Raw genomic sequence first — 54775 nt, forward strand, 5'->3', positions numbered from 1 at the left:
CGCAAGACCCTTCGCCGAGCCACCGGGCATCTGGAAAAGCTCGGGCTGATCCAACGGACGCAAGGCGTTGGAACCATCGTGACCGAGGAGGCCCGTGTCGACGAGATGAGCGCCCGTCGCTCGCTCCAGGTCGAACGCGCCTCGACCCGCCGCACGCCGGAAACCCGGCTCCTCTGTCAGCAGCGGGTGAGCGTGGACGTCGAGCTGTCGCGCCGCACCGGCTTCCACGTCGGCACCGAGCTCCTCCACCTGCGGCGGTTGCGGCTCGTCGATGGCAAGCCTCAGGCGATTCTCGAAAACCTCGTTCCGACCCGGCTCGTGCCGGAGTTCGGTGAGCGGGAGCTCAACGGGGGCTTTCTGGAGCTGCTGCGGCGGCAGGGGATCAGGAGCGAGCTGATCCGCCGGGACGTCGATGCGATGATGCCGAGCGCCGATCAGGCCGCGGCCCTCGGGATCGACGTCGCGACGCCCTTCCTCTGCGAACGGATCTCGAACCTCGATGCAGAGGGCGAGATATTCAACCTCAGCACGAATTACCTGCATCCGGTGAACTGCCGGATGACAACACTGGCGCACCCGGAGCGTGACGTGGCGCCCGCCCAGCCGCGCAGCACGGAGGTCACACGCGGCCCGGTGCCTGGGGAATAGCTGCCCAATCGAGCCATCTCGCGCCGCAAATCGGCGACCTTCGATCACGGGATCGCAGTCTGGCGATTGTCCGCGCCGGCCGGGCCGGGCAGGATGGCGGGGTCATGACCCTGCGCTTCACCCTGCGGCAGCTCGAATACTTCGTCGCCGTCGGACAGGCCGGCAGTATCGCCGCGGCGTCGGAGGCGGTGAACGTCTCGCCGCCGTCGATCTCGGCGGCGATCTCCCAGCTCGAACGTGAGTTCGGGATCCAGCTCTTCATCCGCCAGCACGCGCAGGGGCTGTCGCTCACCCCCGGCGGACGCCGGTTCTTTGCCGAGGCAAAGCTGGTGCTCGAAGCCGCCGACGGCCTGCACGACCTCGCCGCGGACATCGCCCACGCCCCGCGCGGCCCGATCGGCATCGGCTGCTTCGCGACGCTGGCGCCGCTCATCATCGCGGGCCTGCGCCGCAGCTTCGAGGCGGCATTTCCCGAGGCCGCCGTCACCCAGGCCGAAGGCGATCAGGAGCGGCTTTTCGGGATGCTCCGCCGGGCCGAGATCGACGTCGCCCTGACCTATGACCTCGAAATCCCGCAGGACGTCCGCTTCCTGCCACTCGTCAGCGTCGCGCCCCATGTCCTGCTCGCCACCGGGCACCCGCTCGCCAACCTTCCCGAGGTGGAGCTTGATCGGCTGACCGACGAACCCATGGTCCTGCTCGACCTGCCGCTCAGCCGCGAATACTTCCTGTCGCTCTTTGCGGCGGCGGGCCTGCGGCCACGCATAACCGAGCGGACGCGCGACATGGCGGTGGTGCGGAGCCTCGTCGCCCATGGCTATGGCTACGCGCTCGCGAACGTCCACGCCGGGAACGAGCGGGCGCTCGACGGCACGCCACTCGTGCGGGTGCCGCTGGCCGGCGCCCACCGCGTGATGGCGATGGGAACAGCGACGATGCGCGGCGAGCACAAGACCCGTCTCGTCGCGGCCTTCGAGACGCATTGCCGCGAACGGCTGCCGGCGATGGAGTGGGGCTAGGCAGTCCTACGGGTGCAGGATCGCGAGAAACGCCTCGCCGAAGCGTTCGGCCTTCTGCGGCCCCATGCCGGCGATGCGCTCGAGCTCGGCCAGCGTGCGCGGCCGCTGCTCGGCGATCCTTGCCAGCGTCGACGTGGCGCAGTTCAGCGGCTTCTCCAGCCCGCCCGCTCCCCGGGCCAGCGCCACCTGTGCCTCGTGCAACCGGTCGATGAGGACACCTTCGCCCCGGCCTGCCGCCCGAAGCCGCGCGGGATGCGGCTGGGGCGCGACCTCTCCGGTCAGGACGGCAAGGAAATCCGAGCCGAAGCGTTCGAGCTTCACCGCGCCAACGCCGGTGATCCCGGCCATCTCGTCGAGGCTGCCCGGCCGGCGGGTCGCCATCTCGATGAGCGTGCGGTCCGGAAAGATGACATAGGCCGGCACGCCCTGATCGTCGGCGAGCGCCCGGCGCCGCGCCTTCAGCGCCGCGAGCATCCCCTCGTCCTCCTCGGAGACCAGCGCGGCGGGCTCGGAGCGGGCGGCCTTCGCCGCGCGGGCGATGCTGTCGGCGCGAAGCTCGAGGCTCGCCTCGCCCCTCAGGACCGGCCGCGCCGCCTCGGTGAGACGCAGGGCACCGTGTCGTTCGGGATCGGGCCGCACCAGATCGAGGCCCATGAGCTGCCGGAAGATCGCCTGCCACTCCGACTTCGAGCGGTCGCGGCCAACACCGAAGGTCGGCAGGCGATCATGGCCGCGCAGCTTGACCTTGTCCGTCGCCTCGCCGCGCAGGATGTCGACGAGGTGCCCGACCCCGAAGCTCTCGCCGGTGCGCAGGATCGCCGAAAACGCCTTCCGCGCGGCTTCGGTACCGTCGAAGAGCTTCGGCGGCTGGCGGCAGAGGTCGCAGTTGTTGCAGGGCGGCTCATAGCTCTCGCCGAAATAGGCGAGCAGAGTCTTGCGCCGGCAGCGATGCGCCTCGGCGAGTCCGAGAAGCGCGTTCAGCCGTGCGTGATCGGCCTGCTTGCGCTCCATGGGCGCGGCGCTCTCGTCGATCTGCGTCCGGCGCAGGCGAATGTCGTCCGGGCCATAGAGCGTGAGCGTGTCGGCGGGCGCTCCGTCGCGCCCTGCCCGGCCGATCTCCTGATAGTAGCTTTCGATCGACTTCGGCAGATCGGCGTGGGCGACGTAGCGGATATCGGGTTTGTCGACGCCCATGCCGAAGGCAATGGTGGCGCAGACCACGAGCCCGTCCTCACGCTGAAACCGCGTCTCCGCGTGGCGACGCGAGTCCGGGTCAAGCCCGGCGTGGTAGGCGAGCGCGGTGTGGCCCGCCTGCCCGAGGGCGGTCGCAAGGGTCTCGGTCCGGGCACGGCTCGCGCAGTAGACGATGCCGGATTGACCCCGGCGGGCGTCGGCAAAGGCGAGGATCTGGCGGCGCGGCTCGTCCTTCGGCGCGAAGCCCAGCGTCAGGTTCGGGCGATCGAAGCCGCGCAGGAAGCTCGCCGGTGCCTGATCGTCGAACAGCCGCCGGACGATCTCGGCCCGGGTTTCCTCGTCGGCGGTGGCGGTCAGCGCCACGGTCTGGATACCGCCAAGCGCCCGGCGCAGCTCCCCGATGCGCAGGTAGTCCGGGCGGAAATCGTGGCCCCACTGACTGACGCAATGCGCCTCGTCGACCGCAAGCAGGGCGGGGCGGATCCGGCGGAGAAGCTGGGCCGTCGCCCCGGCGGCGAGGCGCTCGGGCGCCATGTAGAGCAGTTTGAGCCGACCGTCATCGAGGGCAGCGAAGGTCTCCTCGGTCTCCTCGGGCGTCGACTGCGAGGTCAGCGCCCCGGCGGCGACACCCGCGGCACGAAGCGCGCGGACCTGATCGCGCATGAGGGCGATGAGCGGCGAGACGACGAGGGTGACGCCAGCACGGGTCAGCGCCGGCAACTGGTAGCAGAGCGACTTGCCGCCGCCGGTCGGCATGATGGCAAGCACGTTGCGCCCGGCCTCGACCGCGGTGACGATCTCCTCCTGGCCGGGGCGAAAGTCGGGAAAGCCGAAGACGGAGCCGAGCAGGCGGCGGGCCTCGGTCATGGGCCGGTCAACTTGTAGAGGAAGATCATGGTATCCCCATACTGGCGCCGGTCGCGAAGGGTCAAGCCGGGCGGCGGCGGCGGCATGGCACCTTCCTCCCAGACAATCGTCGCGCCCGGCGCAATCCATCCGCCCGCGAGGGCCGCGTCGATCGCCTGCTCCCCAAGACCGCGACCGTAAGGCGGATCGAGAAAGACGAGGCTCGCAGGCTCGCCGGGGTTCGCCCCGAGCCGTGTGGCATCGCGCGGCAGGACACGGGCCAGGTCGCCGGCCCGCAGGCGCGCGAGGTTCGCCTCCAACAGCTTCAGCGCCGGCCGTCCCTGCTCGACGAACACCGCGAAGGCCGCGCCCCGCGACAGCGCCTCGAGCCCGAGCGCGCCAGTCCCGGCGAAGAGATCGAGCACGCGGGCGCCTTCAAGAGGCGCATGGTCCCCGTGGGCGAGCAGGTTGAACAGGCTCTCGCGCACCCGGTCGGACGTGGGGCGGAGGCGGGCCGCCTCGTCGCCGGCGCCGACCGGGGCAAGCGCGGTGCCGCGCCAGCGGCCGGAGATGATGCGCATCGGGTGCTCCTTGTCCGATCGCCTGTAGCGTCAGGCCGGAGGCCGCGCAATCGACGGTCTGCTCGCCATCGAGAAGAACGCGTGATAGCCTTTGGGGAAGACGCGGAACCCGGCGGGCTGCAGCGTGCAGGACGTGTTCGTACAAATTGCCGCCTATCGCGACCCGCAAGTCTGGCCGACGATTGCGAGCCTCTTCGAGACTGCGCGCCATCCGGAGCGGCTTCGGGTGCGAGTGTGTTGGCAGCGAGCGCCAGATGATCCGCCGCCAGGGCTCGATCCACGTTGGAGCGTGGAAATCGACGAGGTGCCGCACACGCTCAGCGACGGTGCCAACTGGGCGAGGCGACGTGTGCAGCGTCAGTGGGCGGGAGAGCGATACTCCCTGATCATCGACTCGCACTTGCGTTTCGCGCTCGACTGGGACTGCAAGCTCGCGGCCATGCTGGAGGGCTGCCGGTCCAGGGGCTCGGAGAGGCCATTGATCACCGGTTATCCGCCCGACTTCGATCCTGCCACGTATCCGAGAGGCAGATCGTGGCGGCCGCTCAAGATCTATCGGGAAGGCTACATTGCCGGCATGCTCCTGCACTTCGCAGGACATGAGATCGCCCTGCCATCCTGGCTCGGCGCGCCGGTGCCGGCGGAGTTTCTCGCGCTGGGACTGCTGTTCAGCGACGGGCGGTTCAACATCGAGGTGCCGCTCGACCCTGCGATCTACTTCTTCGGGGACGAGATCACGACGGGCGTGCGGGCCTGGTGCCGCGGCTACGACTTCTTTCACCCGCATCGGGTTGTCGCCTGGCACGTCTACGCCCGCAAGACCAGACGATGCCACTGGGAGGACCACGCCGACTGGAGCGAGCGGGATCGTCGCTCTCTCGCGCAGACGCGACGCGTTCTGACAGGAGCGGGAAGCGCGGGATGCGAGACTGGCCGGAAGCGGTCACTCCAGTCCTACGAGCGACGGATCGGCGTTCCGCTCGTTCTTCCGGGTGAGCACGCATGAATGGACCCGTTGAGGTCATCGACGAGTTTCTGAGCAGTGACGAGTGCGCCCGCCTCGCGGCCGCTGCCCCGGCGAACTGCTGGCGGCCAAGCCTCTCGGGTCTGCCGGATGCGCGAAGCGTCCTCTCGGCACGCGGAGGTCGGCACAGCGACTCGGTCGGAGAGGGAGACCTCGATGCGGCAGGGCAGGAACTGCTGCCGGCCATCGAGGCGCGGTTGGCGGACCGGTGCCACGCACTGGTGGACCGCTTCGAGCCATGGCAAATGAGCCGGTACCGCCGAGGCGACTTCTTCGACTACCATCTCGACTGCGGTGCCTTCGGGACACATGCGAGCGGAGAGCGCGAGCGAACCTTCCTTCTTGTCGTGCAGGCTCCCGCCCGTGGTGGAGCCACGCATTTCCGAGCGCTCGGGGTCAGCGTCCGGCCGATCGCCGGAAGGCTGATCGCGTGGCGCAATTTTCTGCCGTCGGGGCGGTGCAATCATGGTATGATCCACTCGGGTCGACCAGTCTGGCAGGGACAGAAGATCATCCTGACCACCTGGCAACACGAGCGCCCCTTTCCGAGGGGTGCAAGCGGAAGGGGCTCGGAGCATGAAGCATCCCAATGATGGCATCGTCCGTGAGATCGTCGAGCGGTACGGCGACACGCTCGATCTGCGCTCGAGTCCGTACCTGATTGTCGAGATCATCCAGCAGTACGGGCCTCAGATCGCTGGAAATCCCGCGGCCGATTGCCTGCCCCCGGGAGGGCCGCCGCCACGCGGAGGACTCGATCCTGACGATTTGATGCGCGACCTGCGTGCCGCGTTGGCAGAAGTCGAGCGATTGGCCACGGGGCTGCATCAGTCGCTGCCACGTTCGGCACCCTAGGTTCCGCAGCCAGCAGCATTTCTCCTGGTTGGCATCCGCGATCCCGGCTCTGCCGGTGGTCGCGGCTGGGGTGGGGCCGTGTCGCTCAGCGGCGGCTGCGCCGCAAATCACCTGAGCAGGCTAGCAGGCTCTTCGCGGAGCGCGACATCGGGCGGCCAGCCGCTCCACCGCCGGCCTGCACCGATCCTCCACGGCGCGGACGTCTGCAATGCCCGGGAGCATTGCTTTCCCGTTTGGCTTTCCCGGGCAGGTTGGCCCGTCTATATGTCCCCCGACACGTCCGGCAACCGGGAAAGGGACCGTGATGACGATTGCGATGGGTGAGAAGCTGCCCGAGGCGACGCTGCTCGAGATGACCGACGCAGGACTTGCGCCAGTCAGCGTGAGCGAGCTCACCAGCGGGCGGAACGTGGTGATCTTCGGTTTGCCCGGCGCCTACACCGGAACCTGCTCGACGAAGCATCTGCCGAGTTTCATGCGCGTCGCCGACCAGCTTCGGGCGAAGGGCGTCGACGACATCGTCTGCGTCTCGGTGAATGACCCGTTCGTCATGAAGGCGTGGGGCGAGGGCGCGGGGGCCGACAAGGCCGGGATCCGGATGCTGGCCGACGCTGCCTCGGAACTGACCGGCGCGCTCGGCCTCCGCTTCAGCCGCGCGGAAGCGGGCTTCTACGACCGTTCCAAGCGCTACGCGATGTACGTGGTCGACGGCGAGGTGAAGGTGCTGAACCTCGAGGCCAACCCCGGCGAGTGCGACATCTCCGGTGGCGAGACCATGCTGGCGGCGATCTGACCGGGGTGGCGGCGCTCGCGATCTACGCGGCCGCCGCGCTCGCGGAAATCGCCGGGTGCTTCGCGGTCTGGATGTGGCTCCGGCAGGGGCACTCCGCGCTCTGGCTTGTCCCCGGCGTCGTTTCCCTCGTCGCGTTCGCGGCGCTGCTCGCGGCGAGTCCGGCCGATCACGCCGGGCGCGCCTACGCCGCCTATGGCGGCGTCTACGTCGCGGCCTCGCTCCTCTGGCTCTGGGCGGTAGAGGGAGCGCGGCCGGACCGCTGGGACCTGACCGGCGGTCTCATCTGCCTCGCCGGCGCCGCCGTGGTCCTTTGGGGACCCAGAGCATGAAATAGTGCGCTCTTTTCGCGTCTGACCCTTGCGTGAATCGGACTTCATGGCTTGAAGGAGGATGGGGACGGATGCCGCGTGGCACGCCGCGCGAGGTGCAATCCGTCCCGTCTGTGAAACGATTCAACAGACGCGACGCCCACAGCCAGACATGCAGAGGGCCAGACGCGCAGAGGGACTGGGAATGACCGCAGCGGTACAACCGATGTCGGGTCACGCGAAGGCAGTGACGCTCGGGATCGCCCTGATGGCCGGCGGCTATTTCGTCTTCGCCCTCAATGACGCGCTCGGCAAGTACCTGGTCGCGACCTTCGGCGTGGCGCAGCTCGTGGCGATTCGCTCCGTTGGCAGCTTCCTCATCCTCGGGCCGATGCTCTGGCGCGCGGGCGTGAACCCGTTCCGCAACGTCGATCGGCCGGCACTGCAAATCGCGCGCGTGGTGTTCGCCACGCTCGACACCGGGCTCTTCTACGCCGCCTGCGTCTGGATGCCGCTTGCCGACGTGATGACGTTCTACATGGCCGGACCGATCTATACGCTGCTCGCCGCGCGACTGCTCCTTGGCGAACAGATCGGCTGGCGGCGATGGAGCGCCATTGCGGTCGGCTTCGTCGGCGTCCTGATCGCTCTCAAGCCCTCGACGGCCACCCTGACGGGTCCGGCGCTGATCGCGCTTATCGGCAGCGTCTGCTATTCGCTGGCGCTCGTCCTCAACCGGATGCTGGCCGGAACCAGTGGCACGGCCCTGGGGACGTTCCAGACCATCGGCGCGCTGGTGGCCGCCGGTGCGCTCGCGGTCTTCGACTGGCGGCCGCTCACCGGATCGGGCGTGTTCTGGATGATGTTCCTCGGGGTGGTGGCGATCACCGCGCACCTGATGATCATCCGGGCCATGAAGCTCGCGCCGGTCGCGGTTCTGGCGCCGTTCCAGTACACGCTGCTGCTCTGGGGCATCGTCATGGGCTGGGCGATCTTCGGCGACGTTCCGGGCTGGAACGTGCTCGCCGGCGCCGCGGTGATCGTCGCGGCGGGCCTCTTCATCTTCTACCGGGAGCAGACCCTGAAGCCCGAGGTGACGGCGGCAGAGCTGACGGCGAACTCGCCCTGAGCCCCCCGCCCGGAGCTCAGTCCGCCTTGCGATCCCACGTCGGGTGGAAACGGTCCGTCGGCGAGAGCGTGAAGATCTCGCAGCCGGTCTCGGTGACACCCACTGCGTGCTCGAACTGCGCCGAGAGCGAGCGGTCCCTGGTCACGGCAGTCCAGTCGTCGTCGAGGATCTTCGTCTCCGGCCGGCCGAGGTTGATCATCGGCTCGATGGTGAAGAACATCCCCGGCTCCAGCACCGGCCCGGACCCCCAGCGGCCATAGTGCAGCACGTTCGGCGTGGCGTGGAACACCCGGCCGATGCCGTGACCGCAGAAGTCACGGACCACCGAGCAGCGATGGCCCTCGGCAAAGCGCTGGATCGCGGCACCGATGTCACCGAAGGTATTGCCGGGCACGACCTGGGCGATCCCCTCCATCAAGGCGTCGTGGGTGATGTCGATCAGCCGCTCGGACTTGCGGGCCGGCTTGCCCGCCACATACATCCGACTCGAGTCGCCGAACCAGCCGTCGACGATGACCGTGACGTCGATGTTCAGGATGTCACCGTCCTTCAGGAACGGCGAAGGGGCGCCCTGCGTGCGCACGTTTGACGGGATCCCGTGGCAGACCACGTGGTTGATCGAGATGCAGCTGGCGTGCTGATAGCCCTTGTAGCCGACGGTGGCCGAGGTGGCGCCCGCGGCGCGGATCATCTCGTGGATCTGCGAGTCGAGCTCGCCCGTGCTCACCCCCGGCATGACGGCCGGGGCAATCCTGTCGAGGATGTCCGCCACCAGACGCCCGGCAACACGCATCCCGGCAAAATCTTCGGGATTGTGCAAGCGAATGCCGTCCTTGTTCAGGCGGCCAGTCAACATCTGATCCAAAGCGGACACTCCGAGCATGATCCACTGATGTAGATCTCCGCTCGTAGTTTTGCAAATGGCCGAGGCAATTATGCCAGCGCCGGCAGCGGCTGATCCAGCGTGATCCCCAACCTGTCAATTCGGGTGGTGTGCACCAGCACTTCCACGCCCTGCGCCCGCGCGGCCGCATAGGCGGCGGCATAGGCCGGATCGAGATCGCCGGAGACCGCGAACCGGTCGCAGTCCGTCCGCTGCACCACGTAGAGCATGACGGCGCGATGGCCCTCGGCCACCATCGCGGCGAGATCGGCGAGATGGCGCGCGCCCCGGGCGGTGACGCTGTCGGGAAACTCGGCGAGGCGTCCCGTCCGGCGCAGGTGGACGTTCTTCACCTCGACATAGGCGTCAGGGCGCCCCTCCGCCGAGAGCAGGAAGTCGACCCGGCTCTTCGTGGCATAACGCACCTCCGGGCGGATCCGCTGATAGCCGGTCAGTCCCGGGATGCGATCCTCGGCCAGCGCCTCGGCGACGATGCGGTTCGGCAGGCTGGTGTCGATGCCCGCGAGATGGCCGTCCGGCAGCTCCACGAGCCGCCACGACCAGGCCAGCGCCCGGCGGGGATCAGGGACATGCTCGAGCCAGACGGTAACGCCCGGATCCTTCAGGCCGAGCATGGCACCGGGGTTGGCGCAATGCGCGGTTACAGCGCGGCCGTCGTCGAGGATGACGTCAGCCAGAAAGCGTTTATACCGCTGCACGAGGCGGCCGCGAACGAGGGGGGTGGCAAAGCGCATGACGCTCCCTTGGCGCAAGGCTCGCCCGAGAACAAGCGCAAGGACGACCCCGATGCCCAATCCTACGGCCGCGATGCTGACGATCGGCGACGAGATCCTCTCGGGCCGGACCCGGGACGCGAACATGCCGCATCTGGCGCTGAAGCTCGGGGAGAAGGGCATCACGCTGGCGGAGGCGCGGGTGGTGCCGGACGTGGCCGAGGAGATTTCCGGCGCGGTGAACGCGCTCCGGGCGCGCTACGATCATGTCTTCACCTCGGGCGGCATCGGGCCGACGCACGACGACATCACCGCCGACTGCGTGGCCGCAGCCTTCGGGGTGGGCATCGACGTGCGCGAGGACGCCCGGGCGATCCTCGCGACGAACTACGCGAACCCGGATGTCGACCTGAACCCCGCACGGCTGCGCATGGCGCGCATCCCGGACGGCGCAACGCTGATCGACAACCCGGTCTCGAAGGCCCCGGGGTTCTCCATCGGCAACGTCCACGTCATGGCGGGCGTGCCCGCCGTCTTCGAGGCGATGGTGGCGAGCCTCCTGCCGAAGCTGACCGGCGGGGCGCCGCTCCTCAGCGAGACCGTGCAGGTCATGCGGCCCGAAGGCGTTCTGGCGGGGCCGCTCGGGGCGATCGCCACCGCGCACCCGGAGGTGTCGATCGGCTGCTACCCCTTCAGCCGGGAAGGGGTCTTCGGAGCGACCCTCGTGGCGCGCAGCACCGACGCCCCGGCCCTCGCCCGCGTGGCCGAGGCGCTTCGGGCACTGAAGGCCGCGATCGAGGCCTGAGCACACGTATTACGACGGCCCCCACCAGCCCGTTGCCGCAACCCGGAAAAGCTGTCTGAATGACCGGCGGCGCCCATGGGGAAAACCGGAGCGCCTGCCGGAACGACCGGCCAACAGGGGAGATGAAAAATGATCGCTCGGACCGGGGCCATCGGCCTTCTCGCCGCGACGCTGATCGCCAGCGCGGCCGTCGCGGCGGACAAGGTAACGGTGGCCTATTTCCTCGAATGGCCGACCGCCAACCAGGTCGCGCAGGTCGACAAGACCTATGACAAGGAGCTCGGCGTCGAGGTCGAATGGCGTGCCTTCGGCAACGGCAACGAGATGACCCAGGCGATGGTCTCGGGTGACGTGGATATCGCCTACAGCCAGGGCTTCGTGCCGTTCGTCGTCGGCGTGACCAGTGGCGCGCCGCTGAAGCTTGTGGGGATCGCGGTCACCTATGCCGAGAACGATCTCTGCATCGTGCGTGATGATGCCGGCATCACCAAGGACAACGCCAGGGAGCTCGAGGGCAAGAAGGTGGCGACTCCGACCGGCAACGTCACGCACTACAAGCTGCTTCGCACCCTGACCCACCTCGGCGTCGATCCGGCGAAGGTCGACATCGTGCAGATGAACGGCGCCGACGCCGCAGTGGCGCTCGTCCGTGGCGACGTGGTGATGGCCTGCGCCTTCGGCGGCCCGATCGACCGGATGCGGACCGTCGGCAAGCCGCTGATGACCGGCGCCGAACAGGAAGCGGTCGGCATCAACACCTTCGACATCGTCTCGGCGACCGACAGCTTCGCGGCCGAGCACCCGGACCTCCTGAGAAAGTTCCTCGCGGTGACCGACGCGGCCAACGCCGCTTACGCCAAGGATCCGAGCGCCGTCTACGAGGTGGTCTCCGGCGCCGCCGGCATGGACCTCGACGCTACCAAGGCGATGATGGCGAACTTCAGCTTCCCGTCGAACGAGGAACAGCTCTCCGCGAACTGGCTCGGGGGCGGCGTGCAAGAGGCCGCGAAGGGCGTGGCGGACGTGATGACGGCGACGGGCAATCTCGACAAGCCCCTCGACGACTACTCGAAGTTCGTCGATCCAAGCTTCCTGAAGTAAGCCGCCACCGTGGCCGGCATTCGCATCGAGGACCTCTCGATGGTCTACACGCTGCCGGGGGGCGGCAGCGTGCGGGCGCTCGAACACGTGGCGCTCGACATCCCGGAAGGCCAGATGGTCGCGATCCTCGGGCCCTCGGGGTGCGGCAAGACCACGCTCCTGAACATCGTTGCCGGGTTCCTGAAGCCCACCTCCGGGGCAGTGGTGGTGGGTGGCCGGAGGGTGACCGGCCCCGGCGCCGAGCGCGGCATGGTGTTCCAGCAGGGTGCGCTCTTCGAGTGGATGTCCGTCGCGGAGAACGTGGGCTTCGGCCCGCGCATGGCCGGACGCGCCCGGCGCGAGGCCGACGCCCTGGTCGCCGAACTTCTCCGCCGGGTGGGCCTCGGGGGGTTCGCCGACACACCGGTCTACCGGCTGTCGGGCGGGATGCAGCAACGGGTGGCGCTCGCCCGCTGTCTCGCGAACGATCCGGGCGTCATCCTGATGGACGAGCCGCTGGGCGCCCTCGACGCGCTCACCCGCGAGAGGATGCAGGGTCTCGTGCTCCGGCTCTGGAAAGAGACGGGCAAGACGATCGTGCTCATCACCCACTCCGTCGAGGAGGCGCTCTTCCTCGGCGAGCGGCTGATCGTCATGGCGCCACGGCCGGGGCGCGTCATCCGCGACATGGCCTTGCCGTTTGCCGAGATGGCGCTCCGGACCGAGGCCCGGACGGTGAAGGCTTCCGCCGACTTCGTGCAGGTGCGCGAGGAGGTGCTTTCGATGATCTGGAGCATGGAGGAAGAGATCATGGGCGGGGCGCAGGATGTCACATGAACCCGGCCGCCTCGCGATCTGGCTCGGCCTCGCCGACGGACCGCTGACACAGGCAAAGACCGTGCGTTTCGGCGACGCGAGTGCCATCCGTTCGGGACGGATCTGGTCGATCCTGATTGTCGTCGTTCTCGTCGGGCTCTGGGCGATCGCCTCGCGCCACGGCTGGATCCCCGCGTTCTACTGGCCGCCGATCGGCGCCACATGGGACCGGCTGGTCAGGCTCGCCACCGAAGGTTTCCGCAATGTGCCGCTCTGGGAGCATGTGGGCATCAGCGTGTTTCGCGTGCTCTCGGGTGTCTTCTTCGGCGCGCTCATCGGGATCCCCCTCGGCTTCGCCATGGGGCTCTCGTCGGTGGCGCGCGGGCTCTTCGACCCGGTCGTCGAGTTCATGCGGCCGATCCCGCCGCTTGCGCTCATCCCGCTCATCATCCTGTGGTTCGGCATCGGCGAGGTGGCGAAGATCGTCCTCCTGTTCCTCGCGGCACTCTTCATCATGACGCTGGCGGCCCGCGCCGGCGTCTCGGGCGTCGCGATCACCAAGGTCCACGCCGCCTACTCGCTCGGGGCATCGCGGATGCAGATTCTGCGGCACGTGATCCTGCCAAACGCTCTGCCGGAGATCTTCACCGGGCTTCGCACCTCGATGGGCGTCTGCTGGAGCACCGTGGTCGCGGCGGAACTCGTCGCCGCTGACAGGGGGCTTGGCTCGATGATCATGATCGCCAAGAACTTCCTGCAAACCGACACGGTGGTGATCGGCATCGTCCTCATCGGCCTCATCGGCTACGGCATCGAGCTGCTCATGCGCTGGACCGAACGGCGGCTGGTGCCGTGGAAGACCGGGGCATGACCGGCATGGAATGGCTGAACGAGCCCCCGGCATGGCGGGAGGAAGCGGACGCGCTCCACGTCACGACCGGCGGGCGCACGGATTTCTGGCGGCGGACGCACTACGGCTTCATCCGTGACGATGGTCACGCCCGGCTGGCCCACGCCGAGGGAGATTTCGCGGCGGAGGTGACGTTCCGGGGCGCGTACTCCGAACTCTACGATCAGGCCGGGCTGATGCTCCGCCTCGATGCCGAGACCTGGATCAAGGCCGGGATCGAGTTCGTCGGCGGACGCCGGATGTTGAGTGTGGTCGTGACACGCGAGGTGTCCGACTGGTCGACAATGCCATGCCCGAGCGACGCCGACTGGATCCGCCTGCGACTGACGCGGATCGGATCAGCCGTGCATGTCCATTGGGCGGAGGCGATCGAACCCGCATCCTGGCGGATGCTGCGCCTCGCGTTCTTTCCCCTGGGTCAGGCAGGCGTCGGGCCCATGTGCTGCTCGCCGCAGAGGGCCGGCTTCGAGGCGTCATTTCGCGGCTTCGCGATCTCGCCGCCCGAGACCCCGGAAGAGGGATGACGCACCTTGCGCCCGGTCGGGGGGATCCCGCCGGGCGCAAGGTGAAAAAGGACCGGTCCCGGACAGGGGCCGGTCGGGATCAGGCCGCGCCGCGCGCCTCGGCGCCGCTCTTGCCGGGCAGCTCGATATTGATCTCGAGCGTCGAAAGCTCCTCGCCGCGCTCAAGCTTGATGTCGACGCCCTCGTCGCCCACCCGCATGTAGCGCTGGATCACCTCGAGGATGTCGCGCTGGAGCATCGGCAGATACTCCGGGCTCGACCGGTCGGTGCGCTCATGGGAGAGCAGGATCTGCAGCCGTTCCTTGGCGGAGTCGGCCGAGGTGAGGTTTCGGGGTCGCCGGAAAAAGTTGAGCATGCTCATGCCGTCACCCCTCACGCCGTCCGCCGCAGGAGCCGCTGGAACAGGCCCTGACGTTCGGGCTGGATCTTCATTTCCAGCTGCTCGCCGATCAGACGCGACACGGCGTCCTCATAGGCCTTCCCGGCATTCGACTTGGTGTCGAATGTGACGGGCGTGCCGACGTTGGACGCCTTCAGGACCGCGGTGCTCTCGGGGATGATGCCGAGGAGCGGGATCGACAGGATCTCGAGGATGTCATCGACCTTCATCATCTCGCCACGGGCGACACGCGCCGGGTCGTAGCGGGTCAGCAGCAGGTGCGACTTGACCTCGCCCTCGCCCTTCTCGGCGCGGTTGGTCTTGGCCGACAGCAGGCCGAGCACGCGGTCGCTGTCACGAACCGACGAGACTTCCGGGTTGGTCACGACGACGGCCTCGTCGGCGTAGTACATCGCGAGATGCGCGCCGCGCTCGATGCCCGCCGGGCTGTCGCAGATGATGTAATCGAACTGTTCGCGCAGTTCGTTCAGCACCTTCTCGACACCCTCCTTGGTCAGCGCGTCCTTGTCACGCGTCTGCGAGGTGGGCAGGATCGACAGGTTTTCGAGGCGACGGTCGGTGATCAGCGCCTGCTTGATCTTCGCATCGCCCTGAATGACGTTGATGAAGTCGAACACCACCCGGCGCTCGCACCCCATGATCATGTCGAGATTGCGCAGACCCACGTCGAAATCGATGACGACGGTCTTCTTCCCGCGCATCGCGAGACCTGCGCCGATGGCGGCAGTGGAGGTCGTCTTGCCGACGCCGCCCTTACCGGAAGTGACTACGATGATCTTGGCCAAACGATGCTCCCTTATTCGATGCTGCGGGTTATTTGAGAGGCTCGACACACAGCGTGTCGTCCTTGAGGAATGCCTGGATCCGGGTCTGGCGCAGGGCCGGCCCGAGGTCGTCGCTGGTGCGGTAGAGGCCGGCGATGGCGATGAGCTCGGCCTCGAGGTTCTGGCAGAAGATCCGTGCGGTCCGGTCGCCGTTCACGCCCGCCAGCGCGCGGCCCCTCAGCGGCCCGTAGATGTGAATGTTGCCATGCGCGATGAGTTCGGCACCCGAGCTGACCGGCGCCATGACGATGAGATCACCGCGGTCGGCGAAGATGCGCTGGCCAGAGCGGACCGGCTCGGTGATCAGCAGCGTTGCGGCAGGCTCGACGGACGTCACCGCCTTGAGCTCGGCCGGAGCGGCACGCGCAGCCCCGCGCTCGAGCGAGGCCTCGCGGCCACCCTGCAGCGTGATGAGGCCGGCGCCGAAGGCGGCATTGCCCTGCTCGGGGGTCGCGCCCTGAATGCCCACGGCAAAGAGCTTGCGGGCTCGGAGCTGATGGACGAGCTTCACGAACTCGGCCTTCTCGCCAAGATCGGCGGCATGCTCCACGTCGAGGACGAGCGGCGCGTTGACGAAGAAATGCGGCGCCTGACGCATCAGCGTATCGAGCGCCTCGAAGAAGCCCGCGTCGGGCGGGCCGGCCATGCGCAGCACCACCGCCGTGAACGATCGGCCGCGAACCTGCAGCGGGGTGGTTGCGACGCTAACCTGGGTCCCTGGCTTGGGATTCACGGATTGCACGGGCTGGCCTGTATCAATGATGCGACATCTCGGTGGGATGTTTCTTGAACCCCATCATATTGTGTTTCTGGCGACCTGCAACCTCAAGATCGCAGCCTTTATAGGTGATTCTCACTGGGCTATTCAATCAAAGGTTGTCCTGGTGTGAAACTCTGCCTTGATGGCTCCGGCGTCGGCTGGACGCCGGTCGGTCCCCGCGATAAGGACGCGGGCCGAAGGCCCGAAGGAGAACCCACCCATGCGCCCATCCGGCCGCGCCACCGATGCGCTTCGCCAGGTCACGATCGAGACAGGCGTCTCCCGACACGCGGAAGGATCCTGCCTGATCCGCATGGGCGACACCCACGTCCTCTGCACTGCCAGCGTCGAGGAGTCCGTCCCGCCGTTCCTGCGCAAGTCGGGACTTGGCTGGGTGACGGCCGAATACGGCATGCTGCCGCGCTCGACCACCACCCGGAGCCGGCGCGAGGCATCGGCCGGCAAGCAGTCCGGCCGGACCCAGGAAATTCAGCGACTGATCGGCCGGTCCCTGCGCGCGGCGGTCGATCGTCCGGCGCTCGGCGAACGCCAGATCACCGTTGACTGCGACGTGCTGCAGGCCGACGGCGGCACACGCTGCGCGTCGATCACCGGCGGCTGGATCGCACTCCGCCTCGCGGTGAACACACTCCTGAAGGCCGGGACGATCAAGAGTGACCCGCTGACCGCCCATGTGGCCGCGGTGAGCTGCGGCATCTACGGCGGCCAGCCGGTGCTCGATCTCGACTATGCCGAGGACAGCGTGGCGGGCACTGACGCGAATTTTGTCATGACCGAAAACGGCGGCCTGATCGAAGTGCAGGGCAGCGCCGAAGGCGCGACCTTCAGCCGCGCGGAACTCGACGCGCTGATGAACCACGCCGAGAAGGGCATCGCCGAACTGGTCGCCGCGCAGAAGGCTGCCATCGCGTGACGAGGAAGCTGTTGCCCGGCAAGCTCGTCGTCGCGACCCACAACGCCGGCAAGCTTGAGGAATTCCGCGGGCTGCTTGCCGGCTACCCGGTCGAACTGGTCTCCGGCGGCGAGCTTGGGCTTCCCGAGCCGGCCGAGACCGAGACGAGCTTTCTTGGAAACGCCCGGATCAAGGCGCACGCAGCGGCCTCCGCCAGCGGCCTTCCGGCGCTGGCCGACGACTCCGGGATCGAGATCGACGCGCTCGACGGCGCGCCGGGGGTCTACACCGCCGACTGGGCCGAGGGTCCGGGCGGTCGGGATTTCGTGCGGGCGATGACCCGGGCGCACGACGCGCTGGTGGCGAGCGGTCAGCCGGAACCCTGGACCGCTCGCTTCCGCTCGACGTTGGTGCTGGCATGGCCCGACGGTCATGAAGAGTCGTTCGAGGGACGCATCGAGGGACGTTGCGTCTGGCCGTTGCGTGGCGCCGGTGGCCACGGCTACGACCCGGTGTTCCAGCCGGACGGTTTCGAGGTCACGCTGGGCGAACTTTCCCTCGACGAGAAGAACCGTATCAGCCACCGTGCCGATGCCGTCCGCCGCTTCGCGGCAGCGTGTCTCTCGAGGAGCCGAAGCGTGCGCAGGCAGATATCCAGTGGGTCGCCCTTTGAAGCCCGGTTCGGCTATTCACGGGCCATCGCGCAAGGGGACTGGTGTTTCGTGTCCGGCTCCACGGGGTACGACCCGGAGACAGGTACGCTGCCGACCGACGCTGGCGATCAGGCCCGTGCGGCGTTCAGGACGATCGAGGCCGCGCTGACGGAAGCCGGCTTCAGCCTCACGGACGTGGTCCGCGTCCAGTATACCGTGACCGACCGCGCGCATTTTCCGGCGCTGGAGCCGGTGGTCAGCACGGCTTTCGGTGACGCACGACCCGCCGCGACCATGGTCTTCGCCGATCTTCTCAATCCCGACATGAAGGTCGAAATCGAGGTCACGGCATTCCGGGGATGAGCGTGTCCACGGCTCCGGTTGCTCCGGCAGCATCCACCGACTGGCAACACGGCGGTTTCGGCATCTATGTCCACTGGCCGTTTTGCGCGGCCAAGTGCCCGTACTGCGACTTCAACAGTCACGTCCGCAACCAGATCGATACCGCCCTCTGGACCAGCGCGCTTGTGACCGAGATCGAGCGCGCCGCGGCCGAAGTGCCCGGTCGACGCGTCGAGAGTGTCTTCTTCGGCGGCGGCACGCCGAGCCTGATGCCACCCGACACAGTCGGCGCGGTGATCTCGGCGATTGATCGCGGCTGGGGCATCGCGGAAGACGTCGAGATCACCCTTGAAGCCAATCCGACGTCAGTTGAAGCCGAACGGTTCCGCGGCTTTCGCGACGCCGGCGTGAATCGGCTGTCCATGGGCATCCAGTCACTCCATGACGTTGACCTGCGGGCGCTTGGCCGCCGCCACACCGCAGCGGAGGCGCTGAAGGCGTTTGACATCGCCCGGACGAGCTTCACCCGTGTCAGCTTCGATCTGATCTATGCCCGCCAACGTCAGACGGTGGCGGACTGGGAGAGCGAGCTTCGGATGGCCCTCGACCTCGCCGTCGATCATCTTTCGCTCTATCAGCTCACGATTGAACCCGGCACCCGATTTGGTGAGCTCGCGGCACGGGGCAATCTGCGTGATCTGCCCACCGACGGGAACGCGGCCGAGATGTATGCCATCACCCAGGATATTTGCCGGGATGCGGGCATGCCGGCCTATGAGGTCTCAAATCACGCCCGAAAAGGGGCAGAGAGCCGGCACAATCTGGTCTATTGGCGATATGGTGACTATCTCGGCATCGGACCCGGCGCCCACGGGCGCGTGACACTCGGGCCGACTCGTTGGGCGACCGAGGCGGTCCGATTGCCCGAAGCCTATCTTGACGCGATCAATACCAGCGGAACCGGCATCATCCTGCGTGAGCCGGTGGAACCGGCCGACCAGGCGGTCGAAATGCTGATGATGGGACTACGTCTCGCCGAAGGCGTCGACGCAGGCCGGTACGCCGCGCTTGCCGGCAAGCCACTCCCGGCCGATCGGCTGGGCGAACTCTGTGATCTCGGATTGCTCCGCCCCATCGACGGCCGGGTCATTGCGACTCCGGATGGCCGTCGATTGCTGAACGCGGTTCTGCGCCGGCTCCTCGCCTGACCCCGACTATTGCGACAGGAGCTGGCAGAGACCGTCAAGTTCTTCAAGCGTGCCGTAGCGGATCCGGAGCTCCCCGGACTTGGACCCCGGGCGATGGTCGATCGTCACCTTCAGCCGTAGCGCCGCAGTCAGATCTTCCTCCAGCGCACGCGTGTCCGCATCCTTTGCCGCTGCGTGTCGCTGGACCTGCGCGGACGCGCCTGGAGTAGTGGTCGACGCTGCGGCTCGGGCGAGCGCCTCCGCCTGTCGGACCGAAAGGCCCTTTTCAACAATCTGGCGCGCCAGTGGCTCCGGCGAGGGGATTGTCACCAGCGCTCGGGCATGACCCGCGGTCAGTTTGCCCTCCCGCAGCAAGTCGAGCACGGGTTCGGGCAGCGTGAGCAGCCGCAGGAGATTTGCGATGTGGCTCCGGCTCTTGCCAAGTGCTTCGCCAAGCCGCTCCTGCGTATGGCCGAACCGATCCATCAGCTGGCGGTATCCGAAGGCTTCCTCCAGTGGGTTCAGGTCTGCCCGCTGGATGTTCTCAATGATCGCGAGCTCGAGAACTTCCGTGTCATCCAGATTCCGGATCACCGCTGGCAGGTTATGGATCCCGGCGCGCTGTGCCGCGCGCCACCGACGCTCACCAGCGACGATCTCCCACGTCTCGGGTTCCACGGGGTGCGGCCGCAGGATAAGCGGCTGGATGACGCCCTTCTCGCGGATCGATGCGGTAAGTTCTTCGAGTTCGCGCTCGTCGAAATCCCGCCGCGGCTGTGCCGGGTTCGGACGGATCCGTTCGATTGGGACACTCGAGTCGGCGGGGATCCGGCGTGGTGCTTCTTCAGCAGGTGCCGGACCAACGTCCGCGAGGAGGGCAGAGAGGCCTCGGCCGAGGCCCTTGCGCGGTTCCATGAATTCGGTCTCCTCAGACGACTTCGGCGAGTGGTTTGCGGCCCATGCGGGCGAGCAATTCGCCGGCGAGTTGCTGGTAGGCAATGCTGCCTGCGCTGGTCCGATCGTAGATCAATGCCGGAACTGCATGGGAGGGCGCCTCACTCAGCCTGACATTGCGGGGAATTACCGTGTCGTAGACCAGTGTCCCGAGGTTGGCCCGGACGTCTGTCGCGACTTGTCCCGAAAGGTTGTTCCGACGGTCATACATCGTGAGGACGATGCCTTGGATCCGAAGCCTCGGGTTCGACGACTGCCGGACGCTTTGAACCGTGCGCATCAACTGGGAAAGACCTTCCAAGGCGAAGAACTCGCACTGGAGTGGCACGAGGACGGAATCCGCAGCAACCAGCGCATTGATTGTCAATAGGTTGAGCGACGGCGGGCAATCGATCAGGATATAGTCCTGTCCCAGTACCGTATCGCTGTCGGTCGACAAAGCTCTCTGCATCTTGTGGAGCCTGGCCGGGTCCGTCACCATATCTACGTCAGCTGAGCTCAGATCTGGCGTTGCCGGGATGATCGTGAGCCCGGGTATCATTGTGGGATAGACCTGAATTGCAAGGTCTTCACTGAAGAGCAGGTCGTAGGACGTGAAGTCCCGCAGCGCCGCGGGGATACCAAACCCGGTGGAAGCGTTACCTTGCGCGTCGAGGTCGATGACAAGCACCCGGTGGCCAAGGGCGGCCAGTGCCGTTCCGAGGTTGATTGCCGTCGTGGTCTTGCCGACGCCACCCTTCTGATTTGCAATTGCGAGGATATGGGGCTCGCGCAACTCAGACACGGTCAAGATCTCCGATTTCGACGATTGCTGCATTCGGATCCGTCAGACTCCGATGCAGACGGGGATTGAAGCGCCAACTCTCCTGTGCTTCCTCGACCTCCTTATGCACCGTCCGGCCCTTGTGAAACAAGCCGATACCGTCAGGCTTCCGGTGCTTTTCGGTCATTTCCAGCAAGTTCGTGAGCGAGGTGAGGGCGCGTGCGGATATGACATCTGCGGATTGTGGAGGCAGTGCCTCGATCCGCTCTGTCACGACGTGGGCAGGCAAATCTGCTTCGCGGATAACTGACTGGAGGAACGCGCATTTCCTCGCATCGGACTCGATCAGACGGAACTCTGTGCCCGGGTGGTCTGTGGCGAACGCCGCGATGACGAGGCCCGGGAAGCCTGCGCCGGAACCAAGGTCGAGCCAGAGCCCCTTGGTCAGTGGTTGGATCGACCAGAGTTGTGCTGAATCGGCGATATGGCGGTGCCAAACCTGTTCGAGGGTGTCCTTTGACACGAGGTTTATTTTTGGGGACCATTTTTTGAGGAGTGCCACGTGAATGTCGAGGCGCGCCATTGTTTCACGTGAAACATTGAACGTCCGTTCAACGTCTTCCCGGCGGAGCGACGTCATTGTCTGCCCGATCGGATGTGTAGCAGGATCTGATTGAGGGCCACGGGTGTCATTCCTTCAATCCGGCCCGCTTGCGCAAGGGTTGCCGGCCGCGATCGCTCCAATTTCGCCCGGAGCTCATTCGAGAGTCCACCGAGCGCATCATACCCCATGGTCTCTGGAATGCGCACCGCCTCATCTCGCCGAAGTCTCTCTGCGTCCATAGCCTGTCGAGCAAGATATGGCGCGTATCTGGCTTCAATTGCCAGCTGGCGCAAGATCGGCGGGGCAACTTTTGAAAGTTCTCCTAACCCGAAAACCGCGTCGGGATCGACGTTCGCATGACCCAGGATATCGAACAGGGAACGCCTTACCCCGTCCAAATTCAGTCCGAATCCTAACCGGGATGCTTCTGTTGGCGTCATGGTGTGGGATACTGCCGAGGCGCGCGCCCGATCGAGAAGTATCGCCTTTGCCTCGTACGCGGTCCGACGCGATACACCAACGCATCCCAACTCGACCCCCTTCGGGGTCAATCTCTGATCCGCATTGTCTGCCCGCAGATGCAGGCGAAACTCCGCGCGAGAGGTGAACATTCGGTATGGTTCCGACACCCCTCGCGTGATGAGATCATCAATCATGACCCCGAGGTAGGATTCGTCCCTGGTAAAGACCGCACTATCCAGGTCGAGCGCCCTCCCAGCCGCGTTCAACCCCGCAACCAGACCCTGCCCGGCGGCCTCCTCGTAGCCTGTTGTCCCGTTGATCTGGCCAGCCAAAAAGAGGCCCGTCCAATCTCGGGTTTCCAATGTCGGTCGCAGGTCGCGTGGATCCACGTAGTCGTACTCGATCGCATAGCCCGGGCGGAGGATGCGGCAACGCTCCAACCCTTCGATGCTCTGGACGAGCTCGACCTGAACATCCTCGGGCATCGATGTAGAGATCCCGTTCGGATAGATCGTCGGATCGTCCAGCCCTTCCGGTTCCAGGAATATCTGATGCGACGCCTTTTCGGCAAACCGAACGATCTTGTCCTCGATTGAGGGGCAGTATCTCGGTCCAACTCCATTGATTTGCCCGCCAAAGAGTGCCGATTTCGTGAGATTTCGATCAATCAGGGCGTGGGTTCTGGCATTCGTCGCGGTGATTCCACACGAGACCTGCCGACAAGACATCTCCTCGGTCAAGAACGACAGGAAAACCGGGGCCGCATCAGCCTCTTGTTGTCCAACGCGGGTCCAGTCAATGGTTCTGCCATCGAGACGAGGAGGGGTCCCTGTCTTGAGGCGCCCGAGAGTGACTCCAAGTTCGTCCATACGCTCGGCCAGCCGGACCGACGCCGGATCACCCTGTCGGCCTGCCGGGATCGTTCGTTGACCGATATGTATGACCCCACGCAAGAATGTCCCGGTGGTCAGGACAACGGCACCGGCGGTGATCTGGCTTCCGTCCGCAAGGGTGCATCCCGTGACGATGCGGTTCTTTACCAGCAGATCGACGGCTTCTCCTTCGATCACGCTCATACGCGGTTCGGTTTTGATAATGTTCTGTATCGCCGCTCGGTAAAGCGCGCGGTCTGATTGAGTTCTCGGCCCCTGGACCGCTGGCCCCTTGCTTCGATTGAGCAGGCGATACTGGATTGCGGAGGCGTCGGCAGCGCGACCCATGGCGCCGTCGAGCGCATCAATTTCCCGAACGATGTGCCCCTTGCCCAATCCACCGATCGCCGGATTGCAGGACATTTCTCCAAGTCGGTCAAAGCGATGCGTTATGAGGACAGTGTCCGCTCCGCGTCGGGCGGCCGCAAGGGCCGCTTCCGTTCCGGCGTGGCCGCCGCCGATCACGATCACGTCGAAATTTCGATGTTTCACGTGAAACATCTCCTTACTTGCCGAGACAGAAACTCGAAAAAATCACGTCCAGTACCGCCTCTACATCCACGCGCCCGACCAGAAAATCAAGCGATGCAAGCGCCAGACGCAGCTCCTCCGCCGCCAATTCTACGTCGCCGAGCCGCAAACAACCCCTCCCACGCTCCAAGGCTGCGAGAGCACGTTCAGTCGCCTGTCTCTGCCTCGCATGCGAAATAGCACCGCCGCCCGTCACTCGTAACGAGAGCACATCCGAAATTCGACCAAGCAGATCATCGACCCCCTTGCCGGTCGCTCCGGAGACCCCCGGCTCATCATGAAGATCGGCCTTCCCGCGAACGACGATATCGTCCGCCTCGCAAGCCACTCCCAGAACAGCCAGATCTGAATCATCCTCAACCAGAAAGACGCGAAGGTCCGCCGCGCGGGCTCGAAGCCGCGCCCGCTCGACGCCGGCCGCCTCGATGCCCTCGGCATCGCGCAAACCCGCCATATCGAGCACCGTCACCGGAAGCCCGCGCAGATCAAGACGAACCTCGAGAATATCTCGCGTGGTCCCGGCCTGGTCTGACACCAGCGCGACGTCACGCCGGGCCAGCCGGTTCAACAGGGTCGATTTCCCCGCATTCGGCAAACCGACCAACGCCACGTCGAAGCCCTCGCGAAGCCGCTCACTCGCGACTGCACCATCCAGCTCGCGGCGCATCTCATCCAATGGACCAACGAGATCCCGCATGGCAACTTCGACGAGATCGTCCGGAAGTTCTTCATCGGAGAAATCAATTGTTGCTTCAACCAGCGCCAACGTCCGAAGCACGGCACCGCGCCACTCGCCGACCAGCGCAGACAATCCGCCATCCAACAACCCGACGGCTTGCCGACGTTGCGCGGAGGTCTCCGCAGCCAGCAGGTCGCCCAGTCCTTCGACCTGTGCCAGGTCGAGCCGATTGTTCATGAGGGCGCGACGTGAGAATTCCCCGGGTGCGGCGAGACGCAGGCCCTCAAAACCGGCGAGCGTCGCAAGCAGCGCCCGAATGACAGCGCCGCTTCCGTGGGTCTGAAGTTCGACGCAATCTTCGCCGGTGAAACTGCCCGGTCCGGGGAACCCCAGAACGATTGCCTGGTCGAGCCGGTCTCCCGATTGAGGATCGCGCAGCCAGCGCAGCGATGCCCGACGCGGAGCGACAATCGCTCCCGTCAGACGCTCGGCCACTTCGAAAGCCATAGGCCCGGAGATGCGGACCATCGCCACCGCAGACTTCCCAGGTACTGTTGCCGGCGCAAAAATAGTATCCGACATGAATACCTGGAGTATACGTTGCGTTCTAGCTGTTCATGGAGTCGAAGAACTCGGAATTCGACTTGGTTTGCTTCAGCTTGCCAAGAAGGAATTCGATCGCATCGGTTGTGCCCATCGGGTTCAGGATGCGCCTCAGAACGAACATCTTGGTGAGATCGGACTTCTCAACCAACAGTTCTTCCTTACGAGTACCCGACTTCAGGATATCGATCGCCGGGAACACGCGCTTGTCGGCGATCTTGCGGTCAAGGATGATCTCGGAGTTACCGGTACCCTTGAACTCTTCGAAGATCACCTCGTCCATGCGGCTGCCCGTATCAATGAGCGCCGTGGCGATGATGGTGAGTGATCCGCCCTCTTCGATGTTCCGCGCCGCACCGAAGAACCGTTTCGGCCGTTGCAGGGCGTTGGCGTCGACACCACCGGTCAGAACCTTGCCCGAACTCGGCACGACCGTATTGTACGCGCGCCCGAGGCGAGTGATGGAGTCGAGCAGGATCACCACGTCCCGCTTGTGCTCGATCAGCCGCTTGGCCTTCTCGATGACCATTTCCGCAACAGCCACGTGCCGGGTCGCCGGCTCGTCAAAGGTCGAGGAAATGACCTCGCCCTTCACCGACCGCTGCATGTCGGTCACCTCTTCCGGCCGCTCGTCCACGAGCAGAACGATGAGGTAGCACTCAGGGTGGTTCTTCTCGATTGATGCGGCGATGTTCTGGAGGATCACCGTCTTGCCGGACCGCGGCGGCGCGACGATCAGCCCGCGCTGGCCCTTGCCGATCGGCGACACGAGGTCGATCACCCGTGTCGTCTTGTCCTTGATGGTCGGGTCTTCGATCTCGAGCTTCAGGCGCTCATCAGGGTAGAGCGGCGTCAGGTTGTCGAAGTGGACCTTGTGCCGGGCCTTCTCGGGGTCCTCGAAATTGATCTTCGAGACCTTCACCAGCCCGAAGTAGCGCTCGCCCTCTTTCGGGGCGCGGATCACTCCCTCGACGGTATCGCCGGTACGGAGCGCGAACTTCCGGATCTGGTTCGGGCTGACGTAAATGTCATCAGGCCCGGCGAGGTAGTTCGCCTCCGGCGAGCGCAGGAAGCCGAAGCCATCCTGGAGCACCTCGAGCACGCCGTCCCCGGAGATCTCGACGCCCTCTTCCGCCATGTCCTTGAGGATGGCGAACATCATGTCGCCTTTTCGCATCGAGGACGCGTTGTCGATCTCGAGTTCCTCGGCGAGCCGCAGCAGGTCAGCCGGGCTCTTCGCCTTCAGGTCAGCGAGCGAGAGCTGTTCAAAATCAGTCGATAAATCCATCAGGATACTCAATCCGCCTCAGAGTGGGGATATTTGGGGAGGGGAAGCTGCCGGATGCTGCTGGAAGATCCGCTGGTGTTGATCCCCTTGTCACAAGTGGGGAGCATTGTCAAATGGCGCAAGGCCTCAGAATGGCCTGACTATGACCATGATCAGAATAACCGCAAGCGCAAGCGCGGGGATCTCGTTCAACATCCGCCAGCGGCGCGACGAAACCCGGTTTTCTCCCTTGATGAAGTCCTTGCGACGTCTGCCCAGCCAGTGATGAAACCATGTGAGAATGCTGACCATGGTCAGCTTGACGTAGATCCAGCCGTCGCTCGTCCAGCTTACCAGCCCGGGGGTCAGCGCCAGCGCTATGCCGAATATCCAGGTCGCCGTCATCGCCGGATTCATGATTCCCCGGAACAGCCGGCGCTCCATGGTCTCGAACACCCGGCCGATCTCGGTTCCGCTGCCTCCGCTCTCGGCGTGGTAGACAAAGAGCCGTGGCAGATAGAGCAGGCCCGCCATCCAGCTTACCACCGCGAAAACATGGAGAACTTTGGTCCATGGATAGAGGCTTGTCAGGAAATCCCACACGGGTCGGCGACTTTCGGGCTGATGTCGTTCCCCAATCGCCTAACACTCCCCCGACGGTCGGGAAAGCCCAGCCTCCCTTTCTTATCTTGATTAAGATTCTTGGATCTTTGGAAGGAGAAGGCAGGAGTGGGATTATCGGGGATTATCGTTGGTCCACGATTTCCCACAGGGTTTTCCACAGATACGGCGTTTTTCCACAAGCGCCTACGATTCAATCTATGGTTGAAAACCGGGAATCTTTATTAGTTAATTTCAATAACTTGCAATATGACGTTGGGGCGATCCACAGGTTCCGGTTCGCGCAAACAGACCGATTTTCGTGCCAGTGTTTCAAGTTATCCCGTGTACCGGGCGGTTCAGTGATCCCGCGGGATCCCCTGTGGGCGGGATCCCTCCGAACAGGATCCCGCGGGTACGATCCTCGATATCCCAAGGGCCCACCCGCGGCGATACAGGAGTTATCCACGGATCCATCCAGAGGAATTTTTGCCTGCGATCGTGACGCTGACGGATCCACCGGGCTTGCGCCGGTTCCATCGTCGCGGCAAAAGTCGGCGGAGATGTCCCTCGGTACCGTTCCCTCTGCTCCGCCCGGCTCCCTGATTCTCGCCTCACGCTCGGAAGCTCGGGCGCGGATGTTGCGAGAGGCGGGCGTGACCGCCGAGGCCGTGTCCGCTGCCATCGACGAAGCGGCGGTGAAGGCGGGGATGCTCGCGGAGAGTGCGCCACCCCGGGACGTCGCGGACATGCTCGCCGAACTGAAGGCCCGGCGTGTGGCCGGGCGCCACCCTGATCGCCTGGTGCTCGGTGCCGATCAGGTGCTGGTGCTCGACGGTGTGATCTTCGACAAGCCGGCCGATCGTACCGCCGCGCGGGCACAGCTCGCCGCGTTGCGCGGCAAGAAGCACGAACTCCTCTCCGCTGCGGTGATCTTCGAAGCCGGAGCGCCGGTCTGGCGCCACGTGGGCCGCGCCGTCCTGACCATGCGGTCATTCAGCGACACCTTCCTTGAGGAATACCTGGACGCAGAGGGTGCCCTCGCGTTCGACTCCGTCGGCGGATACCGCATCGAAGCCCGCGGCGCGCAGCTCTTCTCCCACGTTGCCGGCGATCTCTTCACCATCATGGGCCTGCCTCTGCTCGAGGTACTCGGCTTTCTCAGAACCCGGGGAATCTGCACAGAATGACAGATGAGCCACGCCTGGCCGCCGTTACCGGCTGGCCGATCGCCCATTCGCGCTCGCCGCTCGTGCACGGGCACTGGCTGCGACGCTACGGCATCAGGGGTCACTACATCCCGGTTGCCCTGGCACCAGAGGCCTTCGCCGAAGGCTTCTCCGCCATGCCAAAGCTCGGATTTCGCGGAACGAACGTGACGATCCCCCACAAGGAAATGGCGCTCGCCCTCGCAACCGACGTTTCAGACGAAGCGCGCGCGATCGGTGCGGCCAACACCATCACATTCCGCGAGGACGGCTCGATCCACGCCGACAACACTGACGGATACGGCTTTCTTGCAAACCTGCGCGATGCCGCACCGGCCTGGGACGCCGCCGCCGGTCCTGCGCTCGTGCTCGGGGCAGGGGGCGCGTCGCGGGCCATCGTCCATGCCCTGCGCGGTGCCGGCGCCCCGGAAGTCTGGATTGCCAACCGCACCGCTGCCCGGGCCGAGGCGGTCGCCGATCACTTTGGCGAGGGGATCCGCGTCCTCGACTGGGAGCGGGCCGAGGCGGTCGCCGGAGACGCCGCGACCATCGTCAACACCACCTCGCTTGGCATGAAACCCGGTGAGCCGATGCCGGTCGCACTCGACCGGCTGTCCTCGGGCGTACTCGTCACCGACGTGGTCTATGGTGCCGAGCCAACCGCTTTCGTCGCCGCCGCTCGCGCCCGCGGGCTGATGGCCGTCGATGGCCTTGGCATGCTGCTGCATCAGGCGGTCCCGGGGTTCGAGCGGTGGTTCGGCGTCCGGCCAGAGGTCGATGCCGAGCTGCGCGCGGCCGTTTTGGCATGAACCGCCCCTGGCGTCTCGGCCTGACAGGCTCGATCGGCATGGGGAAATCCACCACGGCCGGCCTCTTTCGCGAAGAGGGAGTGCCGGTCTGGGATGCCGACGCCTCGGTCCATGAACTCTACGCCAAAGGCGGCGGCGCCGTTGCCGCAATCGCCGGGCTCGCTCCGGACGCGGTCATCGACGGTGAAGTCCGGCGGGAGCGCCTGCGGGACGCGATCGCCGCAGACCCTGCGCTGCTCGACCGGATCGAGGCGGCGGTGCATCCGCTGGTCGCCGCCGACCGCCTGGGGTTTCTGGCGGGCCATCAGGATGAGCCGGTCGTCGTCCTCGATATCCCGCTGCTGTTCGAAGGCGGCAGCGCAGACGTGGTCGACGAAATCCTCGTCGTCAGCGCCCCGGCGGAGGTCCAGCGGGCGCGCGTCCTTGCAAGGCCCGGAATGGACATCGCAAGCTTCGAGCGCATCCTCGCCCGCCAGCTTCCCGATGCGGAGAAGCGGGCGCGCGCGACTTACGTGATCGACACGAGCCGTGGCGTCGAAGCCGCCCGGGCCGATGTGGCCGCACTGCTCGACCGGATCAGGAAGGAACACCGCCATGCGTGAGGTCGTCCTCGACACCGAGACCACCGGCCTCGATCCGTTCTCCGGCGACCGGCTCGTCGAGCTTGGCGCGGTCGAGCTCCTGAACCACATGCCGACTGGCCGGACCTATCACGCCTATCTCAACCCGCAACGCGACGTGCCGGCCGAGGCGGTGGCGGTGCACGGGCTGACGGCGGAGTTTCTCAGCGACAAGCCGCTTTTCGGCGCGGTGGCGGCAGAGTTCGTGGCGTTTCTCGGCGATGCGCGGCTGGTGATCCACAATGCCGCCTTCGACATGAAGTTCCTGAATGCCGAGCTCGGATGGGCCGGATTCGCGACCATGCCGTTTTCGCGCGCCATCGACACGCTCGACCTCGCACGGCGGCGGTTTCCCGGCGCGAACAACACGCTGGACGCGCTTTGCCGCCGGTTCGGCGTCGACAACTCCAGCCGCGAGAAACACGGCGCGCTGCTCGACTCCGAACTGCTGGCCGAGGTCTATCTCGAGCTCAAGGGCGGGCGGCAACCTGACTTCGCGCTGAGTGTCGTCGCGAGCCGCAGCGGGACGACCGCGGCGGTCTGGGTCCCGCCGGCGCGGCCACGCCCGCTCGCACCGCGCGTGACCCCGGCCGAGGCCGAGGCCCACGCGGCTTTCCTTGCCGAACTGGGGTCCGCGGCCCTCTGGAATACGCCCTGAAGCGTCAGGCCTGCGCCGGAGCGGAGTCCGGTGCCGCTTCTGCCTGCCGGCGTGCCACCTCCGCACGATAGAGCGCGAGGAAATCCACCTGATCGAGGTTCATCGGCGGGTAGCCACCGTCGCGCGTCACGTCGCTGACGATCCGGCGAACGAAGGGAAACATCAGCCGCGGGCATTCGATCATCAGGAGCGGATGGATCTGCTCCTGCGGCACGTTCTGCACCTGAAAGATGCCGCCGTAATCAAGCTCGAGGATGAAGATCGGCGTCTGGGCGATCTCGGACTCGACCTTGACCTTCAACGTCACTTCATAGTGCTCGGCGGCCCTCTGCTGGGCGTCGATGCCAAACTGGATCTTGATGTCCGGCTTGCCCTCTGACGAGACAAAACCTTTCTGGGCCGCGATATTCTCGAACGAGAGATCGCGGACATACTGCGTCAGGTTCTGCATTCGCGGGGTGGCGGGGGCGGCGGCTTCACCGGTTGCTTCGTCGGCCATGATGTCAGGATCCCTCTCCGGTCGGGCGGCGGTCTAGCATGCCGTCCGAGTCCCCACAACGCTACGCTGGTGTTGTTCAGCGGGGCCGGGTCCAGCCCGAGGGCGGTTGTTGCCGGTTGACCAGACCCTCGTCGTCGAGAATCTCGTATTCCGCCTCAATCGGCTCGGCCCAGGCCTGCTGCGGACGTCGCCGCATCGCTCCGGTGGCGCGAACCGTCACCTTCGATGCACCCCAACGGATCAGAAGCGACCGGATCGGCGGCACCAGAAGCAGGAGCGCGACCGCGTCGCTGAAAAATCCGGGAATGATGAGCAGAATGCCGGCGATGACCTTGAGCGCGGAGTGCGCCAGACGGTCGCCATCGCCCCGGCCGTTCTCCAGATCACGGCTCAGCTGATCGAGGGTGTTCAGGCCCTGCTGACGGATGATCGCCACACCGACGATCCCCGCCAGGAATACGAGCGAGATGGTCGGAAGGACGCCGATAAGCCCGCCCACCTGGATGAAAAGGACAATCTCCACGATCGGCAACAGGAGAAAAATCAGAAAGGGCCACATCTTCCGCGATTCCGTCTTGCAGCTTTCCGGGGCCGAACATGGACTCCGGCCCACCCAATCCTTACATAGGTCTGGTACCGGTCGGACGCCATCTCCGGGGTCGGAAAAGTGGAAGGTTGATCGATGGGCTCGCAGATGATTCAGATTATAATTCTCGCTGCTATTGCACTGTTCCTCATCCTGCGGCTTCGCAACGTGCTGGGAACCCGCGAAGGCTTCGAGAAGCCCCAGGAAACCAGCACGCCTGTGCCGCAGCGGCGCAGTCCCCGTCCGTTCGATGTGATCGATGGCGGGACCGTCGACCCGGACATTGCCGACGTTATCGATCCGACAAGTCCCAGCGGCCAGGCGCTCATCGAGATGAAGCGGGTGGACCGCACGTTCTCGGTGTCGGACTTCTCCCATGGCGCGCGCTCGGCCTACGAAATGATCGTGATGGCCTATGAAAACGGCGACCTCGAGACGCTGCGGCGGTTCCTCTCGCCGGAGGTCTTCGGGCCGTTCGAGGCCGCGATCGCCCAGCGAAACGCCAAGGGTTACACCGTCGAGGCGACTTTCGCCGGCGTCCGAGAGGTGAAGCTCGTTGATGCGCACTACGATGCGATCAGTCACGAGGGCGACATAACGATGCGTTTCACGGGCGAGCTGACCTCGGTGGTCCGCGACCCGGAAGGTCGTATCGTCGAGGGTGCTCCGGGCGAGCTGAAGCAGCAGCGCGACGTCTGGACCTTCTCGCGCGACATGACGTCCGAGAATCCGAACTGGCAGCTGACCGGAACCGGCGGCTGACCGGCCGCGGTCCGTCCTCTTGTCATGGCTCGGCGCAGACGGCTGTCCAGTGAGGAGCGTGCGCTGTGGGATCGCGTCGCCGCTTCGGCGATTCCCCTGCATCCCGACCGTGCGCCATCAGAGCCGCTGAGCGAGGCGGTCGCCGGCGGCTTGCCCGGGCTTCCTGCCGGACTGCAACCGCCCGAGGCCCCGCGCGCCCTGCCGGCGCCGGTGCGCCGGCCCGCGCCCGAACCATCGCTGCGGTTCGATCTCGTGTCCGATCCGCGTCACTCGCTTGGCACCGGGGCCCCGCGGATGGACCGGCGCCGGTTCGACAAGATGCGCCGCGGCCGGCTTGAGCCCGAAGACCGCCTCGACCTGCACGGGATGACGCTGGAGCGGGCACATCCGGCCCTCACGCGGTTCGTGCTCGGTGCGTACGCGCGTGAGTTGCGGCTCGTGCTGGTGATCACCGGCAAGGGGCGGAGTGACGAGTCGGCGATCGCTCCGCACCGCCACGGCATCCTCCGCCACAGCGTCCCGCATTGGCTGGCCATGCCACCGCTCGTTGGTTCTGTGCTCGATGTGGTGCCTGCGCATCAGCGACATGGCGGCGGCGGCGCATATTACGTATACCTGCGTCGACGTCGATGAGTACGTAAGGAGAACTGGCGCCTGGCCGCGACCGAATATAGGAACTGGTGTCTCAGGGCTGGGGGGGCCTGACGGACGGCAATGCTGGGATTCAGGCCAAAACTCACGCTGACGCAGCGGCTTCTGGCGCTGGTCGCCATGGCGGCCGTTCCGGCGCTCGCCGGCCTCGTATACCTCATCATCGCCATCCATCAGGAGCGCAAGCACGAAGTCCGCGACCTGGCGTTCCGCTCCAGCCAGATCACCAGTCTGGAAGTCGAGAGGATCGTCTCCGGCACGAACGGCATCCTGCAGGCGCTGGCGCTCGCGTCCGACGTGGTCGGCGGTGACGTCACGGCCTGTTCCGACTACCTCGACAGTCTGACCAGTCGACTCCCCCAGTTCCGTGGCTTCGATGTGGTCGCGCTCGACGGATCCATGGTCTGCGGCAGCTCCGACCTGCCGATCCGGCAGGAGGATGTGCTCAGTTCCTCCTGGTTCCAGGACGCGAAGGCCAGCGGGGCATTCTCGGTCGGGGTCTACGGCGGGGCCCAGCCGGGCGAAGTCGGGTATCTCCCGCTCGCCCTTCCGGTTCTGCGCGCGGGGCACCCGACCCTGATCCTGCTGGCCGGCATCGACCTCGACTGGCTCGCCGCGCGGCTGGGGGATCGGATTTCAACCGAGGGTGGCGCCGTGGTGATCGCCGACCGCAACGGGACCATCCTCGCGCGCCAGCCCGAGCACGACCGCTACGTCGGCGAACGCATGCGAGATCCATTCCCATCGCTCATCCGCCTCGGAACCCCCGGGGTCATCGAGTCCCGAAGCGGCGATGGTGTCGGGCGCATCGTCGGCTACCAACCGCCCGCGGCCAACGGCATCGGCCTCTATGTCGGCACCGGCATCTCCACGAAAAACGCCTTCGACCCGATCTTCGCCTCCACGTGGCGCAGCATCGCAATAGCGGCGATCGGCGTCCTTGCCGCCGCCGTCATCGTCTGGTGGCTTGGCAACCGCCTCCTGAGGGCGCCCTTGCTCCGCATCCTCACCACCGTCGAAAGCTGGCGCGCGGGCGACGAGACCGCGCGCACCGGCATCGCCCGCGACGGCAGCGAAATCTCGTTCCTCGCCGCGGCGACGGACGAATACATGGACGCGGTTCTTGCCGACCGCGCGGCGCGGAGACTGGCCGAAGACCACCGGACGCTGTTGCTCCGCGAGATGAGCCACCGCATCAAGAACGTCCTCGCGACGGTCCAGGCGATCGCCAACCAGACCTTCCGCGACGGCGCCGGACCCGACAGCCTCCGCGCATTCGGCCAGCGCCTGAGCGCCATGGCCGCAACCCATGACCTGCTGATCTCATCGCACTGGCAGAGCACCGACCTGCGCGCCGCGGTCGAGGCGGCCATCGGGCCCTTCGCCGGCGAAACCGAGGAATCCCGCTTCCGCCTCAATGGCCCGAGAGTGGAAATCACCGCGAAGGGCGCGTTCTCCCTCTCCATGGCGCTGCACGAGCTCTGTACCAACGCCGCCAAATACGGCGCACTCTCAGCACCCGGCGGTTACGTCACGATCGACTGGACACTGCGCGAGTCCACCGACGGCCGACGCTTCCGGTTGAGCTGGAAGGAGCACGGCGGCCCGCCGAGCTCCGAGCCGACGCGCATCGGCTTCGGCACACGTCTCGTCCGCGCGGTGTTCACCTCGGAGTTCGACGCCCACACCGCGCTTGAGTTCCCCCAGTCCGGCGTCAGCTTCGACCTCGATGCCGACGCCGACCAGATCCTCGCGAAAACCCGCTAGCGGCACCCAACCGGGCGAACCCGCCCGATCCGCGTCGCCCTCAGGCCTCCGGAGTCGTCTTGCGGCGGCGCGGTGCGCGCGGCTTCGCCGGCGCGGTCCCGTCCGCCGCTGCGGCATCGACCGCCTTGGGCTTGCGTGCGCGGGTGGCTTTCGGTTTCGGCAGGCTGTCCGCGGGGATCTCCGTCGCCATGACCTCGGTCGCCGGATTGACCGGGAGCGGATTGTCCTCAAGCGAACTCTGAGGAATCGGCTCGATCACCGGTTCCGCGACGTCTTGCTGGGCCTGATGCCAGTGCGCGACATCACGTCCTTCCGGCCGGCCTTCGGCCTCCCACAATTCATAGGCTTTCCGCGCGATATCCGCGTCAGTCTGTGTCTTCCCATTCATCGTCGCCTCACCAGAAAATGCCGGGACCCGCCGCAGGTTTGCGCAAATCCCGGGTCGAGCCAAGAGGCGCTTCTCACACGCGGGGCGCGTCCTCCAGTGTCACCTGAGGACGAAGAACGTCCCCTCTCTCGATCGCCACCCGATCACCCACTTCGGAGATGATCAGGAAGTTGCCGCTCGCGCTCAGCGCTGCCGTCTGGTCGGTCGGATCCGACCGAACCGGTTGCCAGAGCACCGAGAGAATGCGCGCGCCCTCCCGGCTCAGTTCGTCGAGGCGGGCACGCAGAACCTCATTGTCGTCGGGACATGACTCGACGGTGTGATGCATTTTGGGCCTCCGATCCGTTTCAGCCATCTGATGGCCTTCAAGATAGACCGAACGCCCACGCCGGCCACGAGTTGCGTCCGCGACCATGTCGCAACCTTTTCCCGCCCCGGCGGTTCGGAAGGTGAGACCGCATGGAGGATCCGGGATGCCAGCAAAATCCGCCGCTCAGCAGAAGGCCGCAGGCGCGGCCCTGTCGGCCAAGCGCGGTGACACACCGAAGAGTGAACTCAAGGGTGCCGCGCGCGAGATGGAAGAATCGATGACCGAGAAGGAACTGGAGGACTTCGCCAGCACGAAACGCAAGGGCAAACCCGAACACGTCAAGGACGGCTCGTCCTGAGGCCCTAGCCCCACATCGCCCGCATCCGCGAGGCAAGATCTACCGTCGCGCCCGTGGCCAGGGCCGGCGCGGCGGTCGCTGTGGCGACCGGGATGCGCGCCACCTCGAAATGCCCGAGCAACCGGTCGGGGATGAACCGTGTCCGCGAGGCATAGACGTGCCGGTCGCCCCGTTTCGACTGTCCGTGCACATAGAACCGCTGCGGCACGATGACCGTCAGCTCGTCGCGGGCCCGGGTCATCGCCACGTAGAACAGCCGGCGCTCCTCGTTGATCTCGGCGCTGGTGCCGGTCGCGAGATCGGACGGAATGCACCCGTCGACACCGTTCAGCACATGCACCCGCCGCCACTCCTGCCCCTTGGCGGAATGGATCGTCGACAGGATCAGATAGTCCTCGTCCCGGTGCGGCGGCCCGGACTCATCACTCGTCGCCGACGGCGGATCGAGGGTGATCTCCGTCAGGAACCGCGTCCGGTCCCCGAATCCCGCCGCGATCGCCTCGAGCTGCAACAGATCGGCGCGCCGGGGCGCCGCGTCATCATGCCGCCGTTCGAGATGCGGCTCGTACCATTGCCGCACCGCCTCGAGCTCACCCGGCCAGCCGAGCTTGCCGGGGCGCACCTGCCGGAAGAGCGCGACGAACTCCTGCCACTGCGCATTCGCCCGGGCCGGGACGCGCACCGCCGATAGCGCCTCGTCCGGGTCCGCCGCGTCGGCAAGCGTATCGAGCACCGTGGTCGCCGTCGCCGCGCCGATTCCCGGGATCAGCTGCAACACGCGAAAGCCCGAGACCCGGTCACGCGGGTTCTGCACCAGCCGCAGGGTCGCGAGCACGTCCTTCACATGCGCCGCGTCGAGAAACTTCAGGCCGCCGAACTTCACGAACGGTATATTGCGCCGGACAAGCTCCACCTCCAGCGGCCCGGAATGGTGCGCCGTGCGGAACAGCACCGCCTGTTCCCTGAGCGCGAGCCCCTCTTCCCGCGCCGCCAGCACGTCACGGCAGATGAGATCGACCTGACAGGCCTCGTCCCAGACCGTGGCGAGCCGCGGCCGCGGCCCCGCCGGCCGGTCACTCCGCAGCTCCTTGCGAAAGCCCTCCGTCGCCTCGCCGATAACCGCGTTCGCCGCCGCGAGGATTTCCGGCGTCGAGCGGTAGTTCTGCTCCAGCGTCACCACCGTCGCGCGCGGGCTGAAGGCATCGGGGAAATCGAGAATGTTGCGCACTTCCGCCGCGCGGAAGGCGTAGATCGACTGCGCGTCATCGCCCACCACCGTCAGCCCGTCGCCGTTCGGCCGAAGCGCCAGCAGGATGCCGGACTGCAACCGGTTGGTGTCCTGATACTCGTCTACCAGCACGTGATCAAAGCGCCCGCCGATCTCCGCCGCCAGCCCCGCTTCCTGCATCAGCCCGTGCCAATAGAGCAGCAGGTCGTCGTAATCGAGCACGGCACTCGCCTGCTTTGCCTCCACATAGGTCGCGAACAGCGACTTCAGCTCGCCATGCCACTCGGCACACCAGGGAAACGCATCGCGCAGCACCTCGTCGAGCGGCGCCCGGGCGTTGACCGCGCGCGAGTAGATCGCGAGGCAGGTGGATTTTGCCGGAAATCGCCGCGGTCCCCCGGCCACGCCGAGCCGGTGCCGCGCCAGCGCCATCAGGTCGGCGGAGTCCTCCCGGTCATGGATGGTGAACCCGGGATCGAGCCCGATCGCCGGCGCGTATTCCCGGAGCAGCCGCGCGCCCATGGCGTGAAACGTCCCGGCCCAGGTCAGGCCGCGCGCCAGCACCTCGGCGGTCGGCCCCATGGTCTCCACGGCCAGCCGCTCGGCCCGGCGCACCATCTCGGCCGCCGCGCGCCGCGAGAAGGTCATGAGCAGGATCCGCCGCGGATCCGCGCCCGAGCGCACCAGATGTGCCAGCCGGTGCACCAGCGTGTGCGTCTTGCCGGTACCGGCACCGGCAATGACGAGAAGCGGCCCGGCAACCCCGCCGCCGCCATGCACCACCGCCGCCCGCTGTGCCGGATTGAGCCGTTCGAGCGGGTCGGAATCAGTCCTGAGGGCAGTGGCCGTGGTCATGTGGGCATCAAGCCTTGTTTCTGATTCGTTCGCAAGCCTCATCAACGTTACCAGCCCGCCGGAAGCCTGCCCGAGCGGCCAGCTTTTGCCGGGGCCGGGCACCTGCGACACTGCCCGCCAGCACCTTCAGGCAACCAGCATCAGCCTACCCGTTCCAGCGAGGTCTACCGCCATGCCCGAGTCGAACCCGCTCGCCGATCTCTCCCGCGCCACGTCCGCCGCGGTCGCCGCCGCCGCGCGCCACGTCGTCGCCGTCCGTGACGGCCAGGGCCGCCCGTTGAGCGGCATCATCTGGGACGGCGGCCGGATCGTCTCTGCCGAGGAGTGCCTCGGCGGCGATGACCCGGCCGCCGTCCTGTTACCCGACGGGCGGGAGCTTTCCGCCGAGATCGCCGGGCGGGATCCCACGACCGACGTCGCGGTCCTCAAGGCGGAAACCGGCGATGCCCCTGCCCTTGAACCCGCCGGGCTTCCCGAGGTCGGCGCGCTCACCCTCGTCGTCGGGCGCGGCGCGGACGGTCCGCTGGCGGCACTCGCCATGGTCGCGGCCACCGGCCCGGCCTGGACCTCGGCGGCTGGTGGCAGGATCGACGGGCTCGTCCGGCTCGGGCTCCTCCTGCCCTATGCACTGGAAGGTGGCGCGGTGATTGATGCCGAAGGCCGGCTCCTCGGGCTCGCGGTCGCCGATCCGCGCCGCCGCGGGCTCGTCATCCCGACGGCGACCATTGCCCGCTCGGTCGAGACGCTCGCCGCGCGTGGCCACGTCGGCCGCGGCCACCTCGGTCTGGCGCTGCGCCCGCTCGGCTCCACGCCGGGCCTGATGGTGGTCGAGGTCAGCGCCGCCGGGCCGGCCGCCGCCGCGGGCTTCCTTCTTGGCGATATTGTCACCACATGGGAGGGCGAGCCGGTCGGCAGCATGCGAGGGATCTCGCGCCGGCTCGGGCCCGACTCGGTTGGCAAGGACGTGCGGCTCGGCATCATTCGTGCCGGTGCGCCGCACGAAGTCCGCGTGACGATCGGCGAGCGGCGGCACATCGAGGGGTAGGACAATGTGGTCGGGAGGTTCGGCACTCAGGCGCTACGCGGTGCGGCTCGATGTGGCCGACGCCGATCTCGCGGACGCGCTCGCCGAGGCCATGGCCGCCACGCCCTCGCTCTACCCGGTGTCCTCGGGCGACCGGCCCGACGTGACCGTCACCGACCGCAGCGCGCCGGCCGCCTCGCGCCCGCTCCTGCGGCTGGTCGGCGGCCCGCTGCCGGAGGACGCGCCGGTCGATCTCGTGCTCTCTGCCGCGCACGTGATGGCGGCTGGTCTGCGGGTCGAGACCGACGCCCGGCGCGACGCGCCGCCACCGCATCTCAGCCCGCGCGAGCGCGAAGTCCTTGTCCACCTCGCCGACGGCGCCTCCAACAAGCTGATCGCCCGGGAGCTCGGCATCACCGAGCGCACGGCGAAATTCCACGTGGCGGCGGTGCTCACCCGCCTGCACGCGCGGAACCGTTCCGAGGCCGTGAGCATTGCCCTGAGAGAGGGCCTGATCGCGCTCTGACCGGCGGCGATTGGCCACCGGCCGAGGCCCCACGTCTCGCCGACAGCGCGAGCAGCCGCGAGGGCAAACTCGTGGCGGATGCAGGGACCGGAAGAAGCGGCCGGCTTTCACAGTTGGCCGACGCTATTTTGTTGTTCCAACGTCAAAGATCCCCTGTAACATCTGCCCGGACGCCGGGCCGCCGCCCAACGAAGCGCGCGGTATCCGGCGATGCTCCCCCAACGGGGGCACTACCAACAGGGGGCTAGAATGCTGAATCCGAGACCCGCATCCGTGCTGGCCGCGCTGACGCTCGCGACCACTGCCGCGGTCCTGCCGGCGCAGGCGGAGGTCCCGCAGGCGCTGATTGACGCTGCCAAGGCCGAGGGCACGCTCACCACGATCGCCCTGCCGCACGACTGGTGCAACTACGGCGGCGTGATCGAGGGCTTCAAGGCGAAGTACGGCATCGCCGTCAACGAGCTCAATCCCGACGCCGGGTCCGCCGACGAACTCGAGGCGATCCGCGCCAACAAGGACAACACCGGCCCGCAGGCACCCGACGTGATCGACGTCGGCTTCTCCTTTGGCCCGGCGGCCGTGAAGGACGGCCTGCTCCAGCCCTACAAGGTCTCCACCTGGGACGAGATCCCCGACAACGTGAAGGACCCTGAGGGCCTGTGGTACGGCGACTACTACGGCGTGCTCTCCTTCGCGGTGAACACCGACATCGTCACCGACCCGCCGAAGGACTGGGCGGACCTCCTGAAGCCCGAGTTCGCCAACTCCGTCGCCCTCGCCGGTGACCCGCGCGCCTCGAACCAGGCGATCCTCGGCGTCTACGCTGCCGGCCTCGCCGCCGGTGGTGCCGCCGGTGCCGACGCCGGCGAAAAGGGCCTCGCCTACTTTGCCGAGATGAACAAGGCCGGCAACTTCGTGCCGGTGATCGGCAAGTCCGGCACGCTGGCGCAGGGCGCGACCCCGGTCGTCGTCTGGTGGGACTACAACGCCCTCTCCGGCCGCGACGCGCTGAACGGCAACCCGCCGGTCGAGGTCATCGTCCCGGAATCGGGCGTCGTCGCCGGCGTCTACGCGCAGGGCATCTCCGCCTATGCGCCGCATCCGAACGCCGCGAAGCTCTGGATGGAATATCTCTACTCCGACGAGGGCCAGCTGAAGTGGCTCGAGGGCTACTGCCACCCGATCCGCTTCAACGCCATGGCCAAGGCCGGGACCATCCCGCAGGAGCTTCTCGACAAGCTCCCGCCGGCCGCCGCCTATGAAAAGGCGGTGTTCCCGACCCTCGAAGAGCAGGAAGCGATGAAAACCGCGATCACCGGCGGCTGGGACAAGGTCGTCGGCGCCAACGTCCAATAGCAGAGAATGGCAGCCCCGGCCCCCACGGCGCGCTCCTGGGCATGGCTCGGGATGCTGCCCTTCACGCTCTTCGCGCTCATGTTCCTGCTGGTGCCGACCATGTTCATCGTGGTCGGCGCCTTCCGCGCCGAAGGCGGCGGCTTCACACTCGACCATGTGATGAACCTCTTCACGCCGTCGATCCTCGCCGCCTTCTCGATTTCGATCCGCATCAGCCTCGCCTCGGCGTTCCTCGGCTGCGTCATCGGCTTCGCGGTCGCCTGTTCGATCACCGTCGGCGGCCTGCCCGGCTGGATCCGCGGCCCGCTGCTCACCTTCTCGGGCGTTGCCTCGAACTTCGCGGGGGTGCCGCTCGCCTTCGCCTTCCTCGCCACCCTCGGCCGCCTCGGGCTCGTGACGGTGTTCCTGCGCGAGTGGTTCGGCATCAACATCTACGCCCTCGGCTTCAACCTGCTGTCGTTCTGGGGCCTGACGCTCACCTACCTCTTCTTCCAGATTCCGCTGATGATCCTCATCGTCACCCCGGCGCTCGATGGCCTGCGCCGCGAGTGGCGCGAGGCGGCGGAGGTCCTCGGGGCCTCCCGCGCGCAATACTGGTGGATGGTCGCCTTCCCGATCCTCTGGCCGACGCTGCTCGGCACGCTGGCGCTGCTCTTCGCCAACGCCTTCGGTGCCGTTGCCACGGCCTATGCGCTGACCGGCTCGTCGCTCTCGATCGTGCCGATCGTGCTCTTCGCCCAGATCCGCGGCGACGTGCTGCAGGACCCGCACATCGGTTACGCGCTCGCCTTCGGCATGATCGTCGTCACCGGTATCGGCAACGCCTTCTACATCTGGATGCGCAGCCGCGCGGAAAGGTGGATCAAATGAAGCCGAGCCGCATCTGGGCGTGGCTGGCGCTCGCCGTCGGCGCGCTCTACTTCGCGCTGCCGCTGATCGGCACCATCGAGTTCTCGCTCAGGATGCGCCGCGGCGTCTACAGCTTCGACGCCTATCGCGCGGTGCTGAGCGACCCGCAGTTTCGCGCCACGTTCTCGTTCTCGGTGTTCATGGCGCTGATGACGATCGTGCTCGGCGTGCTGGTCATCGCGCCGACCGCCTACTGGGTGCGCCTGAAGCTGCCGCGCTGGCGGCCGATCGTGGAGTTCATCACCCTCCTGCCGCTTGTCGTGCCGCCCATCGTGCTCGTCTTCGGCTATATCCGCCTTTACAATACCTCGTCGTGGCTGCCGCTCACCGGCACGGCCGGCGGCACCAACCTGCTGCTCCTCGCCGGTTACACCGTGCTCGCCCTGCCCTACATGTACCGCGCGGTCGACACCGGGCTTCGCACCATCGACGTGGCGACCCTCACCGAAGCGGCCCAGAGCCTTGGCGCCGGCTGGATCACCATCATGGCCCGCATCATCCTGCCCAACATCATGGTGGCGATCCTCTCGGGCGCCTTCCTCACCTTCGCCATCGTCATCGGCGAGTTCGTCCTCGCCGCGCTGCTGAACCGCCCGGCCTTCGGTCCGTACCTCCAGGTCCTCGGCGCCAACCGGGCCTATGAGCCGGCGGCGCTCGCGGTCATCACCTTCGCCATCACGTGGGCGTGCATGGGGCTGATCCAGCTCGTCACACGCCTGCAAAAGCACACACAGGTTCCCCGGTAGCCCATGGCATTCCTCGACATCACCCGGCTCGAGAAGTTCTACGGCACCACCCACGTGGTGAAGGACTTCAACCTCGCCGTGGAAAAGGGCGAGTTCATCTCGTTCCTCGGCCCCTCGGGCTGCGGCAAGACCACGACGCTGCGCATGGTCGCGGGCTTCGAGACGCCAAGCTCGGGCTCGATCCGCATCGACGGCCGCGACGTGGTCAACCTCCGGCCGAACCAGCGCAACATCGGCATGGTCTTCCAGGCCTACGCGCTCTTCCCGAACCTCACCGTCGCGCAGAACATCGGCTTCGGCCTCAAGGTCGCAGGCCGCCCGCGCGCCGAGATCGACGAGCGGGTCCGGGAGATGCTCGGCATCATCCACCTGCCCGAGCTCGGAGGCCGCTTCCCGTTCCAGCTTTCCGGCGGCCAGCAGCAACGCGTGGCGCTCGCCCGCGCGCTCGCCATCCGCCCGAAGCTCCTGCTCCTCGACGAGCCGCTGTCCGCGCTCGACGCCAAGATCCGCGTCTCGCTCCGGCAGGAAATCCGCGCCATCCAGAAGAAGCTCGGCATCACCACGATCTACGTGACCCACGATCAGGAAGAAGCCCTGTCGATGTCCGACCGCATCGTGGTGATGAACGCCGGCGTCGCCGAGCAGGTGGGCGACCCCTTCACCATCTACAACCGCCCGGCGACCCGCTTCGTCGCGGGCTTCGTCGGCACGCTGAACGCGCTCGATGCCATCGTCACCGATCCCGCCACCGGCAGCATCACCCTCGACGGCCAGCCGATCCGCCTGAACCGCCCGATCGACGCGGCGGCGGGCGCCAGCATCGGCCTGGCGCTGCGCCCGGAAACCCTCGCCCTCGGCCCCCGGCCGGAAACCGACGGCAGCCTGCGCGGCACCGTGCGCGACGTGCAGTTCCTCGGCTCCGTCCTCAGGGTCCGCGTCGCCCTCGACGGGCAGGTGGTGGCGCTCGACTCCTTCAACACCGCCGCCCTCCGCCCGCCCGCCGTCGGCGACGCAGTGGAGGTAAGCTTCGCAACGGCTGACGTCCTCGTTTCAGACGGCTAAGCTCCCCCCAAAACCCGAAGGGAGGGACGAAAAGATGATCGAGAACGCGCTCAAGTCGCGGTGGGCTGCCGGTCAGGCCACGCTGAACGGCTGGCTTTCGGTGGGCAACGCCTTCACGGCCGAGATCATGGCGGCGCAGGGCTACGACAGCCTGACGATCGACATGCAGCACGGGGCGCTCGACTACGCCGCCGTCCTGCCGATGCTTCAGGCGATGCGTGCCTCGGGTGTCGTGCCGCTCGTGCGGGTGCCGTGGCTCGAACCCGGCGTCATCATGAAGGCGCTCGACGCCGGCGCCTACGGTATCATCTGCCCAATGGTGAGCACCGCGGATCAGGCGGCGGCGCTGGTACGCGCGATGCGGTACCCGCCGCTCGGCGAGCGCAGCTTTGGCCCGACGCGTGCGATCTACGCCGCCGGGGACGGTTACGCCGCCGAGGCGAACGGCCAGATTCTTGCCCTCGCCATGGTCGAGACCGCCGAGGCGATGGAAAATCTCGACGCCATCGCCGCGACGCCGGGGCTCGACGGCATCTATGTCGGCCCCTCGGACCTCTCGCTCGGCCTTTCCGGTGGCCGCATCCAGCCCGGACCCGACCGGGAGGAGCCGGAGGTGATCGAGGCGTTCCATCGCATCGTCGCCGCCTGCCGCAAGAACGGCATCCGAGCGGGCCTGCACTGCATGACCCCCGACTACGCCGCCCGCGCCGTCGCCTGGGGCTTCGACATGACCACCGTCTCCGGCGACTCCCGCCTCCTGGCGCTCGCCGCCGGCGAAAGCGTCGCGCGCTTCCGCGCCTCGCTCAAGTCCGCCGCCTGAGCGGGCCGGCGCCCGAAACCTCCCGCGGGACCGTCATGATCGGTCAGAACCCGAGCGGCCCCGCGCCGCGGCAAGCGGCGCCATGAACCGGCCGGTGGATCACTCCGGCCGCCGGGATCAGAGGCGCACGCTCGCCGCCACGGACACCCGGATCGCGGGCGCGAGAGCCGTCAGTTTCTCCTGATTCCACAGGGGCAAAGGCCGATCCACACCGGTCGCGGCTCCGATCAGCGGGGATGGCGATCCGTGCGGCGACAGGTCGCAACGGCCGCCCGAGCGGCCTGCGATCCACCTGTTCCGGCACGAGAAAACCACGTCCGACCGCTACGCCAGCCAGTCCAAATTGCGATGTAATTCTCAATTTTCTCCGGCCGCCGGCTTCAATGCACGGTCGCAATCGATCATCATCGCGCAAGGATCGGACGAGGGAGATGTGATGTGGTCGCCGCACTGACTGTCGGCACGCGCGTTCTTGCACTGGTGATCCTCGGCATCGGCGCGATCGTCGGCCTCGCCATGGCAGTGGCCGGCGCCGGACAGGCCTTCGGGGTCCATGGCTGGATCGTCCTCATCTACTGCCTGGTGATCGCCTGGCGCGTCATGCTGCAACTCGACGCGCCCGAGCCGTCCCCGTCGCGACTGCGGTCCTACTACGACGACCCGATCAAGATGGGCGTCGTCCTGACGATGGCCTGGGCCATCGTCGGCATGGGGTTCGGCGTCTGGGTCGCCTACCTGCTGGCCTACCCGGACCTGAGGTACGACGCGGCCTGGACCGGGTTCGGCCGCCTGCGCCCGGTCCACACCACAGGCATCATCTTCGGCTTCGGCGGCACCGCGCTCATCACCACCTCGTTCCACGTCATGCAACGCACCAGCCGGGCGCGGCTCGCGGGCGAGTTCACCCCGTGGTTCGTGCTGCTCGGCTACCAGCTCTTCGTGATCCTCGCGATCTCCGGCTATCTCATGGGCATCAACCAGTCCAAGGAGTACGCCGAAGCCGAATGGTACGCCGATCTCTGGCTCCTCGTGGTCTGGATCACCTACTTCACCCTCTACATCCGCACCCTCGCCCGCAGGGCCGAGCCGCACATCTACGTGGCCAACTGGTACTATCTCTCCTTCATCCTGATCGTCGGGGTGCTGCACATCTTCAACAACGTGGCGCTTCCGGTGTCCTGGAGCGGGTCGCGCAGCTACATTCTATGGTCAGGCGTGCAGGACGCCATGATGCAATGGTGGTACGGGCACAATGCCGTCGCGTTCTTCCTGACCTCCGGCTTCCTCGGGATGCTCTACTACTACCTCCCGAAGCGGGCGGCCCGGCCGATATATTCCTACCGCCTGTCGATACTGTCGTTCTGGGGCATCACGTTCTTCTACGTCTGGGTCGGCTCCCACCACCTGCACTACACCGCGCTGCCGCAATGGGTGCAGACGCTCGGCATGACGTTCTCCATCATGCTGCTCGTCCCCTCTTGGGCGACGGCCGCGAACGCGCTGCTCACGCTGAACGGCGCATGGCACAAGGTGCGCGACGACGCGACGTTGCGCTTCATGATGGTCGCCGCGATCTTCTACGGGATGGCGACGTTCGAGGGCTCGTTCCTCGCGATCCGCGGCGTGAACGCGCTCTCGCACTACACCGACTGGACGATCGCCCACGTGCACGTGGGCACGCTCGGCTGGAACGCGATCCTGATCTTCGGGGCGATCTATGCGCTGGTGCCGGTGATCTGGCGCCGCGAGCGGATGTGGTCGCCGCGGCTCGTCGAGTGGCACTTCTGGCTCGCCGTGGCAGGGACCGTCATCTACGTCTTCTCCATGTGGAACTCCGGCATCCTGCAGGGGCTCATGTGGCGCACCTACAACGACGCCGGAACACTCCAGTATTCGTTCATCGACACGGTCATGGCGATGCACCCCTACTACATGGGCCGCGCCGTGGGCGGGACGATCTACATGATCGGAATGCTCATCGGCTGCGTGAACATCTGGATGACGATCCGCAAGGCGCCCGAGGCCGGCTACCTCCGGGATATGCCGAAGACGCCCGCGGGCGATGCGGACGATCGTCGCGTTCCGGCGGAGTAGGCCCATGTTACGGAAGCTGACCGCCCTCCTCGAGAAGATCGTCTCGCCCTTCGGGCGGCTCTATCACCTGATCTTCCGCGCGATGTACCGCATCGAGCGCTATTCGCTCGGGCTCGCCTTCGCGATCATCATCGTGGGCGGCATCGGCGGAGCGGTCGAGATCGCGCCGCTCTTCACCATCAACGAGACGGTGGAGGACGCACCCGACATGCGCGTCTATACCCCGCTCGAGCAGGCGGGGCGCGACATCTACCTGCGTGAAGGCTGCTACACCTGCCACAGCCAGATGATCCGCACCCTGAAGGACGAGGTAGACCGCTACGGCGCCTATTCTCTCGCGGTCGAGTCGAAGTACGACCACCCGATGCTCTGGGGCTCGAAGCGCACCGGGCCGGATCTGGCGAGGCTGGGCGGCAAGTACTCCGACGACTGGCACGTCGCCCACCTCCGCAATCCTCGCGACGTGGAGCCGGCCTCGATCATGCCGGCCTATCGCTGGATGGAGGGCCGCGAGGTCGAGCTCGCCGATCTCCCCGCCCGGCTTGCGACCCTGCGTGACGTGGGCGTGCCCTACACCGACGCGCAGATCGAGAACGCGGTCCGGGACGCGCGCGGCCAGGCCACCCCCGACGGCCCGGATGCCGAGGGGGTTGTCGAGCGGTACGGCGAGGCCACGAACGTCCGGAACTTCGACGGCGAGGGCGGTGGGCCGACCGAGATGGACGCACTGGTCGCCTACCTGCAGGTCCTCGGCACGCTGGTCGATCCCGCGACGATCGCCGCGGCGCAGGCGCAGGTCGGGTCGAAGGGGGAATGAGCCCATGGACGTCAGTCACGACACGCTCGTGGTCATCGCCAAGACGGTCGGGCTCTTCCTGCTGATCGCAATGTTTCTGGCTGCGGTCGTCTACGCCTTCTGGCCCTCCAAGAAGGCGAAGTTCGATCGCGCCGCCCGCAGTGTGCTCGATGACGAGGATGGGCCATGTCGGTAGATGAACGCGACCCGCTGACCGGGCACCGGACCACCGGCCACGAGTGGAACGGCATCACCGAACTCAACACGCGCGTGCCGCGGGCGGTCTGGTGGGCCATCGGCCTCACCCACGCATGGGCAGTCCTGATGTGGTTCCTGCTGCCGTCGTGGCCGCTCGTGACCACCTACACCAAGGGGCTCCTCGGCGTCGATCAGCGCCAGCTCGTCGCCGGTCAGCTGGCGGCGGCGGCACGCGACCACGACCAGTGGATGTCGCGGATCGCCAGCGAGGACCTCCCCACCATTCGCGGCGACAAGGAACTCATGGCAACCGTCGCGGAGGTGGCGCCGGCGCTCTGGGGCGACAACTGCCAGGCATGTCACGGCCGTGTGGCGACCGGCGGGCCGGGCTTCCCTGATCTCGTCGACAAGTCGTGGCTCTGGGGCGGCGACGACGACGCGGTGCTGGAGACGATCCGCGTCGGTGTCAATTCGGCCCATCCCGACACGCGGACCTCGCAGATGCTGGCGTTCGGGGCGGGCGGGATGCTGACGCGCGACGAGATCAGAACCGTTGCGACCTATGTCCAGTCGCTGTCGGGGCTCGCGACGCCGGACGACGCCACCAGGCAGGCGGGCGCGCAGCTCTTCGCCGACAACTGCGCAAGCTGCCACGGCGACGACGGCACGGGCGACACGAGCCTCGGCGCGCCGAACCTCACGGACGCCTTCTGGCTCTACGGCTCGGACTCCGAGACGCTCTTCCGCACGATCTACGGCGGCCGTCACGGCTGGATGCCGACTTGGGAAAGCCGGCTCTCCGAGGCGCAGCGCAAGATCCTGGCGCTCTACGTGCTGAACGTGCTGCCGGAAAAGCAATGAGCATGGACGCTCCCGTCCGCCTCGGCCGGAAGGGCCGCTGGACCATGGCCGGCATCGCATTCGCGATCGTCGCCATCTTCGCGGCGGCAAACACCCACCTCGTCTACGTCTCGCTCAGCAGCGAGCCCGATTGCGTGCCTCACCTCAAGGCCCCGGACCACGGCGGCAAGACCTTCCGCGCCGCCGGCTCGGCCTGTTGACGGAGCTGCCGATGGAAGCCGAAATCCTGCCGAAGATCGTGCCGCCGCTGCCCCGGCCCAACCTGAAGGCCCTGCACTTGCCGCGGCGCATCGCCTTCGACTGGCTGCGCGCCGGCTGGAAGGATCTCGTGACCAATCCCCTGCCGAGCCTGCTCTACGGCTTCCTCGTGTTCCTTGTGTCCCTCCTGGTGGTCTGGGGGCTGTTTCAGGCCGACATCGACTATTTCCTTCCGGCCACGCTCAGCGGCTTCATGGTGATCGGCCCGCTGATCGCGGCCGGCCTCTACGAGAAAAGCCGCCGGCTGGAGACGGGCGAGCGCACCCGCTTCTGGCAGATGATCTGCGTACGGCTCGCCTCGGGGTATCAGACGCTCTTCCTCGGGCTGATCCTGCTCCTGCTCTTCCTGCTGTGGCAGCGCGCCGCGGTCCTGCTTTTCGCCCTCCACATCGGCGTGCGGCCCTTTCCGGGGGTTCACGAAATCCTTCCCATGCTCTTCACCACGTGGTTCGGCTGGTCGCTGATGATCTCGGGCATCTTCGTCGGCGGCATCTTCGCCGCGTTCGCGTTTTCGGTCAGCGTCTTCTCGGTTCCGATGATGCTCGAGGAGCACACCGACGCGCTGAGCGCGATGGGGATCAGCATGTCGCTCGTCTGGAACAACCTTGCCGTGTTGCTGGCGTGGGCCGCGATCGTCGTCGGTCTTTTCGTGCTGTCGGTGCTCACCGGCTTCCTCGGGCTGATCGTCATCTTCCCGCTGCTCGGCCATGCCACCTGGCATGCCTATCGCGCCATTCGGACCACCCGGGGCGAGCGGGTATTCTTCCTCGGGACGTGACGCCCATGTCGCCGGTCATGCGACCATGAGCGCCCTCGCGATCCTCATCCCGACGAGCCTCGGGCTCGGCCTCTTCGGCCTCGTCTGCTTCGTCTGGAGCCTCCGCTCGAACCAGTACCAGGATCTCGAGGGCGCCGCCGAGCGCATCCTGCTCGATGACGAGCCCGGCGCGGCGCCGACGGAGCCGCGTGGCGCATCCGTCGGGGAAATGGGCGATCCGCGTTCACCTTCGGCCGACGAAGGGTGAGATCGCCCCACCTGCGCAGGTCGCGCGGGTGGCCGTCTCCCGCCTCAGACGCTCTCGATCGTCTTTCGGATGCAGCCGACGATCTCGTCCACGTCCGCCCGGGTCGCGACGAATGACGGTGCGACGATCGCCGTGTCGCCGGTCCACTTCACGTGGCAGCCGTTCCAGAACAGCCGCTTCTGAAGCTCGTTGCCCCGAAGCCCCGGCTTGCCCGGCTCGGGATGCACCTCCACCCCGGCGATCAGCCCGTGTCCCCGCAGGTCGCGCACCACGTCGAGATCCTTCAGCGACCAGATCGCATCGAGGAAGTACGGCGAAAGCTCCGCCGCCTTCTCGAAGAGCCCCTCCCGCTCGTAGATCTCGAGCGTCGCCAGCCCCGCCGCGCAGGCCGCCGGATGGCCCGAGTAGGTATAGCCGTGAAAGAACTCGATGGCGTTCTCCGGCGCGGCCCCGGTGATCGTCTCGTAAATCTCGTCCCGCGCCGCGACCGCCCCCATGGGGATCGCCCCGTTGGTGATCGCCTTCGCCATGGTGATGATATCGGGCGTCACGCCAAAGGTCTGCGCCGCGAACGCTTTCCCCGTCCGCCCGAACCCGGTGATCACCTCGTCGAACACCAAGAGGATCCCGTGCCTGTCGCAGATCGCCCGCAGCCGTTCGAGATAGCCCTTCGGCGGCACCAGCACCCCCGTCGACCCGGCGATCGGCTCGACGAACACCGCCGCGATGGTGCCCGCCCCATAGGCCTCGCAGAACCGCTGCAGATCGTCGGCCAGCTCCGCGCCCGTCTCCGGCTGCCCCCGCGTGAACGCCTGCGCCTCGTCCCAGGTGTGCCGCAGCATCACCACGTTCGGCATGACCACCGGGAAGGTCTCGCGGTTCCTCACCATGCCGGCGAGCGAGGTGCCCCCCATGTTCACACCATGATACGCCCGCTCGCGGCTCACGAACCGCAGCCGCTGGCTTTCGCCCCGAGCCCGGTGATAGGCCATCACCATCTTCAGCGCCGTATCGATCGCCTCGGAGCCCGAGTTCACGAAGAAGACGTGGTTCATCGGCTCGGGCAGCAGTTCCGCTACCTTGTCCGCCAGCGCGAACGCGCCCGGATGCCCCATCTGGAACGGCGGCGTGTAGTCGTTCTCCAGCATCTGGCGATAGACCGCCTCGGCGATCTCCTTCCGCCCGTGCCCGGCCGCCACGTTGAAGAGCCCGGACGACCCGTCGATCAACGGCTCGCCGTTCTGGTTCCAGAGCCGCACGCCTTCGGATCTCTGCACCAGCCGGGGGGATGCCTTGAACTCACGGTTGGCCGTGAACGGCATCCACTGCGCCTCATAGGCCTGGTTCGAGAGTGGTTTCACCACGTTCATCTCGTTTTACCTCCCTGGGAATCCCTCCTCACAGTAACCCATCGGCGCACAGGTTGAAGGGGGCGGAACCCGGGGCTAGGGTCCGCGAAAAGACAAGGGAGGTGACGATGCGCATGACGACCGAGGAAGCCTTCGTGAAGGTCCTGCAGATGCACGGCATCGCGCATGCCTTCGGGATCATCGGCTCGGCGATGATGCCGATTTCCGACCTCTTTCCCGCGGCCGGCATCACCTTCTGGGACTGCGCCCACGAAGGCAGCGCCGGCATGATGGCCGATGGCTTCACCCGTGCGTCCGGCAGGATGTCGATGGCCGTCGCCCAGAACGGCCCCGGCATCACCAACTTCGTCACCGCGATCAAGACCGCCTACTGGAACCACACCCCGCTCCTCCTCGTCACGCCGCAGGCCGCGAACCGCACCATCGGTCAGGGCGGCTTTCAGGAGGTGGAGCAGATGGCTCTCTTCCGTGACATGGTCGCCTATCAGGAAGAGGTGCGCGATCCCGTCCGTATCGCCGAGGTGCTGAACCGGGTCATCGAGCAGGCCCGCCGCCGCTCCGGCCCGGCCCAGATCAACGTACCCCGCGACTTCTGGACCCGCGAGATCGACATCGACCTGCCCGAGACGATCCGCATCGAACGCCCCGGTGGCGGCGCGGGGGCGATCGCCGAGGCGGCGAGGCTTCTGACGGAGGCGCGTTTCCCGGTGATCCTGAACGGCGCGGGCGTCGTGCTCGCCGGCGCCATTCCTGCGTCCGCCGCCCTCGCCGAGCAGCTCTCCGCCCCGGTTTGCTGCGGCTACCAGCACAACGATGCCTTCACCGGCAGCCACCCGCTCTCTGTCGGGCCGCTCGGCTACAACGGCTCGAAGGCCGCCATGGAGCTGATCTCCCGGGCCGACGTCGTCCTTGCCCTCGGCACCCGGCTCAATCCGTTCTCGACGCTGCCGGGCTACGGCATCGACTACTGGCCAAAGGCCGCGAAGGTCATTCAGGTCGACATCAACGCCGACCGCATCGGCCTCACCAAGCCGGTGAGTGTCGCAATTCAGGGGGACGCCGGCCTCGTCGCCCTGCAACTCCTCGAGGCGCTGGGAGCCGGTGCCGGCGACAGCGGCCGCGACGAGCGAAAGGCGCTGATCGCCCAGACGAAATCGGCGTGGCTGCAACAGCTCGCGTCCATGGACCATGAGGACGACGATCCGGGGACGACCTGGAACGCGCGCGCCCGCGCGGCGCACCCGGAGCGCATGAGCCCCCGCATGGCATGGCGCGCCATCCAGTCGTCGCTGCCGAAGGACGCGATCATCTCGTCCGACATCGGCAACAACTGCGCCATCGGCAACGCCTATCCCACGTTCGAGGCCGGGCGGAAGTACCTCGCGCCCGGTCTCTTCGGTCCCTGCGGCTACGGCCTGCCGTCGATCGTCGGCGCCAAGATCGCCTGCCCCGACGTGCCGGTCGTGGGTTTCGCCGGTGACGGCGCCTTTGGTATCTCCGTCACCGAACTGACGGCCATCGGCCGGAAGGAGTGGCCGGCGATCACCATGATCGTGTTCCGCAACTATCAGTGGGGCGCCGAGAAGCGGAACTCCACGCTCTGGTTCGATGACAACTTCGTCGGGACCGAGCTCGACCTTGACGTGAGCTACGCCGGCATCGCAAGCGCCTGTGGCCTCAGGGGGGTACAGGCGACCACCATGGAAGAGCTGACCACGATGCTTGCCGACGCCGTCGAGGCGCAGATGATGCGGGGCGAGACCACGCTCATCGAGGTTATCCTGAATCAGGAGCTCGGCGAGCCGTTCCGCCGCGACGCCATGAAGAAGCCCGTCCACGTGGCCGGCATCAGCGCTGAAGACATGCGCTCGCAGGAACCGGCGTGAGCGACGCGGCCCTCGTCACCGGCGGCGCGCAGCGCATCGGCGCGGTGCTTTGCCGGAAGCTCGCGTCCCGCGGGGCCGACGTCGCGATCCATTGCCACGCCAGCCGCGATGCCGCCGAAGCGCTGGCCGCGGAGCTGTGCTCGACGGGCGTCAGGGCGGCCGTGGTGGTGGCCGACCTTCTCGATCGCACCGAGACCGCAGGGCTGGTTGCCGCGGCGTCTGCGGCGCTGGGGCGGCCGCTGACCGTGCTCGTGAACAATGCCTCGATCTTCGAGCACGACACCATTGCGACCGCGACGTGGGAGAGCTGGGACCGTCACATCGGCTCCAACCTGCGGGCGCCCTTCGAGTTGATCCAGGCGTTTGCCGCGCAAGCGCCGAAGGCGGATATCGACGCGGAGGGCCGGCCGCTCGCCCGGGCGTCGGTCATCAATATGGTGGATCAGCGAGTCCTCAAGCTGACCCCGGAATTTGCAACCTACACGATTGCAAAAATGGGCCTCTGGGCGTTGACGCGTACGGCGGCGCAAGGACTCGCCCCACATGTCCGGGTGAACGCCATCGGTCCGGGACCGACGCTGCGTGGGGTCAGGCAGAGCGCGTCGCATTTTGCCGACCAGAAGGCTGCGACCTTGCTCGGCCGTGGATCCGATCCTGACGAGGTCGCGACGACGCTTGGCTACTTCCTTGACGCACCGGGGGTGACGGGCCAACTCATCTGTGTAGACGGGGGCCAGCACCTCGCCTGGCAGACGCCCGACGTCCTTGGAGTCGAGTAGTACGGACGTCGCATGGGTGGGATACGACGGGGGTCGCCTTGACTTTTCCACGCCCGGGGGAGGGTCACGGATCCGTTTTGATTCTGTCAATGATTCCATAATTTTACGCACGGTCAGGATAAGAACATCGAAAAATCAGGTACTTGGGGAACTGCTTAAAAACAGGGCAAACCGAAAAACGGCCTTGTATCGTTGGGGAATTGGCAGATGGCGGAAAGTTTTCCTCTGACTTATCCACAGAGATGGTGGACAGGATTCCCCTTGAAACCGTCGCTTGATACCGGCAGCGGGAGGGGATTCGCCAATGGCTGAGACCGAAGGCGACGCACATCTCTTCGACGAGGACGGCGCTTCTTCGTCCGAGATGCGGACTGGGCATCTCGTCATCCGTGACTATCTGAAGCGGCTGGATGACAAGCCGGGCGTCTATCGGATGCTCGATCGCAAGGGCGAAGTCCTCTACGTCGGCAAGGCGCGGAACCTGAAGAAGCGCGTGGCGTCTTACGCAAAGCCTACTGGGCACGACTCGCGTATAGGGCGAATGATCGCCGCGACCGCATCGATGATGTTCCTCACTACAGGTAGTGAGATGGAGGCGCTCCTGCTGGAGCAGAACCTCATCAAGCAACTCAAGCCGCGCTACAACGTGCTGCTCCGCGACGACAAGAGTTTTCCCAACATACTCGTCACCGGTGACCACCGCTTTCCGCAGATCAAGAAGCATCGCGGATTGCGCAAGGAAACCGGCCGCTACTTTGGCCCGTTCGCCTCGGCGGGAAGTGTGAACCGCACGCTCAACCAGTTGCAGAAGGCGTTCCTGCTGCGGAGCTGTTCGGATCCGATGTTCGAAAGTCGGACGCGACCGTGTCTGCTTCACCAGATCAAGCGATGCAGCGCTCCGTGCGTCGGGCTGATCGACGAGGCGGATTATGGGGCGCTCGTGGAAGACGCGGTGCTGTTTCTCTCGGGCAAATCGACCCGGGTGCAGGAACAGCTTGCGGAGGCGATGCGCGCGGCGAGTGACGCGATGGAGTTTGAGCGGGCGGCGGCGATCCGGGACCGGATTCGGGCGCTCACCACCGTGCAGGCGAGCCAGGGGATCAATCCCGAGACGGTGGACGAGGCAGACGTGATCGCGCTGCATCAGGAGGGCGGCCACGCCTGCGTGCAGGTCTTCTTCATCCGCGCGCACCAGAACTGGGGAAACAGGGCATATTTCCCGCGCACCGGGTCGGGAGCGGAGCCGGGCGAAATTCTCGAGGCCTTCATCATCCAGTTCTACGGCAACAAGACCCCGCCACGCCTTCTGCTTGCGAGCCATCAGCCGGACAACGACGACCTGCTCGCCGATGCGCTGGGGACCGAGCTGGGGCGCAAGGTCACGATCGCGGTGCCGCGTCGGGGCGAGAAGGCGTCGCTGGTCGAGCATGCAGCGCAGAACGCGCGCGAGGCGCTGGCCCGGCGGATGGCGGAGACCGCGAGCCAGCTCACGCTGCTCGACGGACTGGCGGAGGCGTTCGGTCTCGACGGACCGCCCGAGCGGATCGAGGTCTACGACAACAGTCACATCATGGGCACGAACGCGGTGGGCGCGATGATCGTCGCGGGACCGGATGGGTTCATGAAGTCCCAGTACCGCAAGTTCAATATCAAGAGCGCGCTGACCCCGGGCGACGATTTCGGGATGATGCGGGAGGTCCTGACCCGGCGATTCGCCCGGCTGGCCAAGGAGGATCCCGATCG

Annotated in this window: 60 protein-coding genes and 3 pseudogenes (2 of these 63 running past the window's edge); 43 read left to right on the forward strand and 20 right to left on the reverse strand. The window is 66.6% G+C overall.

The window, feature by feature from the left end:
• Positions 1 to 648 carry the 3' portion of a GntR family transcriptional regulator gene (locus tag HNP73_RS07290; RefSeq protein WP_184147900.1) on the forward strand. Its footprint begins 177 nt before the window's first position, so 648 of the gene's 825 nt are visible here — the last part of the coding sequence; its start codon lies off the left edge, out of view; the stop codon is at positions 646 to 648.
• A 104-nt stretch (positions 649 to 752) separates the two neighbouring features.
• On the forward strand, positions 753 to 1667 hold the full coding sequence (locus HNP73_RS07295) for a LysR substrate-binding domain-containing protein (protein ID WP_184147901.1): 915 nt from the start codon (positions 753 to 755) through the stop codon (positions 1665 to 1667).
• A gap of 6 nt (positions 1668 to 1673) precedes the next feature.
• Here the strand turns inward: HNP73_RS07295 and recQ are convergent, their stop codons facing one another.
• Positions 1674 to 3728 (reverse strand): DNA helicase RecQ, encoded by a 2055-nt coding sequence (gene recQ / locus HNP73_RS07300; protein WP_184147902.1) that lies wholly within the window; start codon positions 3726 to 3728, stop codon positions 1674 to 1676.
• Entirely contained in the window at positions 3725 to 4288 is a 564-nt protein-coding gene (rsmD, locus tag HNP73_RS07305; RefSeq protein ID WP_184147903.1) for a 16S rRNA (guanine(966)-N(2))-methyltransferase RsmD, read from the reverse strand. Before rsmD ends, recQ begins: the two co-directional genes overlap by 4 nt.
• A 133-nt stretch (positions 4289 to 4421) precedes the next feature.
• On the opposite strand from rsmD, the pseudogene HNP73_RS24065 reads away from it, so the two are divergent.
• The 7 genes and pseudogenes from HNP73_RS24065 to HNP73_RS07335 form a co-directional block, all read left to right on the forward strand.
• Positions 4422 to 4544 (forward strand): annotated as a pseudogene (locus HNP73_RS24065) (GlcNAc-transferase family protein); the annotation flags it as partial.
• 33 nt (positions 4545 to 4577) lie between these two features.
• Positions 4578 to 5294, forward strand: a complete 717-nt coding sequence (locus HNP73_RS07310; RefSeq protein WP_343063211.1) for a GlcNAc-transferase family protein — start codon at positions 4578 to 4580, stop codon at positions 5292 to 5294.
• A 263-nt stretch (positions 5295 to 5557) separates the two neighbouring features.
• A complete protein-coding gene (locus tag HNP73_RS24070; protein WP_184147905.1) occupies positions 5558 to 5905 on the forward strand; it encodes a 2OG-Fe(II) oxygenase in 348 nt (115 codons plus the stop codon).
• Entirely contained in the window at positions 5889 to 6167 is a 279-nt protein-coding gene (locus tag HNP73_RS07320; RefSeq protein ID WP_184147906.1) for a hypothetical protein, read from the forward strand. The genes HNP73_RS24070 and HNP73_RS07320 overlap by 17 nt, the downstream gene beginning before the upstream one ends.
• A gap of 304 nt (positions 6168 to 6471) precedes the next feature.
• The gene (locus HNP73_RS07325) at positions 6472 to 6960 is read left to right on the forward strand and encodes a peroxiredoxin (protein WP_184147907.1); all 489 of its coding nucleotides are present in this window, start codon (positions 6472 to 6474) and stop codon (positions 6958 to 6960) included.
• A gap of 5 nt (positions 6961 to 6965) precedes the next feature.
• On the forward strand, positions 6966 to 7289 hold the full coding sequence (locus tag HNP73_RS07330; RefSeq protein ID WP_184147908.1) for a YnfA family protein: 324 nt from the start codon (positions 6966 to 6968) through the stop codon (positions 7287 to 7289).
• 184 nt (positions 7290 to 7473) lie between these two features.
• On the forward strand, positions 7474 to 8397 hold the full coding sequence (locus tag HNP73_RS07335) for a DMT family transporter (protein ID WP_184147909.1): 924 nt from the start codon (positions 7474 to 7476) through the stop codon (positions 8395 to 8397).
• Between the two features lie 16 nt (positions 8398 to 8413).
• Here HNP73_RS07335 and map read toward each other — a convergent pair whose 3' ends face one another.
• Positions 8414 to 9253 carry a type I methionyl aminopeptidase gene (gene map / locus HNP73_RS07340; protein ID WP_184148086.1) on the reverse strand — a complete coding sequence of 280 codons (840 nt, stop codon included), beginning with the start codon at positions 9251 to 9253 and terminating at the stop codon, positions 8414 to 8416.
• 77 nt (positions 9254 to 9330) lie between these two features.
• A complete protein-coding gene (sfsA, locus tag HNP73_RS07345; protein ID WP_184147910.1) occupies positions 9331 to 10035 on the reverse strand; it encodes a DNA/RNA nuclease SfsA in 705 nt (234 codons plus the stop codon).
• Positions 10036 to 10087: 52 nt separating this feature from the next.
• On the opposite strand from sfsA, the gene HNP73_RS07350 reads away from it, so the two are divergent.
• From HNP73_RS07350 to HNP73_RS07370, 5 genes and pseudogenes are all read left to right on the forward strand, one after another.
• Complete coding sequence (locus tag HNP73_RS07350; protein ID WP_184147911.1) at positions 10088 to 10819, forward strand: competence/damage-inducible protein A; 732 nt, start codon at positions 10088 to 10090, stop codon at positions 10817 to 10819.
• A gap of 129 nt (positions 10820 to 10948) precedes the next feature.
• Complete coding sequence (locus tag HNP73_RS07355) at positions 10949 to 11920, forward strand: taurine ABC transporter substrate-binding protein (protein WP_184147912.1); 972 nt, start codon at positions 10949 to 10951, stop codon at positions 11918 to 11920.
• Positions 11921 to 11929: 9 nt separating this feature from the next.
• Positions 11930 to 12736, forward strand: coding sequence for an ATP-binding cassette domain-containing protein (locus HNP73_RS07360; RefSeq protein WP_184147913.1), 807 nt, complete (start codon positions 11930 to 11932; stop codon positions 12734 to 12736).
• Between the two features lie 208 nt (positions 12737 to 12944).
• A pseudogene (locus HNP73_RS07365) lies at positions 12945 to 13586 on the forward strand (ABC transporter permease subunit); the annotation flags it as partial.
• Positions 13583 to 14149, forward strand: a complete 567-nt coding sequence (locus HNP73_RS07370) for a DUF1349 domain-containing protein (protein ID WP_184147915.1) — start codon at positions 13583 to 13585, stop codon at positions 14147 to 14149. The pseudogene HNP73_RS07365 and the gene HNP73_RS07370, both read left to right, overlap by 4 nt.
• Before the next feature lie 79 nt (positions 14150 to 14228).
• Here HNP73_RS07370 and minE read toward each other — a convergent pair whose 3' ends face one another.
• The 3 genes from minE to minC are packed head-to-tail and all read right to left on the reverse strand — an operon-like array spanning position 14229 to position 16115.
• Positions 14229 to 14510 (reverse strand): cell division topological specificity factor MinE, encoded by a 282-nt coding sequence (gene minE / locus HNP73_RS07375; RefSeq protein WP_184147916.1) that lies wholly within the window; start codon positions 14508 to 14510, stop codon positions 14229 to 14231.
• 11 nt (positions 14511 to 14521) lie between these two features.
• Positions 14522 to 15334 carry a septum site-determining protein MinD gene (minD, locus tag HNP73_RS07380; protein WP_184147917.1) on the reverse strand — a complete coding sequence of 271 codons (813 nt, stop codon included), beginning with the start codon at positions 15332 to 15334 and terminating at the stop codon, positions 14522 to 14524.
• A 28-nt stretch (positions 15335 to 15362) separates the two neighbouring features.
• A complete protein-coding gene (gene minC, locus HNP73_RS07385; protein ID WP_343063212.1) occupies positions 15363 to 16115 on the reverse strand; it encodes a septum site-determining protein MinC in 753 nt (250 codons plus the stop codon).
• 238 nt (positions 16116 to 16353) lie between these two features.
• Between minC and rph the strand changes: the two genes are divergently transcribed.
• From rph to hemW, 4 genes and pseudogenes are all read left to right on the forward strand, one after another.
• Entirely contained in the window at positions 16354 to 17067 is a 714-nt protein-coding gene (rph, locus tag HNP73_RS07390; RefSeq protein WP_184147919.1) for a ribonuclease PH, read from the forward strand.
• Positions 17064 to 17666, forward strand: a pseudogene (locus tag HNP73_RS22885) (non-canonical purine NTP pyrophosphatase); the annotation flags it as partial. The gene rph and the pseudogene HNP73_RS22885, both read left to right, overlap by 4 nt.
• Before the next feature lie 18 nt (positions 17667 to 17684).
• Positions 17685 to 18062: a RidA family protein gene (locus HNP73_RS23200; RefSeq protein ID WP_343063225.1), complete on the forward strand. Its 378-nt coding sequence runs from the start codon at positions 17685 to 17687 to the stop codon at positions 18060 to 18062.
• A 2-nt stretch (positions 18063 to 18064) separates the two neighbouring features.
• Positions 18065 to 19249 carry a radical SAM family heme chaperone HemW gene (gene hemW / locus HNP73_RS07400; RefSeq protein WP_343063213.1) on the forward strand — a complete coding sequence of 395 codons (1185 nt, stop codon included), beginning with the start codon at positions 18065 to 18067 and terminating at the stop codon, positions 19247 to 19249.
• 6 nt (positions 19250 to 19255) lie between these two features.
• On the opposite strand, the gene HNP73_RS07405 is transcribed toward hemW, so the two are convergent.
• The 7 genes from HNP73_RS07405 to hemJ form a co-directional block, all read right to left on the reverse strand.
• Entirely contained in the window at positions 19256 to 20143 is an 888-nt protein-coding gene (locus HNP73_RS07405) for a ParB/RepB/Spo0J family partition protein (protein WP_184147922.1), read from the reverse strand.
• 13 nt (positions 20144 to 20156) lie between these two features.
• Positions 20157 to 20966 (reverse strand): ParA family protein, encoded by an 810-nt coding sequence (locus tag HNP73_RS07410; RefSeq protein ID WP_425486620.1) that lies wholly within the window; start codon positions 20964 to 20966, stop codon positions 20157 to 20159.
• On the reverse strand, positions 20959 to 21585 hold the full coding sequence (gene rsmG / locus HNP73_RS07415; protein ID WP_184147924.1) for a 16S rRNA (guanine(527)-N(7))-methyltransferase RsmG: 627 nt from the start codon (positions 21583 to 21585) through the stop codon (positions 20959 to 20961). Before rsmG ends, HNP73_RS07410 begins: the two co-directional genes overlap by 8 nt.
• The gene (mnmG, locus tag HNP73_RS07420) at positions 21582 to 23444 is read right to left on the reverse strand and encodes a tRNA uridine-5-carboxymethylaminomethyl(34) synthesis enzyme MnmG (protein ID WP_184147925.1); all 1863 of its coding nucleotides are present in this window, start codon (positions 23442 to 23444) and stop codon (positions 21582 to 21584) included. Before mnmG ends, rsmG begins: the two co-directional genes overlap by 4 nt.
• 4 nt (positions 23445 to 23448) lie before the next feature.
• Positions 23449 to 24735: a tRNA uridine-5-carboxymethylaminomethyl(34) synthesis GTPase MnmE gene (gene mnmE, locus HNP73_RS07425; protein ID WP_184147926.1), complete on the reverse strand. Its 1287-nt coding sequence runs from the start codon at positions 24733 to 24735 to the stop codon at positions 23449 to 23451.
• Positions 24736 to 24760: 25 nt separating this feature from the next.
• Positions 24761 to 26044 (reverse strand): transcription termination factor Rho, encoded by a 1284-nt coding sequence (gene rho, locus HNP73_RS07430; protein WP_184147927.1) that lies wholly within the window; start codon positions 26042 to 26044, stop codon positions 24761 to 24763.
• Positions 26045 to 26170: 126 nt separating this feature from the next.
• Positions 26171 to 26626 (reverse strand): protoporphyrinogen oxidase HemJ, encoded by a 456-nt coding sequence (gene hemJ, locus HNP73_RS07435; protein WP_184147928.1) that lies wholly within the window; start codon positions 26624 to 26626, stop codon positions 26171 to 26173.
• Positions 26627 to 27186: 560 nt separating this feature from the next.
• On the opposite strand from hemJ, the gene HNP73_RS07440 reads away from it, so the two are divergent.
• From HNP73_RS07440 to dnaQ, 4 genes are read left to right on the forward strand one after another with little or no spacing between them, the layout of a single operon-like run.
• Positions 27187 to 27813: a Maf family protein gene (locus HNP73_RS07440; RefSeq protein WP_184147929.1), complete on the forward strand. Its 627-nt coding sequence runs from the start codon at positions 27187 to 27189 to the stop codon at positions 27811 to 27813.
• The gene (locus tag HNP73_RS07445; protein ID WP_184147930.1) at positions 27810 to 28640 is read left to right on the forward strand and encodes a shikimate dehydrogenase; all 831 of its coding nucleotides are present in this window, start codon (positions 27810 to 27812) and stop codon (positions 28638 to 28640) included. Before HNP73_RS07440 ends, HNP73_RS07445 begins: the two co-directional genes overlap by 4 nt.
• Entirely contained in the window at positions 28637 to 29242 is a 606-nt protein-coding gene (gene coaE, locus HNP73_RS07450; protein ID WP_184147931.1) for a dephospho-CoA kinase, read from the forward strand. Before HNP73_RS07445 ends, coaE begins: the two co-directional genes overlap by 4 nt.
• Complete coding sequence (gene dnaQ / locus HNP73_RS07455; protein ID WP_184147932.1) at positions 29235 to 29918, forward strand: DNA polymerase III subunit epsilon; 684 nt, start codon at positions 29235 to 29237, stop codon at positions 29916 to 29918. Before coaE ends, dnaQ begins: the two co-directional genes overlap by 8 nt.
• Positions 29919 to 29922: 4 nt before the next feature.
• Here the strand turns inward: dnaQ and secB are convergent, their stop codons facing one another.
• Both secB and HNP73_RS07465 read right to left on the reverse strand, forming a co-directional pair.
• Positions 29923 to 30417 carry a protein-export chaperone SecB gene (secB, locus tag HNP73_RS07460; RefSeq protein ID WP_184147933.1) on the reverse strand — a complete coding sequence of 165 codons (495 nt, stop codon included), beginning with the start codon at positions 30415 to 30417 and terminating at the stop codon, positions 29923 to 29925.
• 76 nt (positions 30418 to 30493) lie between these two features.
• Complete coding sequence (locus HNP73_RS07465; RefSeq protein WP_281379182.1) at positions 30494 to 30976, reverse strand: FxsA family protein; 483 nt, start codon at positions 30974 to 30976, stop codon at positions 30494 to 30496.
• Positions 30977 to 31099: 123 nt separating this feature from the next.
• On the opposite strand from HNP73_RS07465, the gene HNP73_RS07470 reads away from it, so the two are divergent.
• From HNP73_RS07470 to HNP73_RS07480, 3 genes are all read left to right on the forward strand, one after another.
• Positions 31100 to 31765, forward strand: a complete 666-nt coding sequence (locus tag HNP73_RS07470; protein ID WP_184147935.1) for a Tim44/TimA family putative adaptor protein — start codon at positions 31100 to 31102, stop codon at positions 31763 to 31765.
• A 24-nt stretch (positions 31766 to 31789) separates the two neighbouring features.
• Positions 31790 to 32398, forward strand: a complete 609-nt coding sequence (locus HNP73_RS07475) for a Smr/MutS family protein (RefSeq protein ID WP_184147936.1) — start codon at positions 31790 to 31792, stop codon at positions 32396 to 32398.
• Positions 32399 to 32479: 81 nt separating this feature from the next.
• Positions 32480 to 34183, forward strand: coding sequence for a sensor histidine kinase (locus HNP73_RS07480; RefSeq protein WP_184147937.1), 1704 nt, complete (start codon positions 32480 to 32482; stop codon positions 34181 to 34183).
• Positions 34184 to 34223: 40 nt separating this feature from the next.
• On the opposite strand, the gene HNP73_RS07485 is transcribed toward HNP73_RS07480, so the two are convergent.
• Both HNP73_RS07485 and HNP73_RS07490 read right to left on the reverse strand, forming a co-directional pair.
• A complete protein-coding gene (locus HNP73_RS07485) occupies positions 34224 to 34571 on the reverse strand; it encodes a DUF2934 domain-containing protein (protein ID WP_184147938.1) in 348 nt (115 codons plus the stop codon).
• 73 nt (positions 34572 to 34644) lie between these two features.
• Entirely contained in the window at positions 34645 to 34899 is a 255-nt protein-coding gene (locus HNP73_RS07490; RefSeq protein WP_184147939.1) for a hypothetical protein, read from the reverse strand.
• 145 nt (positions 34900 to 35044) lie between these two features.
• Between HNP73_RS07490 and HNP73_RS07495 the strand changes: the two genes are divergently transcribed.
• Positions 35045 to 35239 (forward strand): DUF3008 family protein, encoded by a 195-nt coding sequence (locus HNP73_RS07495; RefSeq protein ID WP_184147940.1) that lies wholly within the window; start codon positions 35045 to 35047, stop codon positions 35237 to 35239.
• Between the two features lie 4 nt (positions 35240 to 35243).
• On the opposite strand, the gene HNP73_RS07500 is transcribed toward HNP73_RS07495, so the two are convergent.
• A complete protein-coding gene (locus HNP73_RS07500) occupies positions 35244 to 37322 on the reverse strand; it encodes an ATP-dependent helicase (protein WP_184147941.1) in 2079 nt (692 codons plus the stop codon).
• A 172-nt stretch (positions 37323 to 37494) separates the two neighbouring features.
• Here HNP73_RS07500 and HNP73_RS07505 point away from each other — a divergent pair, with 172 nt between their 5' ends.
• The 14 genes from HNP73_RS07505 to ccoS all read left to right on the forward strand — a co-directional run bounded on the left by HNP73_RS07505 (position 37495) and on the right by ccoS (position 48997).
• On the forward strand, positions 37495 to 38367 hold the full coding sequence (locus HNP73_RS07505) for a S1C family serine protease (protein ID WP_184147942.1): 873 nt from the start codon (positions 37495 to 37497) through the stop codon (positions 38365 to 38367).
• A 4-nt stretch (positions 38368 to 38371) separates the two neighbouring features.
• Positions 38372 to 38872 carry a response regulator transcription factor gene (locus HNP73_RS07510; RefSeq protein ID WP_184147943.1) on the forward strand — a complete coding sequence of 167 codons (501 nt, stop codon included), beginning with the start codon at positions 38372 to 38374 and terminating at the stop codon, positions 38870 to 38872.
• 249 nt (positions 38873 to 39121) lie between these two features.
• Entirely contained in the window at positions 39122 to 40228 is a 1107-nt protein-coding gene (locus HNP73_RS07515) for an ABC transporter substrate-binding protein (protein WP_184147944.1), read from the forward strand.
• A gap of 6 nt (positions 40229 to 40234) precedes the next feature.
• The gene (locus HNP73_RS07520; protein WP_184147945.1) at positions 40235 to 41098 is read left to right on the forward strand and encodes an ABC transporter permease; all 864 of its coding nucleotides are present in this window, start codon (positions 40235 to 40237) and stop codon (positions 41096 to 41098) included.
• Positions 41095 to 41883 (forward strand): ABC transporter permease, encoded by a 789-nt coding sequence (locus HNP73_RS07525; protein ID WP_184147946.1) that lies wholly within the window; start codon positions 41095 to 41097, stop codon positions 41881 to 41883. The genes HNP73_RS07520 and HNP73_RS07525 overlap by 4 nt, the downstream gene beginning before the upstream one ends.
• 3 nt (positions 41884 to 41886) lie before the next feature.
• The gene (locus HNP73_RS07530) at positions 41887 to 42945 is read left to right on the forward strand and encodes an ABC transporter ATP-binding protein (RefSeq protein ID WP_184147947.1); all 1059 of its coding nucleotides are present in this window, start codon (positions 41887 to 41889) and stop codon (positions 42943 to 42945) included.
• A gap of 34 nt (positions 42946 to 42979) precedes the next feature.
• Positions 42980 to 43765: an HpcH/HpaI aldolase family protein gene (locus tag HNP73_RS07535; protein WP_184147948.1), complete on the forward strand. Its 786-nt coding sequence runs from the start codon at positions 42980 to 42982 to the stop codon at positions 43763 to 43765.
• Positions 43766 to 44281: 516 nt separating this feature from the next.
• Positions 44282 to 45859, forward strand: coding sequence for a cytochrome-c oxidase, cbb3-type subunit I (ccoN, locus tag HNP73_RS07540; RefSeq protein ID WP_184148087.1), 1578 nt, complete (start codon positions 44282 to 44284; stop codon positions 45857 to 45859).
• Between the two features lie 82 nt (positions 45860 to 45941).
• Complete coding sequence (gene ccoO, locus HNP73_RS07545; protein WP_184148088.1) at positions 45942 to 46676, forward strand: cytochrome-c oxidase, cbb3-type subunit II; 735 nt, start codon at positions 45942 to 45944, stop codon at positions 46674 to 46676.
• 4 nt (positions 46677 to 46680) lie between these two features.
• Complete coding sequence (locus HNP73_RS07550) at positions 46681 to 46851, forward strand: cbb3-type cytochrome c oxidase subunit 3 (RefSeq protein WP_184147949.1); 171 nt, start codon at positions 46681 to 46683, stop codon at positions 46849 to 46851.
• Positions 46842 to 47714, forward strand: a complete 873-nt coding sequence (gene ccoP, locus HNP73_RS07555) for a cytochrome-c oxidase, cbb3-type subunit III (RefSeq protein WP_184147950.1) — start codon at positions 46842 to 46844, stop codon at positions 47712 to 47714. Before HNP73_RS07550 ends, ccoP begins: the two co-directional genes overlap by 10 nt.
• Positions 47711 to 47914: a hypothetical protein gene (locus HNP73_RS07560; protein WP_221288260.1), complete on the forward strand. Its 204-nt coding sequence runs from the start codon at positions 47711 to 47713 to the stop codon at positions 47912 to 47914. Before ccoP ends, HNP73_RS07560 begins: the two co-directional genes overlap by 4 nt.
• 11 nt (positions 47915 to 47925) lie before the next feature.
• Positions 47926 to 48750: a DUF2189 domain-containing protein gene (locus tag HNP73_RS07565; RefSeq protein ID WP_184147951.1), complete on the forward strand. Its 825-nt coding sequence runs from the start codon at positions 47926 to 47928 to the stop codon at positions 48748 to 48750.
• A 25-nt stretch (positions 48751 to 48775) separates the two neighbouring features.
• The gene (gene ccoS, locus HNP73_RS07570; RefSeq protein WP_184147952.1) at positions 48776 to 48997 is read left to right on the forward strand and encodes a cbb3-type cytochrome oxidase assembly protein CcoS; all 222 of its coding nucleotides are present in this window, start codon (positions 48776 to 48778) and stop codon (positions 48995 to 48997) included.
• Positions 48998 to 49041: 44 nt separating this feature from the next.
• Here the strand turns inward: ccoS and aptA are convergent, their stop codons facing one another.
• On the reverse strand, positions 49042 to 50367 hold the full coding sequence (gene aptA / locus HNP73_RS07575) for an omega-aminotransferase AptA (RefSeq protein ID WP_221288262.1): 1326 nt from the start codon (positions 50365 to 50367) through the stop codon (positions 49042 to 49044).
• Between the two features lie 107 nt (positions 50368 to 50474).
• Between aptA and xsc the strand changes: the two genes are divergently transcribed.
• The 3 genes from xsc to uvrC all read left to right on the forward strand — a co-directional run.
• Positions 50475 to 52253: a sulfoacetaldehyde acetyltransferase gene (gene xsc, locus HNP73_RS07580; protein ID WP_184147953.1), complete on the forward strand. Its 1779-nt coding sequence runs from the start codon at positions 50475 to 50477 to the stop codon at positions 52251 to 52253.
• Positions 52250 to 53032, forward strand: coding sequence for an SDR family oxidoreductase (locus tag HNP73_RS07585; protein WP_184147954.1), 783 nt, complete (start codon positions 52250 to 52252; stop codon positions 53030 to 53032). Before xsc ends, HNP73_RS07585 begins: the two co-directional genes overlap by 4 nt.
• Before the next feature lie 304 nt (positions 53033 to 53336).
• On the forward strand, positions 53337 to 54775 hold the 5' portion of the coding sequence (uvrC, locus tag HNP73_RS07590; RefSeq protein WP_246399580.1) for an excinuclease ABC subunit UvrC. 463 nt of this gene lie beyond the right edge of the window; only the first 1439 of its 1902 coding nucleotides appear in the window; it begins with the start codon at positions 53337 to 53339; its stop codon lies beyond the right edge, outside the window.

This window comes from Amaricoccus macauensis, assembly GCF_014201905.1.
GTDB lineage: Bacteria > Pseudomonadota > Alphaproteobacteria > Rhodobacterales > Rhodobacteraceae > Amaricoccus > Amaricoccus macauensis.

Excerpts from the sequence above, each read along its gene's own strand:
- HNP73_RS07370 (WP_184147915.1), top strand. The coding sequence starts at position 13,583 with ATGACCGGCATGGAATGGCTGAACGAGCCCCCGGCATGGCGGGAGGAA.
- HNP73_RS07565 (WP_184147951.1), top strand. The coding sequence starts at position 47,926 with ATGGAAGCCGAAATCCTGCCGAAGATCGTGCCGCCGCTGCCCCGGCCC.
- HNP73_RS07470 (WP_184147935.1), top strand. The coding sequence starts at position 31,100 with ATGGGCTCGCAGATGATTCAGATTATAATTCTCGCTGCTATTGCACTG.
- rph (WP_184147919.1), top strand. The coding sequence starts at position 16,354 with ATGCGCCCATCCGGCCGCGCCACCGATGCGCTTCGCCAGGTCACGATC.
- rsmG (WP_184147924.1), bottom strand. The coding sequence starts at position 21,585 with ATGACGTCGCTCCGCCGGGAAGACGTTGAACGGACGTTCAATGTTTCA.
- HNP73_RS07465 (WP_281379182.1), bottom strand. The coding sequence starts at position 30,976 with ATGTGGCCCTTTCTGATTTTTCTCCTGTTGCCGATCGTGGAGATTGTC.
- HNP73_RS07335 (WP_184147909.1), top strand. The coding sequence starts at position 7,474 with ATGACCGCAGCGGTACAACCGATGTCGGGTCACGCGAAGGCAGTGACG.
- HNP73_RS07445 (WP_184147930.1), top strand. The coding sequence starts at position 27,810 with ATGACAGATGAGCCACGCCTGGCCGCCGTTACCGGCTGGCCGATCGCC.
- HNP73_RS07535 (WP_184147948.1), top strand. The coding sequence starts at position 42,980 with ATGATCGAGAACGCGCTCAAGTCGCGGTGGGCTGCCGGTCAGGCCACG.
- HNP73_RS07495 (WP_184147940.1), top strand. The coding sequence starts at position 35,045 with ATGCCAGCAAAATCCGCCGCTCAGCAGAAGGCCGCAGGCGCGGCCCTG.
- HNP73_RS07500 (WP_184147941.1), bottom strand. The coding sequence starts at position 37,322 with ATGACCACGGCCACTGCCCTCAGGACTGATTCCGACCCGCTCGAACGG.
- aptA (WP_221288262.1), bottom strand. The coding sequence starts at position 50,367 with ATGAACGTGGTGAAACCACTCTCGAACCAGGCCTATGAGGCGCAGTGG.
- HNP73_RS07550 (WP_184147949.1), top strand. The coding sequence starts at position 46,681 with ATGGACGTCAGTCACGACACGCTCGTGGTCATCGCCAAGACGGTCGGG.
- HNP73_RS07480 (WP_184147937.1), top strand. The coding sequence starts at position 32,480 with ATGCTGGGATTCAGGCCAAAACTCACGCTGACGCAGCGGCTTCTGGCG.
- ccoN (WP_184148087.1), top strand. The coding sequence starts at position 44,282 with ATGGCAGTGGCCGGCGCCGGACAGGCCTTCGGGGTCCATGGCTGGATC.
- mnmG (WP_184147925.1), bottom strand. The coding sequence starts at position 23,444 with ATGTTTCACGTGAAACATCGAAATTTCGACGTGATCGTGATCGGCGGC.
- ccoS (WP_184147952.1), top strand. The coding sequence starts at position 48,776 with ATGAGCGCCCTCGCGATCCTCATCCCGACGAGCCTCGGGCTCGGCCTC.
- xsc (WP_184147953.1), top strand. The coding sequence starts at position 50,475 with ATGCGCATGACGACCGAGGAAGCCTTCGTGAAGGTCCTGCAGATGCAC.
- mnmE (WP_184147926.1), bottom strand. The coding sequence starts at position 24,735 with ATGTCGGATACTATTTTTGCGCCGGCAACAGTACCTGGGAAGTCTGCG.
- HNP73_RS24070 (WP_184147905.1), top strand. The coding sequence starts at position 5,558 with ATGAGCCGGTACCGCCGAGGCGACTTCTTCGACTACCATCTCGACTGC.
- HNP73_RS07560 (WP_221288260.1), top strand. The coding sequence starts at position 47,711 with ATGAGCATGGACGCTCCCGTCCGCCTCGGCCGGAAGGGCCGCTGGACC.
- HNP73_RS07515 (WP_184147944.1), top strand. The coding sequence starts at position 39,122 with ATGCTGAATCCGAGACCCGCATCCGTGCTGGCCGCGCTGACGCTCGCG.
- recQ (WP_184147902.1), bottom strand. The coding sequence starts at position 3,728 with ATGACCGAGGCCCGCCGCCTGCTCGGCTCCGTCTTCGGCTTTCCCGAC.
- HNP73_RS07405 (WP_184147922.1), bottom strand. The coding sequence starts at position 20,143 with ATGGAACCGCGCAAGGGCCTCGGCCGAGGCCTCTCTGCCCTCCTCGCG.
- HNP73_RS07485 (WP_184147938.1), bottom strand. The coding sequence starts at position 34,571 with ATGAATGGGAAGACACAGACTGACGCGGATATCGCGCGGAAAGCCTAT.
- dnaQ (WP_184147932.1), top strand. The coding sequence starts at position 29,235 with ATGCGTGAGGTCGTCCTCGACACCGAGACCACCGGCCTCGATCCGTTC.
- HNP73_RS07325 (WP_184147907.1), top strand. The coding sequence starts at position 6,472 with ATGACGATTGCGATGGGTGAGAAGCTGCCCGAGGCGACGCTGCTCGAG.
- HNP73_RS07350 (WP_184147911.1), top strand. The coding sequence starts at position 10,088 with ATGCCCAATCCTACGGCCGCGATGCTGACGATCGGCGACGAGATCCTC.
- HNP73_RS07510 (WP_184147943.1), top strand. The coding sequence starts at position 38,372 with ATGTGGTCGGGAGGTTCGGCACTCAGGCGCTACGCGGTGCGGCTCGAT.
- HNP73_RS07295 (WP_184147901.1), top strand. The coding sequence starts at position 753 with ATGACCCTGCGCTTCACCCTGCGGCAGCTCGAATACTTCGTCGCCGTC.
- HNP73_RS07490 (WP_184147939.1), bottom strand. The coding sequence starts at position 34,899 with ATGCATCACACCGTCGAGTCATGTCCCGACGACAATGAGGTTCTGCGT.
- map (WP_184148086.1), bottom strand. The coding sequence starts at position 9,253 with ATGTTGACTGGCCGCCTGAACAAGGACGGCATTCGCTTGCACAATCCC.
- rho (WP_184147927.1), bottom strand. The coding sequence starts at position 26,044 with ATGGATTTATCGACTGATTTTGAACAGCTCTCGCTCGCTGACCTGAAG.
- secB (WP_184147933.1), bottom strand. The coding sequence starts at position 30,417 with ATGGCCGACGAAGCAACCGGTGAAGCCGCCGCCCCCGCCACCCCGCGA.
- HNP73_RS07355 (WP_184147912.1), top strand. The coding sequence starts at position 10,949 with ATGATCGCTCGGACCGGGGCCATCGGCCTTCTCGCCGCGACGCTGATC.
- ccoO (WP_184148088.1), top strand. The coding sequence starts at position 45,942 with ATGTACCGCATCGAGCGCTATTCGCTCGGGCTCGCCTTCGCGATCATC.
- HNP73_RS07520 (WP_184147945.1), top strand. The coding sequence starts at position 40,235 with ATGGCAGCCCCGGCCCCCACGGCGCGCTCCTGGGCATGGCTCGGGATG.
- ccoP (WP_184147950.1), top strand. The coding sequence starts at position 46,842 with ATGTCGGTAGATGAACGCGACCCGCTGACCGGGCACCGGACCACCGGC.
- HNP73_RS07505 (WP_184147942.1), top strand. The coding sequence starts at position 37,495 with ATGCCCGAGTCGAACCCGCTCGCCGATCTCTCCCGCGCCACGTCCGCC.
- HNP73_RS07475 (WP_184147936.1), top strand. The coding sequence starts at position 31,790 with ATGGCTCGGCGCAGACGGCTGTCCAGTGAGGAGCGTGCGCTGTGGGAT.
- HNP73_RS07525 (WP_184147946.1), top strand. The coding sequence starts at position 41,095 with ATGAAGCCGAGCCGCATCTGGGCGTGGCTGGCGCTCGCCGTCGGCGCG.
- HNP73_RS07440 (WP_184147929.1), top strand. The coding sequence starts at position 27,187 with ATGTCCCTCGGTACCGTTCCCTCTGCTCCGCCCGGCTCCCTGATTCTC.
- HNP73_RS07320 (WP_184147906.1), top strand. The coding sequence starts at position 5,889 with ATGAAGCATCCCAATGATGGCATCGTCCGTGAGATCGTCGAGCGGTAC.
- HNP73_RS07530 (WP_184147947.1), top strand. The coding sequence starts at position 41,887 with ATGGCATTCCTCGACATCACCCGGCTCGAGAAGTTCTACGGCACCACC.
- sfsA (WP_184147910.1), bottom strand. The coding sequence starts at position 10,035 with ATGCGCTTTGCCACCCCCCTCGTTCGCGGCCGCCTCGTGCAGCGGTAT.
- coaE (WP_184147931.1), top strand. The coding sequence starts at position 28,637 with ATGAACCGCCCCTGGCGTCTCGGCCTGACAGGCTCGATCGGCATGGGG.
- rsmD (WP_184147903.1), bottom strand. The coding sequence starts at position 4,288 with ATGCGCATCATCTCCGGCCGCTGGCGCGGCACCGCGCTTGCCCCGGTC.
- minE (WP_184147916.1), bottom strand. The coding sequence starts at position 14,510 with ATGAGCATGCTCAACTTTTTCCGGCGACCCCGAAACCTCACCTCGGCC.